This is a genomic window from Microbacterium sp. STF-2, assembly GCF_034650155.1.
Lineage (GTDB): Bacteria > Actinomycetota > Actinomycetes > Actinomycetales > Microbacteriaceae > Microbacterium > Microbacterium maritypicum_A.
On sequence record NZ_JARKMW010000003.1, the window covers coordinates 1 to 41,060 of the forward strand.

The following is a 41,060-nucleotide window of genomic DNA, read 5'->3' on the forward strand; positions in this document are numbered from 1 at the left end:
GCCCCTGCGAGGACGGCATCAACGGAGCAATCAGCTCCCACTGCGCATCAGTCAGCAACTCCGTTCGAGACACACACCGAGCGTTCCAGCGACCAGCCCAAACCTTTGGGAGACACGCCCTAGCCCCGGCGCCTGTCGGCCGCTGACCGTATGGTCGCGGTGTGGTGCAGCACTGGTCCCCCATGTCCCAGGTGCAGGCCGGCGTCGAGCCGGGCACCTGGTACATGTTCGATCGCAGCCGGCGCATCGCGATCATCCGGCTCGTCGAGGTCCGCGGCCGCCGGCTGCTCCGGTCGGTGACCTACGACGCGGACCCGGATCAGCGGCAGCTCATCGGCTACTTCCCCGACAACGGGATGCGGCTGGCGGCCGAGTGCACCTGGTCGGAGTACGTGCGGGCTACAGGACCGCCGACGAGTAACCGCCTGTAGAAGGCCTTGGCTCTCGGCGCATCTTCCGGCCCCGCGGGTTTCCTCGGCCGACGTCGACGAGGCCGGGCAGCTCGTCCGCGTACTGCCGGCCGAGGCGTTCGTTAGCCGCCGTCGTGTAGATCGCGATGCCATCTGCATCTGCGCGATCGCGCAACTCGGGCAGGACGAGCGCGCGCAGCGCCTTGCCTCGCCCCCTGCCAGGGTGGGCGGCGATGTGATCCTCGACGTGCCACCCTTCGGCCGTGGCGACCACGGCGAGCACCGCGTCTTGTTCGGGGCTGAGGTAGTACCTCGCCGCCGGTCGGCGGAGGAGGTACGCCTGCACGGCCACACCGATCGGCAGGGACGGCCACCACATGATCGCCAGGAACGTCGAGAATAGGCGCCCCGCGAAGCGGCCGTGCCAGGCGCCGTACCAGTAACCCCGCTGGGACCACCACAGCAGGCGCAGCGCGTGCCTCGCTCCTGGCTCCTCCACGCCCGCGAGGGCTGGCGGCCGCGCAGCGACGTCGCCCATCTCAGGCCTGACGCGCTCGGTCAATGTAGGTGAGTCCGGCACGACGCAGCGCGTCGGCCGGCGACCCGTCGCTGTAGTCGGGGGCCTCACCCGTCATGGGCAGCGGAGCGTTGGTGCGTGCGTACTCATGCACCTGGTCGGTGAGCGTGTCCCACGTCGCCGGCTCTCCGGTCGGAGTCGTCGTCAGCTCGACCTCGCACGTCACGCCGCGATCGGTGAAGTAGCGGCGCGCGGCCGCGAGGTACGCCGCGGTGTAGGCCGCGAGGTCTTGCTGCCACAGCTCCTCGACGGTCGCGGTCGCGGCGCGTGCCGAGGCCAGCGCGGCCGCTTGCGGCTCGCCGGTCGACTCGGCGCGCTCGATGACGGCCCCGGTGATGCTCTGGGCCTCCTGCATCAGTGCGAGCACGCGATCGCGGTCCTGCTCGTCGACGCCGAACACGTCGGCCGGCATGGCTGCCTGAATGTCCGCGATCCGTGCGCGTTCCTCGGGCGTGGCCACGGCGTTGAACAGCTCCTCGTCGAGGGCATCCTCTCGGCTGCCCAGCTCGGCGGTGGCCTGCTCGTAGAGGTCGCTCAGGCCGAGGTCGTAGAACACGTCCGCGGCGTCGAACGCGAGGCGTACCGGCTCAGTGCGATAGCGCAGCAGCTCGTCGGGATCGTCGCCCGCGGTGCTCTGGACGATCTGGCGCACGTAGTCGGCTTCCCACGATCCGGGACGGCCGGCCAGCAGCTCGTCGACGCCGCCGAGATTGGCGGCCACGGTCGTGATGACATGGCAGGCGATTTCTCCGAAGTCGACGGGCTCGACGGCGGCATGCTCGGTGCCGGCGCCGCGGACGCGGGTCTGTCGCGCCGCGGTGGTAAGCGCGGCGATCGCGTCGGCTACCGGGTCAGGCTCGGGTGGCTCGACGGCCTGCAGAACGGTGGTCATGGGTCGGTCCTTCCGGGATCGGTTCTCGAGGATCGGGTGCTGGCGGCGCTGTACGCCGCCCTGACAGCATGATCGGCTCCGGGTGGTGCTACTCCCCCATCGGGCGGCCCTGGGGCATCTCACGGGCTCCGATGGCCGGGAACGGCTTGCCACCGTTGTACTTCGCTTCCAGCCGCTCGACCTCGGCCATGACGGCGTGGTTGATGAACGCGCTGAGCGATCGCGACCCCTCGGTGAGCTGTGTGTGCAGGATCGCGCCGCGCACGCGCGCGGTGTCCTCGGGGTCTTGGTAGAACGACACCTTGGGCGGGTACTTCGTGCCGGCCTTCTTCGTGACCGGGCGGACGGTCGGTGCTGCGACGGCAGCGGCCGGCTCGGCGGATGCCGCGGGCTGGCTCTGCGGCTCGGGAGAGCTGACAGGTGGCGCGACGGGGCTCGATCCGGCAAGGCTCGACTTGCGGGGCGCGGGACGGGTCATGATGCGGCTCCTTCGATCGCAGTCAGGTGGTCGGTGTAGATCGCTCCGAGCGCCGTCGCTTCGGCGCTCCCCCACTCGTCGAGGCCGCGGGCGGCTTCGGCCGCGTCCGAGATGACGACGCGCTTCGGGACGAGGGGCGCGAGGAGGCTCAGGCCGCGACTCTCTGCCGCCTGGCTCAGCTCGTCGAGCCATGTGCGGCCGCTGACGGTCTGCTCCTCGTGTCGGTTCACGATGACGCCCGCGACGGTCAACTGGGGGTTGTAGTGCTGGCGAACGCTCTCGATGGTGTCGAGGAGCTGTGACAGGCCGTTGGCGCTGAACAGCTTCGATTCACTCACGACGACCACGGCATCCGCCGCGGTCAGGCCGTTGATAGTCAGCTGGTCGAGGCTCGGGGCGCAGTCGATCAGCACGAGGTCGTAATCGCCGGTCACCTGGGCGAGGGCCTGGCGCAGCCGGCCCTCACGGCCGGCTCCCGCGATCACCAGCTCGTCGCGGACGTAGCCGAGGGTGACGCCGGTTGTCGGCACGACGTCGAGGCCGGGCCAGACACCGGGCACGATGACATCTCGGATCGTCTCGGGTGCGCGCGAGCTCAGCGCGTCGGCCAGGCCGGCCTGGTCCTCGTCGACTGCCTCGGCCGCGGCGATCGACGTCAGGTTGCCTTGTGGGTCGTTGTCGACGACGAGCACACGTCGCCCGGCACGGACAGCAGCGCGGGCCAGGTGGAACGTGGTCGTGGTCTTGCCCACGCCGCCCTTCTGATTGCAGAGGGCGAGGATGCGTGCGGTCACGGTATTACCTCCAATGGGGCTAATAGTACTTTTGCCGTCAGACACGGCGGCGGACATGGGAGAGCCGGGGGCCTTGCGGCCCCCGGCCGGGTCAGTCAGAACGGAGTGTCGTCGCAGCTGTCGGCGGCGCTGGCGCTGTTGCGCTGCACGGTGACGCTCTGACCGCGCAGGCTCACGCCGATCTCGTCGGCGCGGACCTCGTGCTGGATGCGGCTGCCCTGCTCGCCCTTGTACTCCGTGACGCGGTAGCTGCCGGAGAACGTGACGCGGATGTTGCCGCCCTGCTCGGCCGCCTCGACGAGGTTCGTGGCCTGGTTGCCGCTCACGGCGACGTCGTAGGCGGTAGCGGGGCCATCGGTGTAGCTGCCGTCCTCCTGGCGGATGCGGTCGGTGACGATGACGCGGGCGTAGGTGTACGCGCCGCGCTCCCCCTCGCGCAGAGTGGGCGTCGCTGCCAGGTTGCCGGTGCGGGTGATGTAGCTCATGGTTTCCTCCTGAAATCGGTGGTGACTCTAATAGTACTGTTTGCGGTAATGGGGTTGCAAGGGTTAGTAGCGCTCGACCTCCATCTGTCGGCCGTCCATCTGCGAGGGGTACAGCACCCACTCGATGCCGCTGGACGGGTTGGGGCTCTCCACGCGCACGCCGATCACAGGTGATCCGAACTCGATCGGTCCCAGCTCGTCGGTGACGCGCAGCGGCGTGCGGTAGGCGCGGCCGCCGTGGCTGATGAGTCGGTCCCCGATCCGCAGCTCTGCGAGCCGGGTGAGGGTGATCTTGGACATGGCTTCTCCTTTCGGAGCGGCCCTAACGGCAATAGTACTATTAGGGCCGCTCGTGGTCACATGGGCTGGATGGTTCCGATGTACTCGCCGCCGGGGCCGTGGATGATGACGGGAGCGTTGGCGTCGATCTTCATGACGTACACGTGCTCGGCCGCCTGGGGGTCACTCTCGATGTGCACGGTCGCGATCGTGCCGCCCTCCTCGTCGTCGAAGTCGACACGGCCGTAGTCGTCCTGCTCGGACGGGCGGGGGTTCTCCTGGCCGGTGATGCCGTCCCTGACCCACACGAGCGGTTCCAGCCGGGTTCCGAGGTCGTAGGGCGTGTGCCGGGGCGCATAGCCGATCAGGTCGCCCACCTGAGTAGCGAACGACAGTAGCTCTGTCGCCTCGGTGCGCAGTGACTCCGCCCCCTGGGGATCGCCGTCACGGGCAACCTTCAGCGCGAGGTCGACGGTGGATGCAGCGGCAGACAGGCATGCCGTCCGCACGTCGACGAGCCACGTCCGCACGCGTTCGGGGGTGACGTCGGTAATCGGCCGCGGGCACTGAGCCTTGATGCTCTCGGGCAGTGCCGCGTACTGGGCGGCGAGGTCTTGGGCTGTGGTGTTCATGGTGCCTCCTTCTCTCTAACTCTAATAGTACTATTGCCGGTAATGGTGGTCAAGTCACTAGCGCGAGTCGCAGCCCAGGTCGTCCATCGGGTCGACGGGCACCTGGTAGCTGTCGGCCTCGTTGATCCGGGCGATGCGCTCGATCTGGTCGGGGCGCAGGTCTGACCAGTGATCCTCTCCGGTGCCGTCCTCGACGATGACCACGGGGGCGACGGTGTAGCCGAGGTCTGCGGTCACGTACTCGCGCGCGTTGGCGTTCTCGGGCTTGGTGATATCGACCTCGCGATACTCGATGTGCTTGGAGTCCAGCATCATCTTCGTCATCCGGCACTTGCCGCACGCCGGACCGGTCGTGTACACGGTGACTGACAACATCTCTGAATCCTCCCACTCCACGTTTTTTGCCGTGAAGGCACTGGAAGTGCCGGCAGGGAGAGCCGGCGCGAAGTGCAAGGGACCGTGGAATACCGGACTGAGCGCAGCGAGGGAGGATATGCCGCGAAAGCCCTTGCACGGAGGCCGGCCGACCGTATGCTGCCGCAGGCTTCACGGCGAAAAGACGATGGCCGAAGGCCGAACAGTCGGCCGCGCGCGGCCGTCCTTCTGAGCGGGCGTGCTCCGTCACGTCTGCGCCGGGGGAGTGTGAGGGGTCCGGCCCCTCACCGGCTCCTTGGGGAGCCGTTCGTCGTGCCATTCCTCGATGGTGAGCGCGACGAGCTGCACGGTGATGGTGCCGTGGGTTCGGCTGGTGTGTAGTCCCAGCTCGACCGCTTGGGCGTCGCTGCTGGCCAAACCCTCGGCCGGGGTGCTCATTCGTCCTCCAATGGTGGGAATAGTGGTATTAGGGTCACGCGGCGGGCTCGGTGGCCTCGGTGTCGGTGTCGGGCTCGGTGAGCGCGGCCGCGAGGGTGTGGGCGGCGCGCAGTACGTTCGCGGCGGTGGCCTTGATCGTGTCGGCGTCGCACTTGCTCCATCCGGCGACGTAGCCGACGCTGGCGGCGCTGGTGTCGAGTCCGAGCATCCCGGCGACGACGTAGGCGACGCTCTCGGCCTCGGTTTCCTTGATGCCGCGGTGCTCGACGTACTCGGCGTGGTCTTCGTCGGCGTGCAGGATGACGTGTGCTGCCTCGTGCAGGATCGTCGCGGCCGCGTCGGCGGGGGAGAGGTTCGCCTCGATCACGACTCGACGCCCGTCCGGGTCGGTGAATCCCTGGGTGGCTCCGGCGATGTGCTCGCGGGTGACGGTCCAGCTCTTTCCGGTGAGGTAGTCGGCTACGGCGTCGTAGATGCCGGCCTCGTCGTCGGCGTCGAGCGCTCGGACGATGGTCGACGGGTCGCCGGCTTCCTCGTCGATGAGGTCGGTCTGTGCCATGTCGAACACGGACACGGGGAAGAACCGCACGCGGCGCTGCTCTTCCTCCTCGCCCTTCTCGTTCTCGACGGTGGTTCGCACGTCGCGGCCGCCGAAGATGCGGATGCCGCGCTCACCCTTGCGCACCTGTCGGTTGAGCTTCTGCCACGTCCGGTATCCGGCGACGTGGGTCGCCTCGGGCCGCTGGGCGAAGATCAGCAGGAGGTTCCCCAGGCTGTAGCGGTGGAACGCGCGAGTGAAGTCGAGGAACCGCGCCCACGTCTCGGACTCCCGCAGCGCCTCGACCTGCTCAGCGATCGTTGCGTGCAGCTCCTCGGCCTCGGCTCGACGCTCCTCGGCGGTCTTGGTGCTGGTGATCTTGCGGGCCATCTCACTACCTCCGGTGACGGTATTAGTACTATTCGGGTCACTGACCCCTCCCTCCACGTTTTCTTGCCGTGAAGGCACGTAGTGCCATTCAGGGCAGAGGAGGGAGTGTCAACCCGTGAGGGCGGTGGGGGAGAGAGTTTCGGCGCGATGTGAGGGAGCGCAGCGACCGCGTGCCGAAAGTCTCGGAGGAGCCGGCGGCGCAGCGGCTTGCGCGGACGACGGCGCCCGTAGAATGCCGCAGGCTTCACGGCAAGGAAACGAGCGCCGCAGGCGCGGGTAGCTGTCGGCCGCCAGCGGCCGTCGTGCACGGCCCGCAGGGCCGCGGGGGAGCGCGAGGGCGCCGGCCCTCGTGTCGACCGCCGGTCGACGTGCTCAGGCGATGCGCTTCGCGCCGAGCATCCGGCTCAGCAGCTCGTCGACGGGATCGGGCTCGATCGGCTCGACGGGTACGGAGGCGGTCGACGCTGTTGCACCGCCGGTCAGCAGCGCTCGGGCGGTCCGGTAGTCGGCTCGGCCGTCCGCGGTGCGGGGGTGGGCGCCGTAGGCGTTCGTTCCCAGCTCGGGCAGGAGTGCGAGCTGACCGGGGCCGGGGCGTCTGGTCGGATGCGTGCGCCGTGGCGCACGCATCCATGTCTCCTCGGCCTGCCACCAGGCCCACAGCTCGCGCTCGACGGCGTAGCGGGCGGCACGAGCCTGTAGCCGGCCGTCGACGTCGAGCTGAACGGCGGCGGCTCGACGATTGTCGGCGGCTCGACGGTGCCACCCGTCTCGGCCGAGCACGAGCACGCCCGCACGGGTGAGGCGGTCGAGCACTCTGCGCGCCTCGTCAACGGTGCAGCCCGTGGCGCGGGCGATCGCATCGGCCGGGAGAGGTTCGCAGGTGGTGCGGGCGTAAACGTTCCCAGCGTGGAAGCCGAGTCCCGGTCCCAGCGTGAACAGGTCGTGTGCGGCATCCGCGGTTCTCGTGCTCAGGCTTGCGAGCAGGGTGGATCGTTCAGCGGCCCCGGCCCCTACGGGGCGCGGGTCCGCTTGTGACCGACCTGTACCGGGGAAGCTGGGGATAACCGCCTGGGGGTCGATCGTCCAGTGCGCGCCGTGCGGGCCGTCGGCTGCGCGGGCGTGGGCGATCCATCCGTCAGATGCGAGCCGTAGGAGCGCCGTACGCGCCGTTTCGCGACCCACCCCGGCTAGTAGGGCCAGGCGGCGGGTATCGGCCTCCACAGAGGCGCTGAGGGCCTGTAGGGCGAGGATGCACAAAACGTCGAGCACGCGGCGGTCGGCTGGGCCTCCTCCGTGGGTCCAGCGGCCGGCGGCGACGTCGGCGCGGGCTTGCAGCTCGCGCACGTGGGTGGCGATCGCGTCGGCGCGGCCGTCGAACGTGGGATCGTCCCCGATCTGGCGGCTCGTGGTGGCCACGAAGCGCACGGCCTTGTCCCACTGCCGGCGCAGCAGCCGAGCGGCGCTCACGCGGCCGCGAGGTCGTCGCTGAGCGCGATCACGCTCGGTGCGTACGTGTTCTAGGCCGGGGGCCTGGTCGACGAGCGCGGCGATATCCGCGTGCCGCCACCTGGCGGCCGCGGCGCCGACGAGGATGCGCCACAGCACCGCGGAAGCGTCGCCGGAGGCGGCGTCCTCGCGCAGCGCGGCCGCGCTGCCGGCAGTGAGCTCACGGCGCGGACCGGGCAGGTACAGGCGGCCGTGGTCATCGAGGGGGATCGGCCGCTTGGGGTCGATCCTGCCGGCGGGCTCGGCGTCGTCGACGAGCTTGGCCAGGGCCTCGACCACGGCGCGGACCTGGCCGGCGGTCGTCGAGGGAGCGGTGAGCGTGCTCAGCTCGCCGCGCAGCACGGTTGACCGGCCGCCGTCGCGGTGCGGCGCCCCTGGGGGCCGCACACACCCCGTATCGGGGTTGCTGAGCGGGGACGTGTCGAGCGTGGGGCACAGGTGGCGCGTCAGGCGCGCCAGGGTGGCGATCGTCTCGTCGTCGACGCTCTCGGCCAGGGCTGCCCAGACGTGACGGCCGTGCGAGGGGCCGGACTCGCAGACGACGTGCTCAATGCCGGCGTCCGTGAGGAGGCCGGCGATCACGTCGGCATCGCGCGCGGCCGCGGCCGCCGCGCCGGGTGTCTTGGCGTCGAGGTCGAAGCCGAGGAGGCGGAAGCGGCGATCGGTGCCGGCGAGGTAGACCGCCCACGGGCGGGTCGGCTCGTCGCCGTCGACGAGCTGGTGGCCGGTGTAGCGGTTCACGACGTCCCCGTAGGCGTCGATGGCTGCCACGCGCACGCTCGGCCGAGGGCTGAGGGCGCGCGTGAGCTGCCACGACGCGCCAGGAGCGTCGCTGTATGCATAGTGGGTCGGGCGCGCTACAATGAGCGTGCCTCCTTCCGTAGGTGGTACTCCGAAGGTCCGGACGCCAATCCGGTTCTTCACCCCGGCCGATCTGAGTCAGTCGCCAAACTCGACAGATCAGGCCCTCTGCTTCCGAAGCCCTCGCCTCGCCAAAGGCGGGGGCTTCGACCGTTCTATGCGGCTCTCGTGCTGGCCTCCTCGGGGATATCCAGCTCGCTCGCGCGATCGCGCGGGGGCGCGGGCGCGAACTGCGGCATGTTCAGGGCCTCGGCGGCGAGAGCCACCAGGTACTCGCCGTAGGCGAGGCCCATCTCGTCGGCGTTGTGCTTCAAGATCGCGCCGAAGGCAACGGGCGGCTTCGCCAAGATGGCGTCGCGCTCACCCTTGCTCGGTCGTCCCATTCGGTGTGCCATGCCCGCCATCCTCCCGAGATTCGTTAACGAAAAGAGGGCGACACGCCGAGGACGTCGATCGTGCATACGACGTCGCCCATGACGAGGGCGGTTCCGGGCTCGATGACGTAGGGCACGTCGGGGTCGAGGCGCACGGGCGGGTCGGTCTGCGTCTCGATGCCGTTCCCGCTGTGATGGTCGGTGACGATGATGTGGCCGGCGTCGTCGACGTCGACGAGCGCGTGGGTGCGTGACACCATGCGCGAGGGGCTGAGGATCGTGACGGGTAGGCGGCCGTCGACGGCCGCGGGGTTGCGGCCGAGAGCGGCGTTCTGATCGACGTCGACGGATCGCTGAGTGTTGAAGCTCAGCCGCAGCGTCGGCCGCGGTGCGGGCGGGGGAGTGCGCGAGACGAAGATCGTGTGATCCAGCTCGTCGTCGATCGCGGCCGCGTCCGGTTCGGGCACGACGGCCTCGGCGGCGTCGGGCACGAGGGCCTGGACGTCGATCGGCTCGGCCTCGACCCGGTGCGGCTCGGGAGCGTGGCACTGGACGCACATGGGCTCGGTGACCGGCTGTAGGCGCCGGCAGATTCGGCAGCGGCCCTCGTGGACGCTGAGGCCTTCGGCCGGCGGGATCATGCCGGCGTCGTCGACGAGCTGCACGATTCCCTCGGGGCGTACCGCGAGGTTCCATGTCTGGGCGCCGTCGTTGACGGTGAACCGGACGGGGCGGTGCAGCCGTGTGGCGATCGCCACACATCGCGCGATCATGCCCGTGCGCAGCTCCTCGACGCTGCCGGCCTCGCAGGCGCGTTCGGTGCCGTTGACGATGAGGCTGCCGAGCTGCACGAGGCCGCCGCGCACGATCTGTTCTCCCGCACCGTGGAGTGTCCCTGTGATGCGGGGCCAGTCCGCGACCCGTTCGGGGCGGCGGGTGGCCTGTGTAGCGTTCACAGGCCACGGGCGACGGCGGCCGCGGCCGCAAGCCACGCCCGTTGCGTCGTGGGTCGGAGGGAGCCGTAGTGCAGCAGCCCGTCGACCATTGCGGGGTCGTACGGGATGGTGACGGCCTCGCGCGCGAGCTGGCGGTAGCCGGTCGCGACGCGATCGACGTCGGCGGGTGCGGCCTTGGAGTCGGCCTGAGTGACGACGACCACGGCGCTGTCGGCCAGAGCGGCCGACGAGGCGTTGCGCTCCGCGAGGGCTTCGAGGAGGAGGGCGCCGGCCTCTGCGTGGTCGTCGCGGGTCGTGGTGGCCACCACAAGCTGGTCGGCGTGGTCGATCATGCGCAGCCACATCGGGTCCGACTCGTCGTTGCCCGAGTCGATGAAGATCAGCCGGTAGTACTTGCTAGCGACGGCGTGAATCGAGTCGACGTCGACGGGCTCGACGCGCTGCTCGTGCGCGAGAGCCATCGGCTTCGAGCGCAGCACGTCGAAGCGATCGCGCGTCTGATGGTGCACGTAGTGGGCGAGGTCGGCCGACTGAGCCCCCGTGCTCAGGAGCCGGTCGACCTGGGGCAGCAACTCGAGGAGGGTCGCCTCGTGCGGCCCCTGCTCGGTGCGCCAGCCGAGGGTGCCGCGGGTCTGGTTGTTGTCCCACGCGAGCACGCCGGCCCCGCCGTAGCGGGCGAACACCGCCGCGAGGAGCACGGTCGTGGGCGTCTTGCCGGCGCCGCCCTTGCCGTTGACGATCGCGATCGTGCGCGGCCCGGGCCAGTGCTGGGACACGGCGAGGGCGTCGGCGCGCTCGGCGCGCTCATCCTCGCTGGGGCTCATCCGTAGGCCGATGCGCGTCGCGAAGCCGCGCCACCCCTTGGTGGCGGGTTCCTCGGCCTGCTCCTGGACGAGGAACGACTGCCGGCGTTCCCGCCGGGTCGGCAGCTCCTCTGTCGAGCTGGTCGACGCGGCGGCGTCGGCCCACCGGGCCGCGGCGGGTTCGACCGGCGCCGGGCTCTGTTCCGGCGCCAACTCGACGGGCGCGGGCCGAGCGCCGCCCGTCGTGTCCTCCGTCACGGTGGCGTCAGGGTGGATGATGAGCGGCCATTCGCCTGACGGGTCGCGGCTGATGACGCGCAGCGGTCGGCCGAGCTGGGCGGCACGCTCAGCGACGATCCCGACGACCTGTGCTCGCGCGTCGTCGACCGTGCCGGCCTCGATGGGCGTCACCGACCCGCCGATGGAGACCTCGGCGGTTCCGTCCGCGCGCAGGGTCGCCTCGACGCGGGGCCAGGTGGCTGCTTCATTCATGGTGCTCATGGTGTGGGTAGTCCTTCCGCTCATCCGCCGATGGTGACGCCGACCGCCTTCATGAACGGCACGGGGTCTGTGGGGGAGTCGTTGATCATGACCTGGAAGTGGAGGTGGCAGCCGGTCGAGTCGCCCGACGAGCCGATGAGGCCGATCTGCTGACCGGCGGTCACCTTCTGGCCGTCCTGCACGAGAATCCCGGAGGAGTACATGTGCAGGTAGACCGTCTGCACACCGCCGCCGTGGTCGATGATGATCGTGCCGTTGCCGCCATAGCCGACGTTGAAGCCCGTCGCGATCACTGTCCCGGCCTGCGCAGCGTAGATCGGGGAGTCGCACGAGCCGGCGATGTCGACGCCGGCGTGCAGTTTGAGCACGCCGCTGACGGGACTGACGCGCATCCCGAACGGGCTGCTGATCGGCCCCTGAGCTGGCAGGGCCCAACCCTGGGCGCTGACCTCGCCGTTGCCGAGCACGGTCGACGAGCACACCTGATTGCCGGTGCCGGCGTTGAGGCCGGTCTTGACGCCGGTCAGGCCGTCGACAACGGCCACGGCGGCATCCCAGTACTTCTCGTAGTAGTACGGGTCCGCGTTGATCTGCACCCGGTGGGCGACGATGGTCGGGGCGAGCGAGTCTCGGTCCGGGATGGTGGCGAGCTTCTTGAAGAAGTTCTTCGCACTGGTGAACGGGTCCATCCGGTCGGCGTAGCTGCCCCATGCGCCGTTGTCGCGCTGCTGGAACAGGCCGCGCGAGTCGGGGCCTACCGCGTCGCCATAGTCGATGACGCGCAGGCCGGACTCTCCCATCGCCGTCATCACGCCGATGGTCTGGTCACGCGCGCTGAGGTTCTGGGCCTTGCCGGCCTCGATGATGTACGCGGCGTTTACGAGCTGTTCGTGCCCGTAGCCGCTGATCGACGTGTCCGGCACGCTGGCCGGGTCGATCGACACCGCGGCGGACGAGCTGCCCGTGGGGTTGCAGCTCGCGGCCGCGGAGCTGGCCAGGAGGATGAAGCCGAACATCCCGGCCAGAACGAGGACCGGGATCGCAATGATGGCGCCGACGCCGAGCTGCTTGCGATCCATCAGTGCGTTCCCTCGGGGGGCGTGAACCGAGCGGCGAGCCAGGGTGCGGCGCCGTTGATGCGCGTGAGCACGATGGTGTACATGCCGGCGTCGGAGGGGACGTCGACGGAGACGGCGTAGCGGCTGCTGTCGTCGACGATCGTGCCGGCGCCGGTCACCTGGTGAGCGGGGATGTTTGCCGGGTCGACGTACTGGTAGTCCTGCTGGGCCTGGCTGGTGAGGAGCGGCGACAGGGCCGCCCACCAGTCGGCCGAGCTGAGGTCGGGGCGTGCGAAGGTCGTCAGCGCCTTCTCGGCCGCGGCGATCGCCGCGGCGCGCTGCTCGGCGTCCCACGGCGGCGCCGGCTTCGGGTCGACGGTCGTCGCGCCGCCCTCCTCGTCGAGCGGAGTACCGCTCGGTGCAGTGGTGAACTGATCGAGGTCGGGCATGGTGATGCCCGACGAGGAGGGCGTAGGGCTCGCTGGGGGGGTCGGTTCGCTCTGGCCTGTGCAGCCGGCGAGGACGATCGTGCTCGCCGTGGCGATCGTTGCCACGGCGAGTCCCAGCGTGCGCTTGCGCATGTCAGCTGTCCTTGCTCTCCTCGGTGTGCGTCGAGACGATGCGCGGCCGTTGCGCGTTCGCTCCTGTCGCCATCGTCGCCTTCAGCTCGTCGCGCAGGACGCGCCAGGTGGTCCCGAGCTTGTAGCCGGGGATCACCCCGTCTCGGAGCCACGCATAGACGTTCGTGCGCGTCACGTTCAGTACCTCCGCGACGTCTTCAACGCTGAGCACGTCCGGCCGGCCAGCGAACAGCGCGTCAAGCGCCTGTTCCCTCTCACCGCTCACAGGGAGCGTCCAAAGTTCCGGTCGCATGAATCAATAATGCAACGATCAACTAGAAACAGCAAGGATTGACTATGTTCGGGCACATTCGACAACATCTTGCATCCTTTCGATATCCGTACGTAGGATGGCCTCGTTAGAGGCGCATCCTCATTATCGAGTGCAAGGGAGTGTGTCGTGAGTGACGGCATGAATCCGTGGATATCGCGGCCGACAGCACCGGAGCCGGTGTCGTCCGTCCCGATCTCGGCTCCGCCTGCCCAGGCGACGGGGCCGCTGGTCCCTCAGCGTGGGGTTCCGGCGCCGGATCGCGTCGACCAGCTTCCGGTCTACGACCGTCCGCACGAGGCCCCGCTGTGGTGGCTCGGAACGCACGGCGGAGCCGGTGAGTCCACGTTGGCCGCACTCGTGCCTGCCTGGCCGGCCGCCGATCATGGGTGGCCCCGGCCGCCGCAGGGGCCGGCGCGCGTCGTGCTTGTTGCTCGCACGAACGCACGCGGTCTGCGCGCGGCGCAGGCCGCGGCCACGCAGTGGGCTGCCGGCCTCGTGCCGCACGCCGAGGTCGTCGGCCTCGTGCTGATGGCGGACGCGCCCGGGCGGCTCCCCAAGCCGCTGCGCGACCTGGCTCAGGTCGTCGGCGGCGGCGTGCCGCGGGTGTGGACCGTGCCCTGGATCGATTCTCTCCGACTGGGAGAATCGCTCACTCTTACCAACGTCCCGCGTGATGCTCGCCGCCTCGTCGACGAGCTGAGCGCACTCCTCACACCTGGTGCAGCCAGCACCGCCAACCGAAAGGAACTCCGATGAGCACGCTGCACGCGATCCTCACCGCGGCGAACGACTTCGCCGCGCTCCTCCCGCAGGCCGACATTCCGAATCCGGCGCCGGTCCAGCCTCCCGGCACCAACGGGTTCGTCACGATCATGGGCTGGGTCAAGTGGGTGGCCCTGGCCGTCTGCGTCATCGGCATCATCGTCGCGGGCGCACTCATGGCGATCAACTCCCGCCGCGGCGAGGGCGGCGAGCACGCCGGCCGGATCGGCTTCGCGCTCGGCGGTGTCATCGTCATCTCGGCCGCGGCGAGCCTCGTCGGCTTCCTCGTCTCCTGATCGGAGGGCATGACATGACCTCCGAGGACGGCGAGAAGCAGCCGAGTCCCTTCACGCGCCCCGGCTTCATCGCGGCCGCGGGCGTGGTCGCGCTGATCGTCGTCTGCGCGATCATCCTCGTCATCGTCAACCTGTCTCGGGGCAGCTCCGCGCCAGCGCCGACACCCACAGGTACGTCGAGCGCGACCACGGCGCCGTCGACGCCGGCAGCATCCGGTGACGCGAGCGTGTGCGGCCTCGGTGGCGTCGAGCTGTCGGGGACCGTCACGGCAGCGCCGGATGCGACGTGGAAGTACGAGGGCACGATGGCCTATCCGACGTCGCCCGACTACGGCCCGGGCAAGACCGACCCTGCGGGCTTCCGCTACTGCTTCCAGCACTCGCCCACGGGTGCGCTCTTCATGGCCGCGAACGCCTTCGCCCAGGGCTCCACGGGAGCGGACAGCAAGGCGTGGTCGGAGTACGTGTTCGCGGACGGCCCCTACCGGACACAGCTTCTCGCCCAGGCCGGTACGCAGTCGAGCACGACTGGAACCCGAAGCTCGATTCAGGGTTTCCGGGTGCTCAACTACGACGGCAAGACCGCATCAATCGATCTGGCCGTCAGCGTCTCGACGCCGAACGGCACGACGACCGTCTCCGGTGTCTACTCGCTCGTTTGGTCGGACGGTGACTGGAAGGTGAGCACCGACACTGCGACGCCTCTCGACGTTGCGCCGATCCCCAACGTAGCCGGATACACGAGCTGGGGAGAGGGGTAACCCGATGGCTGACTGCGCTCCGCTCGATCTTGTATGCCAGGGCGGAAATATCGCGTCGAGTGCGCTCGGGAACGCGATCGACAACATGGCGAAGGCGGTCCAGGAGGCCTTCGGGAAGGTGGTCGCATCACTCGGCACGATCTGGGTGAACATCGGCACCCCGAACCTCACGGGGTCGGGTGGCGATTCGTCCCTGACGGCCGGCAGCGCGGCGCCGAACTCGGGAAACATCACGACGGTTCTCGGCTATGCGACGTGGATCGCACTGGCGATCTGCGTCATCTCGATCGTGATCCTCGGGGCTCTCATCGCGACGAGGATGAGAGCTGGTGAGGGGATCGCCGCGGTGGGCCGCGTGGGCCTGGTGCTCGCGGCCGCGGTGTTCATCTCGGGCGCCAGTGCGATCGTGACGGGCCTGATGCCGAGCGGGCCGACAGGTGCCGGCGGCGCGGTCGCCTTTCTGCAGTCGGGCCTCTGGTGGTACATGGGCGCCGCGGCGGTCATATCCGTCATCATCGGCGCCGGCCGGATGGCGTGGGAACAGCGCGCCGAGCCCGGTCGGGAGACGATCAAGAGCCTGCTGACGCTCGTCGTCGTCGCGGGCGCTGGCGTGACGATCGTGGGGCTGCTGGTCGCCGCGGCCGACAGCTTCTCGGTGTGGATCATCAACTCGTCGCTGGACTGCGACGTGACCGCGGACGGGTCGACGTGCTTCGGCACGAACATGCTGAATCTGCTCGCGTTGACGACCAACCCGGCGGCCGGCGGGCTCGGCTCGCTGCTCATCATCATCCTGGGCATCATCGCGATCCTGGCCTCCGCGTTCCAGATCGTGCTCATGGTCGCCCGCGGCGGCATGCTCGTCATCCTGACGGGCATCCTTCCGCTGTCGGCGTCGTTCACGAACACGGAGATGGGCAAGGGCTGGTTCCGCAAAAACGTCGGCTGGCTGGTCGCGTTCATCCTCTACAAGCCCGCCGCGGCGCTCGTGTACGCCGCGGCGTTCCGCCTCGTCGGCACTGACATCTTCAAGGACGACGGCACGGGCCTGCTGGCGGTGCTCACCGGCATCATGCTCATGATCATCGCCCTGTTCGCGATGCCGGCCCTGATGCGCTTCGTGACGCCGATGGTCGGTGCTATGGCCGGCGGTGCCGGAGGCGCGCTTGCTGTCGGTGCGATGGCAGCTCTACCGTCTGGTGCCGCGGCGATGGGTCGCCTCGGCACGGGCGGCGGTGGATCGGGGTCGTCGGGCAGTGACGGCTCGTCGGGCTCGCAGGGGCCGACAGGCAACTCCGGTGGAGGCGGCGGGTCTACGACGTCGGCCGCGCAAAATGCCGGCGCGCAGAGCGGTGCGGGAGCCGGGAGCGGCGCTGCGGCCAGCGGCGGAGCTGCGGCCGGTGGTGCTGCTGCTGGCGGCGCGGCCGCGGGCGGCGGTGCCGCTGCTGCGGGAGCGGCCGGGGGCCCGATCGGGCTCGCCGCGGGCGCCGCGCTCGAAGCAGGCAAGAAGGCAGGCCAGGCGGCCGCGGGTGCGGCGCGTGGCTTCGGAGAGCAATCGACAGGTGAGGGAGGCGGTCCTGATGGCAGCCGTTGACACAACGAATCGTGGTCCTCGGACCTACGGCAACTGGCGCAAGCCGACGTCGCCGGGCATCCTCGGCCTCGGCTCGGTCGGCACGGGCCTGCTGCTCGCGTCGCTCGTGGTGCTCGTCATCACGGTCATGGTCGCCGGCCTCTTGCAAGCGGTGATCCTCGCCGCCGTGCTGGGGATCGTGCTGCTGGCCGTGCTGACCAAGGACGCGCACGGCAAGAACGTGCTCAGCCGTGGCGGGGCGCGGATGGCGTGGTGGTCCGCGAAGTCGCGAGGCACGAACATCTACCGCTCCGGTCCTCTCGGCCGGTCGCTGTGGGGCACGTATCAGCTCCCCGGCCTGGCGGCGCCGACGCGGCTCAGTGAGCACACGGACTCCTACGGGCGCCCGTTCGCGCTGCTGTACACGCCCGCCACGGGCTCGTACAGCATCGTGATCGGCACGGAGCCCGATGGGGCCGCACTCGTCGACCAGGAACAGATCGACGTGTGGGTGGCCGACTGGGGACACTGGCTCGCGAACCTGGGCGACGAGCCCGGCATCGAGGCCGCCTCGGTCACGATCGAGACGGCCCCCGACACGGGCACGCGGCTGCGGCGGGAGGTTCTGATGAACCTCGACGCCGACGCTCCCGCGTTCGCTCAGGGGATGCTGCAAGAGGTCGTCGACCGCTACCCGGCGGGCTCGTCGACCGTGAAGGCGTTCGTCGCGATCACGTTCTCGGCGGTGAATCGGCAGGGCGGCAAGCGTCGTCAGCCGGACGAGATGGGCCGCGAGCTCGCGGCACGTCTGCCCGGTCTGACGGCGAGTTTGCAGGCGACCGGGGCGGGTGCTGCGCGGCCTCTGTCCGCGCAGGAGTTGTGCGAGGCGATCCGTATCGCCTACGACCCGGCGGCCGCTCAGCTCATCGACGAGGCGCACGCTGCCGGCGAGACGCCCGAGCTGAGCTGGACCGACGTCGGTCCGTCCGCCGCTCAGGCGTCCTGGGGTGGCTACCGGCACGATTCCGCGTACTCGTGCACGTGGGCGATGACGCAGGCCCCGCGCGGCAACGTTCAGTCGGGCGTGCTTGCGCGGCTCCTGGCACCGCATCGCGACATTGCGCGCAAGCGCGTGACGCTGCTGTATCGCCCGGTCGACGCCGCGAAGGCCGCGGCGATCGTCGAGGCCGATCTGCGAGCTGCGGAGTTCCGCATGACGGCCAGCAACAAGCCGGCGGCGCGCGACAGCCTCGCTGTGCGCGCGGCCGCGGCGACCGCGGCCGAGGAGGCCAGCGGCGCCGGCCTGGTGCAGTTCGGGATGCTCGTCACGGCGACGGTCGCGGACCTCGACCGTGCGCCCGATGCGCGCGCGGCGATCGACAACCTCGCCGCCACGGCGCGGCTGAGGGTGCGGCCCGTGTACGGGTCGCAGGATTCCGCGTTCGCCGCGGCGCTCCCGCTGGGCCTGGTTCTCCCGAAGCACATCAAGGTTCCGGCCGAGCTGAGGGACAAGCTGTGAGCGCCCCCGAGCTGCGCCGCACCGCGAAGGCCGAGCGTCGGGCCAAGCGTGTGCAGAAGGTCGCCACGAAGGCCGAGAAGCCGAAGGAGCTGCGCCCTCAGCGGCCGCCGATGCGAGGGTGGTTGGGGCGCGGTCGCGGTTCGTCGAACTACGTTCAGGCGGCCGACGAATGGCGCGGGACCACCGTGCAGGTGTGCGGCATGTGGCCGTTCGCGATCGGCACCGGGACGCCGATGGTCGGTGTCCCGCTCGGCCGTCATATCCACACCGGGGCGACGCTGTGCTGCGATCCCATCTCGTGGTTCCAGCGCGCGAAGCTCATCAGCAACCCGTCCGCGTTCGTGCTCGGCAAGCCCGGACTCGGCAAGTCGACGATCGTCCGGCGGATGGCCCTCGGGCTCGCCGGCTATGGCGTGATGCCGCTGGTGCTCGGTGACTTGAAGCCCGACTACGTAGACCTCATCGAGGCCCTCGGCGGCCAGGTCATCACCCTCGGCCGCGGCCGCGGGTATCTGAACGTGTTGGACCCTGGCGAGGCGACGGAGGCCGCTGCGCGGCTGCGCGAGGCCGGGTTCGAGAAGGAGGCCACTCAGGTGCTCGCGGACGCGCACGGCCGCCGGCACACGATGGTGTCGGCGCTGCTGACGATCCTCCGCTCGGCGCCGCCCACCGACCGGGAGGAGACGATCATCGACCGCGCCTTGAAGTGGCTCGATGACAACTTCGACGGCGTGCCCGTGCTCGGTGATCTGCTCCGCGTCATCCAGGAGGGGCCGGCCGAGGTCCGCGCCGTGGCGCTGGACCGCGGCAACGATGAGCGTTACCAGTCGATCACCGAGGGCCTGGAAGCGAGCCTCATCGGCCTGGTCGGCGGCGGGCGTCTCGGAGAGACGTTCGCTCGCCAGACCACGAACCCGATGCGCCGCGACGCGCCCGTGGTCTACGACGTCTCTGCGATCGACGACTCCGAGATGGACTTGCAGGCGGCGACCCTGCTCGCTTGCTGGTCCGCCGGCTTCGGCACGGTCAACGTGGCGAACGCTCTCGCGGATGCCGGCCTCGAGCCCCGTCGCCACTACTTCGTCGTCCTCGACGAGCTGTGGCGGGCGCTGCGCGCCGGCCGGGGCATGGTCGATCGCGTCGACGCGCTCACCCGCCTCAACCGGCAGCGCGGCGTCGGCATGGCGATGATTTCGCACACGATGAGCGACCTCCTGGCCCTCCCGACCGAGGAGGACCGGATGAAGGCCCGCGGCTTCGTCGAGCGCTCGGGCATGGTCATCTGCGGCGGCCTGCCGTCCGCGGAGATGCCTCAGCTCAGCGCCGCCGTGCCGTTCTCGCAGGCCGAGCAAGAGATGTTGATCGGCTGGCAGGACCCGCCCGCGTGGGACCCGTCGACGGGCCGGGAGGCCGAGCCCCCCGGCCGCGGCAAGTTCCTCGTGAAGGTCGGCGGCCGACCCGGTATCCCGGTGAACGTGCAGCTGACCTCCGTGGAGCTGTCCATCAACGACACCAACAAGCTCTGGCACGAACAGTCGCGCGTCGGTCGCCGGCATCTGCGCGCCGTCGAGGAGGTACAGGGATGAGCACGCCGAACAACCGCCGCCGCGATCCGGGCGGCATGGGTGGCGAGGCCATCCTGCTCTGGGTCGGCATCGTCGCCGTGGTGGTGCTCGGCGGCGCCGTCTACGGATCGGTCCGGCTCGGCCACGCGATCGCGGGCGACGGCGCCGAGCTGCCGTCTGACCCGTTCGCGCTCGTGTTCGGCGTGTTCAGCGGCAAGGTGAGCTGGCCTGCCGCGTCCTGGTGGGTGCTCGGCGGCATCCTCGCCGTCGCGATCGCGCTCGGCGTGCTGGTGGCGGTGTGGCTGCACCGCATCCGTCAGCGCCGCTCTCGCGTCGACCGGGCAGCCGCGTACATGGGCCGCGGCCGCGACGTCGCGGAGATGAGCCGTAAGAGCGCCCAGGAGAAGGCTCAGCGCCTCGGTGTGACCTCCTCGGCTGGTGTACCCATCGGGCGCACGGTCGCGGGCTCACAGCCGCTCTACGGCTCGTGGGAGGACATGCACGTGGACATCTGGGGGCCACGTACCGGAAAGACGACCTCGCGTGCTGTGCCGGCGATCATGGATGCGCCCGGAGCGGTCCTCGTGACGTCGAACAAGCGCGACGTCGTAGACGCGACACGCGACCCGCGCGCGGCCAAGGGGCCCGTGTGGGTGTTCGATCCGCAGGCGATCGCGAACGAGGAGCCCACCTGGTGGTGGAACCCGCTCTCGTACGTCACCGACGAGGTTCGCGCAGCCAAGCTCGCGGAGCACTTCGCGGCCGGCTCCCGCGATCCCGGCGCAAAGACGGATGCCTACTTCGACCCGGCCGGCCAAGACCTCCTGGCCGGCCTTCTGCTCGCCGCGGCACTCGACAGCCGGCCGATCACCGACGTCTACACGTGGCTGACCCGCCCGGCCGACGACACGGCTGTAGAGATCCTTCGCCGGCACGAGTTCACGCTGACGGCCGACCAGGTGGCCGGCGTCGTCGACGCGCCCGAGAAGCAGCGCGGCGGCGTGTTCGGCACGGCCCAGCAGATGGCCTCCTGCCTCACGAACCGTCAGGTGGCCGCGTGGGTGACGCCGCTCCGCGGCGGCGTCGACGAGCGGCCGCAGTTCAGCCCCGAGGCGTTCGTGCGTGAGGGCGGCACGCTCTACAGCCTCTCCAAGGAGGGCCGCGGCACCGCCGGCCCGCTCGTGACCGCACTGACGGTCGCGGTGGTGGAGGCAGCGGAGGAGCTGGCCGCCCGCTCGGCCGGCGGACGTCTGAGCACACCGCTGCTCGGCGTGCTCGACGAGGCGGCGAACGTCTGCCGGTGGCGTGAGCTGCCGAACCTCTACTCGCACTACGGCTCGCGCGGCATCGTCCTGATGACGATCTTGCAGAGCTGGTCGCAGGGCGTCGAGGTCTGGGGCGAGTCCGGCATGAAGAAGCTGTGGAGCGCGTCGAACGTCAAGGTGTACGGCGGCGGCGTCTCCGAGGCGGCGTTCCTCGACGACCTGTCGAGGATCATCGGGGACTACGACCGGCTCTCCTCGTCGACGTCGTACGGCCGCGGTCAGCGCACGGTGTCGCAGCAGCTCCACCGTGAGCGGATCATGGACGTGGCCGAGCTGGCAGCGATGCCGAAGGGTCGCGCCGTGGTACTCGCGTCGGGCTCTCGGCCGACGCTGATCCGCACTCAGCCGTGGATGACGGCGGCCTACGCGGCCGACGTGCGCGCGTCGATCGCCGCGCACGATCCCGAAGCTGAGCGCACGATCCGCGAGGCGCAGCAGGAGCTTGCCAGCGTCGAGGCCACGATCGGGACGGAGGCGGCATCGTGAGCGACTGGGGCGATGACGAGCTGGACCCGGCCGACGTCGACGACGCCGCGGTGGACCAGGCCACGGGCGAGGTCGTCGATGAGGAGCCCGCAGCGGAGCCGAGCCTGTACTACGGCTCCGTCGACGAGTTCCTGCGCGAGTATCTGCGCAGCGTCTACCGGCGCAAGATCGACGGCAAGTCGCGGGTGTGGGCGGCTCGCTGGTGGGAGTACGACGAGGCGGTGATCCGCCTCGAAGCGCTGTGGCGCGCGTGGGAGTTCCTTCGCCGCGATCCCGCTACGGGGATGAGCGTGTGGTGGCGCGATCACGCGGACCATCACATGGGCGTGTTGATGGACCCGCAGGGACCGTTCGCGGCGGCCGACGCGATGGCGACGGAGAACCAGTGCTCCAAGGGCGACCCGCTGCCGTATGAGGCACCGCCCGAGGGGCTGTTCCCGGACGTTCGCGAGCTGGACGCCTGAGAGCGTCCCTGGGACGTGAGAGAGGGGCTGCACCTGGTGGTGCAGCCCCTCTCTCGTGCAGCTCGTCGACGCGCGCTCAGCGGTCCAGTCCGGTGCGCTGCACCTGGGCGCCGCGGCCGCGCGTCTTGCGCGCCTTGGCCGCCTTAGTCTTGCCGGCAGCGACGGCGGCCGTGGCCGGCTTCGCCTGGCTCACGTCGGCGCGCATCCGGGTCGCCACCGTCTCCTGAGCGATGCCGCGGCCTTCCAGCTCCTCCGCCGTCGACGAGCGCCGCTCGGCGCTGTCGTACAGGCTCTTGCCGTCCTCGCGGGAGCGGTCCGCGATCGCGTCGCGCTGCTCGGCTTCCGCCTGTGCGCGGTCGCGTTCGGCCGGGTCGGGCTCGTACTCGGCCGCGGCGCGCGCCTCGTCCGCTCGACGGTCCTCCTGGTCCGCGAACGCCAGCAGGCGCAGCGCCTCAGCTTCCTCGGCCGCGGCCCGTGTGCGCTCGGCGTCGGCGGCCGCGCGGTCGCGTTCCGCGCGCTCGGCCTGTAGCCGGATGAGCTGGCGCACCTCGTCGGCGTCGGCGCCCGTGTCGCGGGTGTCGATCCCGTACCGATCGCGCAGCTCGGCGCTCATGCGCTGCTCGGCGCGGGCAAGCTCCTGGTCCTCGGACTGCCACGCGCGGGCCACCTGGTAGGTGTGCCCGATCTGCTCCGGGGTGGAGTTCTCCCACCACTCGGCCCGGTCGACGTGGGCGACCTCGGCGCGCGCTGCCTGCCGCTCTGCGTCGAGGCGCGATCGCAGTTCGCGGGCCTCCTGCTCGCTTGCCGCGGTGGCGCGGCGTAGGGCCTGCTCTCGCAGGTTCGCGATCGCCTGGCCGACCTGTGCGGCCGCGGTGACCGCAACTCGTACCTGGCCCTCGAACGCTTCGGCGATTCCGTCTGTCTCCTCGGCCATGATCGGCCCCCTCTCCTATCGCTCCGGGCCGCGGTCTGCGCCCGGTCCTGTCGTCTCTCGTGGTCGTGCCGGCTCGATGTGGTTCGGGACGGGAGAACCCGCCTCGGTGACCGGGAGGGCCTGCCCGGCGCGCAGCCGGTCGAGCATGGCCTGAGCTTCCGGGTCGAGCGTCGTCGTCCGCTCTGCGGTCGCGACTGCGCCAGCCGGCGCCGACGTCGGCAGCGCGTCCCTGACGCGCGTGAGACGGGCGCGGACGTCCTCAGCGAGGAGTCGAGCCTGTCGGGCCTGTCCCGCGGCTACGGAGGCCTCGTAGACGGCTTGCGTGAGCCGGAGGAGCTGGCGGATCATCGCGGCCTGTGCGACGGTTCCTTGTCCGCCGCGCATGGCGCTGGCCAGCAGCATCGCCGCCCCGGAGATAGCGACCGTGCCGGCCTTCTCTGGCCGCACGGTGCGCCCGTAGGTCTGCGCCGATCGCGACAACGCTTCGGACGCCGCGGCGAGGTCGCCGGGCGTCTCCTCGGTCGCGTTGGACCATGCGGCGAACGCACCCGCGGTCTGCCGTGCAACGGTCGCCCACGTGTCCCTGTCGTCGACCGGAACCGACCGCATCCGGTCGACGAGCTCGCGCAGCTCGTCGTTGCGGCGCGACCACAGCTCCGGGTCCGGTTCCTGTGCCTCGGCGCCGGGCGCGACGACCCGCCGGCCCCGCTTCGCCGCAGCCCATTCGGCGGCCGCGTCGGTGGCTCCGGTCGGGGTGTCGGGCCACCCGTCGCGCAGCCGCGGCAACGTCAGGTCGCGGCCCAGGTGACCACCGCCGTACCAGATAGGACGTTCGCCGGCTTCGGGTCGCTCGGCCACCGAGTAGCCGGTGATGACGTCCGTACGACCGTCCGCGAAGCGGGGCCGGACGAGGAGCCCGGCTCGACGCATCCGGCGCACGAACTCCGCCTCGTCGCCGGATGCCGTGGCGCAGCCGCGGACCTTCAACGCGAGGAGGTAGCGGGGCTGATCGGCGCGCATCTCGGACGCGATGCGGGCCTGGCGGTCGTTGCCGTCCAGCAGCTCCCATGCCGGCGTCGTCGACGGTTGGTCGGCGCGTGCGCGCTCGTACTTCGCTCGTGCTCGGCCGCGGGCCTGGGCCTCGCGCTCGGCGGGGTCGTAGCCGCGGGTCGAGCGATCGGCCTTCGACGACTCCAACTCCTCCAAGCCGTACTTCACTTCGAGGGCGCGGGCCGCGACCTGGGCGCGGTGGAAGTCGTTGTGAATCGACGCCTTCGTGCCGTCCTCGCGCACGAGGTTGACGGCGATGTGCACGTGGTCGTTGCCGTTGGTCGAGACACCGTGCCGTACGGCGACCCAACGGCACGGGGCCTTCGTTCCGTCGTTGTCGTCGAACTCCATCGCCTTGATGAAGTCGTCCGCGATCGCCTTCCACTGCTCGTCGGTGAGCTGGCCTTCGTCGGCGCGCAGCGACAGTGAGCAGTGCCACACGTGCCCGCCCTTGACCTCGACGCCGTAGGCCGTCCTCGGTCGGTCAAGGTGGCGCGCGATCGACAGCGCGGCATCCCGTCCCAACTCCGCGTCGTCGTGCCACGCGAGCAACGCCGGGTCGCCTGCGACAAGGTGCGGCTCAGTGTGCTCATTGGACCGTCCCGGACCCGTCAGGTACGTCAGCAGACCGGACATACGATCGCCGCGAACGACGTTCGGCATCATGACGCCGACAGCCTGTCAATCGCCTCGTCCAGCCGCTCCGCAACACGACGCACCGCTGCGAGAGTAGCCGGCAGCTCCGCGGGCAACTCCCCCGTCGCGTTCGTCGCCTTCGCCATCTGGTTCACGTTGTTGGAGATGGCCGCCAGCAGCCGATGGACGGTGAACATCTCCGCCATCGCCTGACGGCGCTCGGTCGGCGTCTCGGCACGCTCGGACGACAGCGCCGCCTCGACCATCAGTCGCGGCACCGTGACGTGCTGAGCGGCCGCAATCCGCGCTAGCTCGCCGCCCTCCTCCGGCGTCACGCCCACCTTGTGGAAGTGCAGCCGACCGCCCGTCGCGTTCGCGCGGCGACGTCGAGTGAACGCGCGAGCCTTCGGCGTCTGCTCATCCATCGGATCACCGCCTCTCCCGGCCCAGCGCAGCGACCCCGCACACTGCGGGGACCACACGTCCAGTGTGCCGCATCCGCGACCGCCTGTCGAGGATCAAGCCCAGTTAGGTAACCTAACTGTATAGCTTGCTCCGTCCTGGACTCCGATCAGATGCGCTCGCGTCGACAGACGAGAGTGCCCGCGGCTCCGCCGCGGCTGTCTCTTCCGATGCCGCAGGCATCGACGGGAGCCGAGCGGATTCGTACGATAGGAGCATGGCTACGACACTGACACCAGAGGAAGCAATCGAGCGCGCGAAGCGGCTCCAAGAGGATCGGATCAACGCTGTGCGCGCGGTCGCGGAAGCGCGACAGCGACTGGTCGATGTGCAGGAGGAGACGGCTCGCGAGCTGGCCGATCTGCAAGCGCGGATCGCGGAGCGCGTCGCGGACGCCGAGCGCGACGACGTGCGCGCCTACAACGCCGCGCAGAGCGCCGGGTGGAGCGCGGACGAGCTACGCAAGATCGGCCTGCCCGAGCCCGAGAAGAAGGCGCGTGTGAGACGGCGCGCAGCGCGCAAGCCGGCCGCGTCGCGGACGACGCCTGAGCCTGCCGAGACGTCGGCCGACGAGGGCACCGCGGCCGGCTGATTCGTTCTTCCCACAGGCCCCGCTACCGGCTCCCGGTGCGGGGCCTGTGGCGTTCCCCCGCGTTGCGGGGTTGCACTCCGCTCCGTGCGCGTCAAGGGCGCTTCGCGTCCCTACGGGAGAGCCCTGCGGGCTCCCCTTGACCCGCCCTCCACTGCGTGCAAGGCGGCAAGTGTTCCGCCGAAAGCAGGCAGCTCGGCGCAGGCGCCGAACTTCCCACTTTCGGACGGACACACACCAAAGGAGAGGACGTCACGATGAGTACTCCGGTTGCCTTCACGACGATCACGACCACGCTCCCGTCGAGGGACGAGGACCGGCCGCGACTGTTTCGCAACGTGGCCCAATCGGGATCGGCAGCTCGCGGACTACGGTCGAGCCGGCTACCACCTGGCGAACACGGTCACGGTCACCGGGGACGCCGACTGATGGCCGGCCAGCAGCAGAGCGCGACGGACGTCGAGGGCGTCGACGGCTACCTGGTGCCGGTCGACCCCGCCGAGGAGACGGGGTGCGACTCGTGCCAGTGAACGGCCCCCGCAAGCGACCCAAGATGCTCACACCCGGCGAGCTGGCCGCGCAGCTCGGCGTCGACGTGCGCGACCTCAAACGACTCCGAGACGAGGGCCGCGGCCCTGCCTACATCACCCTCACGCCGCGCACGATCCGCTACCTCAGCTCCGAGGTCGCGGACTGGCTCAGCGACGACACGGCCGACTAGGGCGTGTCTCTTAAAGCCTTGAGCCAGATGGTGATGGCGCGTAGGACGACGCCGCCGCGATAGGTCAGGGCGAGTTTGTCGTAGCGGGTGGCCAAGGCGCGCCATTGCTTGAAGATGTTGAATCCGCGCTCGACGACGTTGCGGCGCTTGTAGGCCTCGGTGTCGTAGGTGACCGGGCGACCACCCTTGGCGCCGCGGCGCTTGCGGTTGGCGATCTGATCATCGCGTTCGGGGATGACGGCCTGGATGCCGCGCCGGCGCAACAGCTTGCGGTTGGCCCGGGAAGAGTAAGCCTTGTCACCCAGCGCCCGGTCGGGCCTGGTGCGTGGCCGGCCCCCACCCAGGCGCGGTACCCGCAGGGCGTTCATCACGTGCTCGAACATCGGGGAGTCCCCGCCCTGCCCGGGCCCGAGCAGCATCACCAGCGGCCGCATGTTCCCGTCGCACAGGTGGTGGATCTTCGTCGACAGGCCGCCGCGGGAGCGGCCGATGGCGTGATCAGGCGGCTCGATGCGCAGATTCGTGTAATTCGTCAGGTCCCCCTGTGTCCCGGGGCAGGTTGGTGGCGTGCTGATGGGCGCGGTTGATCGTGGAGTCCACCGAGACTTCCCAGTCGATCAGCCCGGCGGCGTCGGCATGGGCCAGCAGGACGCTGTGGATCTTGTCCCACGTCCCATCACCGCTGAAGCGGCGGTGCCGCTTCCACACCGTCTGCCACGGCCCGAAGCACCCGGGTAAGTCCCGCCACGCGATCCCGGTCCGGTAGCGATAGATGATGCCCTCCACCACGGTGCGATGATCGGCGAACGGCCGACCACGACGCCCCTGCGAGGACGGCATCAACGGAGCAATCAGCTCCCACTGCGCATCAGTCAGCAACTCCGTTCGAGACACACACCGAGCGTTCCAGCGACCAGCCCAAACCTTTGGGAGACACGCCCTAGGACGCGGCGGCAGGCTGGCTCTCATCGTGCTTCGCGAGAGCCCGTGCAACGGAGGACTTGCCGACGCCGAGGAGGCGCCCAATCTCCTCGTAGCTGTAGCCCTGCTCGCGGAGGTCGGCCGCGGCCGCCGTGCGTTCCGGTGTCATCACCGAGGGTCGGCCTCCCACGCGTCCCTCGGCGCGTGCATGGGCCAGGCCCCGCACGGTGTTCTCCCGGATCGTGTCGACGCGGAGCTGGGCGAACACGGCGACGATCCCGAACAGGGCACGGCCCATCGGGGTCGTCGTGTCGATATCCGGCTCGGTGAGGCTCTTGATGTTCACGCCCCGCTCGTGCAGGTCGGTGATCGTCTCGATGGCCATCTTCTCGCTGCCGGCGAGACGGTCGAGCCGGCGCACCATGAGCGTGTCGCCGGGGCGCAGGTAGTCCAGGCACGCGAGCCACTGCGGCCGGTCCTTGACGCGGCTGGACTCGCCGTGGTCGACGAACACGCGGCCGGCGCCGGCCGCGCGCAGCTCGGCCTCCTGAGCTGCCGGGTTCTGGTCATGACGAGACACCCGTGCATAGCCGACGACGTTGCTCATCGGCCCTCCCCGAGGTCGTTGCCGTACCGAGCGCCCGGCGTGTAGGGCGCACTCCCCCGGCCCTGGATGCCGCCGGCAGGCGGCGTGCTCCGTGTCGCGTCCGTGGCGGCCTGCGGGTAGCTCGCGCGCAGCGCCGAGCGGCCGCGTGTCGGGTCGTCGAGCCCGCCCGTCTGCCCCTGCCGGCGGTCGACGGTGATCGCGTCGAACACAGGCACGAGCGACCGCGGATCGGGAGCGTACGAGTACAGGTCCGGCCCGCTGAGCGCCGATCCCTGGTTCCACACTTCCGGCGTGACGCGGGCGTAGTCGAACGCGAAGCGGCTCTGCTCCGCGACGTGCTGCATGAACAGCTTCGACGTGCGCCCGTTGCCCTCCCGGAACGGGTGGGCCTGGTTCACGTAGGCGAACACCGTCGAGCTGTGAGCGATGAAGTCGCCTCGGTCGAGGCGGCGCCAGTCGGTCGAGGAGACGAGCTGGTGCACGTCCGACAGGTAGCGGTCGACCTCGCCCGTCTTGACGTCACCGAAGCCTCGGCCGACGCCCTTCGACATGTTGACCGTGCGGTACTCCCCCGCCCAGGCGTAGACGTCCTGGAACAGGTGGCGGTGGATCGCTCGTAGGTGGGAGCCGTCGTAGGTCTTGGCGATCGCCACGGCGCCACCCTCGATCTGTTGCGCGCGCACGTTCGTTCGCACGTACTCTCGTCGTGCCAGCTCGGCGGGATGCCGCTCGTCGAGAAGGTTGCGCAGCGTGCCGTTGCCGGTCAGCGGGTCGATCGTCTCCGGGTAGAAATACGACTCCCAGGTGTCGAACCGATCCACCACGTCAGCGTGCGGCGACGGCGCCGACCGTGCGCAGCGCGGTCGCGTCGGCTCGACGGATGTACTCGTCGAAATCAATCGCACCGCGCGCGTAGTCGGTCAGGTTCTCCACGTCCTCGCGGGTGGGGTTGAAGCCCTCGTGCCAGCCGGCGGCGAGGGACTGACGGACGGAGTTGCGCTGCACGTCGTCGAGCTGCACGAACAGCTCGGGCCAACGGTCCTCGACGTCGAACGTCTGCATGGTGGGCTCCCCTCTCGCGGGCTCTCGATCTATTCTACCGTGTATCCCGAAAACGGTCTAGATGCGGTTTCGGTCTGAACGGGTTTCGGGTCTGGGTTTCGGGACGGGAATCGTCGGCGTGTCGACGTCGGCGCCGGGCTCGGCCGAGGCGTCCCGGAAACGATCGTTTGTGGCAGGCGATGCTCACACCGATCAGTGGGTCGCAGCGCGCGATATGGTCAGGGCATGAACTGGTTGAAGCGATGGTGGCGCGGGGAGAAGCCGGAACCGGCCGTGGAGCCATCGCCTCGCTCATACTCACTGGGAGAAGTGTTCACACCCGGGCAGCCCGCGGATAAGGGGTTTGTCAGCCGTCCCGTGGAAGAGCAGGACCTGCGGAACTTGCTTGACGAACGTGGAACCCAGATCTTGGTGTGGGGTGAGTCAGGCGCCGGCAAAAGCTCACTCGTGGCGAACGTGCTGAAGAACGAGGGGCAGCCGTCAATCACGACCCGATGCGAAGCGACAACCACGTACGAGCAAGTCTTGTCCTCCGCCTTCGACCGTATGAACGCAATGGTGCGAACCGGTCGCAGCAATCAAGACACGCGACAGCTGAGCGGGGGTGCGGAGTTCGGGGGACCTGTATCGCCGGCGTCCTTCCATGCTGACGCTTCGTGGGAGGCGGGTCAGACCGAGGACTTCGAGAGAGTTGTGCCCGCACAACTGACTTCGGAGGCGCTTGCCGTGCGCCTCGGATCTAAGGGTCTCGTCTGGGTGATCGAGGACTTCCATAAAGTTTCTCCCGAAACCAGGAATCGTCTCGCAGACGCTATGAAGGTGTTCAGCGACGAATCTCTAAACTACCCGCGGCTGCGGATGATTGTGCTCGGCGTAGCGGAAACAGCTGGAGAGATCTTGAGAGCTCCGTCCAATATGGGCGGCCGCTTGGCTGATATTCCTATTCCGCCGCTCGGAGACGATGACCTCGGTCAGCTGCTCGACAAGGGCAAGGACCTACTAAATGTTGATCTCGGTGCAGTGCGTAATCGAATCATCAAGCATTCGGTGGGAGTGGCGAGTGTCACGCATGCCTTGGCGCGCGAATGCTGCACGGCCCTTGGTGTGCGAGAGACGAGCCCGAATCCGATGTACGTGACTGCGGAGGCGCTGGAGACCGCCAAGACCGCGTACTCGCGGACGCGCGGTGGCACCATGCGGGAAGACTTTGATGCGGCTCTAGAGGTCACTCAAACCCGAAAGTATCACAACTACGCGATTATCCTTCGAGCGATCGCTGCCCTGCCGGAGCGGGGAGCGACGCACGCCCAGATCCTCGCAAAGATTCGGGAGGGTCTGCCCGATTATCCTCCCGGCAATCTCACGACTTACCTCCGAAAGCTCCAGACCGAGGAACGCAGAGCACTTATTAGAAAGACATCCGAAGGGCTGTTCCGCTATAACCGTCCGCTTCAGCATGCCTATGCGATTCTGCGTTTCAAGCTCCCCATGAACGCGGAAGAAGAGTTCTGGGCCAGAGATCTAACCGTGACCACTGAGGAACAAGACTTGTCTGTTCGGCTTGCAACCGAAGAGAACCTCGAGGCTTCGAACGACGACGACGAGCGGTAGTCATCGCTCGGGGGCTGGCAACTACTGGTTTCGTCATGCCGTCCGTCACCCTGCGCCCACAACCTGACGGTCGAGGAGGTCACGAGTCTGAACTAGCTGTACATCTAGACAGCGCTCCGCCGCCGGTGGACGGCACAATCACCGCATCTCTCCGGGCGGCGGGCGTGTGCGGAGTCTCAGTGGCTTCGCGGCCCCTAGTCTGATGAGGTGTCCGCCGAGGTGATCCATTCGCACCCTTCCGACGTTGCTGCGGCGCGGAAAGCTCGCGGTGCGTTCTTCACGCCAGAGGGCATCACCCGCCACATTGCCGAGTGGGCGATCCGCTCCGCTGAAGATCGTGTGCTTGAGCCGAGTACCGGCGAGGCCGCCTTCCTCATCTCCGCTGTTGAGCGCCTGACTGACCTCGGCAATGAGTCGCCGCGCGTGAACGGCGTCGAGATTCATTCACCAAGCGCGGAGGCAGCTCGCGCGCTGATCGGCGCTGCTGGGGGCACCGCCGATATCACCGTCAGCGACTTCTTCATGGTCGAGGCGTCGGCGACGTTCGATGCAATCATCGGCAACCCTCCGTTCATTCGCTACCAGGACTGGACGGGTGCGCAGCGAGACCGAGCACGGTTCGCCGCGCTGCAGCAGGGGGTGGGGCTGACTGGCCTGTCATCGAGCTGGGCTGCGTTCGTGGCGCACTCGGCTGGATTCCTCAAGCCTGGAGGACGCCTGGGCCTCGTGCTGCCGGCGGAACTGCTGAGTGTGAACTACGCCGCCCCGGTTCGCCGTTTCCTGCTGGAAAACTTCGCGACCGTGGAGCTCGTGGTCTTTGACGAGCAAGTATTTCCCGACGCCGAAGCCGATACCGTGCTGGTAAAGGCTGATGGCTGGCAACAGGTCCCCGCTGGCAGCGCCGTCCTGCGACAAGCCCGCAACGCATCGACGCTCGAGGCTTTGGAGACGGGGACGGCGTGGGCGCCTATCGACACGACTGAGCGCTGGACCGCCCTGGCCCTCTCTCCGGTGACGGTGGCCGCAATGGCGCGGCTCTCGGACGTCGAGGCTTTCGTTCCGTTGGAGACATACGGTGACACGTCACTGGGCGCGGTCACGGGCGGGAATCGGTATTTCACTTTGTCTCCCACCCGCGTGCGCGAGCTCGGTATACCCCAACGAGATTTGCTGCGCATCAGTCCTCCCGGTAGCTCTCACCTGCGTGGGCTCGCGCTCACTAAGAGCGCCATGACCCGGCTCGGCCAGGACGGGCAGGCCACCTGGCTTCTGTACCCAAGTGTGAAACCGGCGGCCTCGACGCTCCGATACATCGAGGAGGGCCACCGCACCGGCGCCGACCAGGCATACAAGTGTCGGGTGCGTAAGCCGTGGTGGCGGGTGCCGGTGCTAAAAGCCCCTGATCTGTTCCTGACGTACATGAACGCCGACACGGCCCGTCTCACGACGAACACTGTTGCTGCCCGTCACCTCAACAGCGTCCACGGTGTCTACCTCACCGAGGACCACCGGGAGCTCGCACGAGACGTCCTGCCGATCGGGTCGCTGAACTCGATGACGTTGCTGTCTGCTGAGCTTGTCGGTCGCTCCTACGGCGGGGGTATCCTCAAGATCGAACCTCGCGAGGCTGACCGTTGGTGGATGCCCTCGCCGGCTCTCCTCGCACAGCATCGCGAGGCGCTAGCCGCGTTGCAGCCGCGTGTGCAGCGAATGCTTCAGAGCCGCAATCTGCCGGGGGCGGTGGAGTTGGTCGATGCTGTGCTTCTCAACGATGTGCTGTCGGCTGGGGAGCTCTCCGCTATTGCTGGGGATCACCGTGCATTGACTACTCGTCGGACCGTTCGTGGACGAAGTGGTGGCAGGGGAGCAGCGTGATGGTTACCAAGCCGGACTCCTTTACCCCATTCGATGAAGCACTCGCGGCAGCGGGTCTCAGCGATCCCTGGGTGCACGGGCGCGACGAAGCCGCGGCGTACCAGCCCGATTACGGGCTTCTGGAGCAGCTGTTGACCATCCCGATTGCTGCGAACAAGGGGTGGGCGACCGGTGCACTGGCGAACGGTGTGGACTCGTGGCTTGCGCATGAGCTCAGACGCTCCGGTTTCACACCGGACGAAGTGTGGCCACGCGCCACGCGTCCCCGCATCCTTCCGCGCGATGTTGCGCTTCTATTGGAAAAGTTGCCGCGTGACCTATCCAATGAGGTGCGCGCGAAAGTCATCGCGATGCCTGCCATCGCACCCACAGACGCGAAGATCCTCGGCCGTGCTTACGAGAAACAGGTCGACGTCGCGATCGCCAGATGGGACCGCGGACCTGAACTGCTGCTATCGACGAAGACGCAGGTCTCCTCCTTCGGCAAGAACCTCTCCAACCGGTTCGAAGAAGCCTACGGCGATGCCGGCAACCTCCGCAGCCGATACCCGCTTGCCGCGGTCGGGTTCTTCTTCGTCCAGCGTTCGACCATCCTCACCCAGGAACCCGATGCCTACGAGCGCACCGTCGACATGATGCGTAAGCTCCGCGACCTCGGCGGAGCCAACGGCTACACCGCCACCGGGCTCGCTCTCGTCAGTTGGTCCGAGGAGGACTCGACAGTCAAAGTGGAGCTTGATCGAGTCCCGGAAGATGTGCGTCCGGAACAGTTCATGACGCGCATGATCGAGCAGGTGCTGGCTGCAACCTCGGTTTCTCAGCATGTCGACGTGCGCAGCCTCATCGAGCGTCGCGAACTGGCGGTAACCGAAGAGGACGAGACGACCGACCTGCCGTAACAAACGCAGGGCGGTCAGGATTAGATCGACCTGCCCTAAAGCAAGACGGCCGATGCGGTCGCGGAAACGATCGTCACCAGCCAGATAGCCGGCGCTAGAGTTCGACCGTTCAGATACCTAGAGAGGTTGACTATGCCAAACGCCGATAAGGGGCTCTTCGGACATCCGGTGGGGGGGTCATGGGGTGAGTCCGCCGGCGGTGAGGAGCATGCGGAGGCGGTAGTTCTCGCGGTTGCGATAGCCGCGGGCGAGGCGGCGGTGGAGCTCGATGATCCCGTTGATCGCCTCGGTGCCGCCGTTGTTCGCGCGGCTCGTGGTGAAGTACGCCAGGAACGCTGAACGCCAGCGGCGGAGGGTGCGGCCGAGGCGGGCGATCTCGGGGATCGGGCAGGTGTGGAACGTGTCGACCACCCTCTCGGCGATCCGCCGCCCCTCGGTCAGGTCCTTCGCGTGGTAGGCAGAGCGCAGCTGCTGTGCGCACTGCCACGCGACGAACACCTCGTCGTGCGCAGGATCGGCCTCGATTGCCGCGGTCAGCCGGATCCGCTGCTTGTCGGTGAGGTTCTCGGCCCCGGCACGGAGGATGGTCTGAATCCCGTAGAGCGGGTCGCCCTTCCGACCGCGATGCCCGAGGGTGTCTTGCTGGACGCGGCGGCGGACCTCGTCGACGGCGGCGGTGCCGAGCTTGACGACATGGAACGCGTCCAGCACAGCGACCGCGTCTTCGAGCGTGTCATCGATCGCAGTCTTGTAGCCCGCGAACGGGTCCAGCGCCGCCACCTTCACGTTCTTTCGGAACGCTTCGCCCCGCTCGCTGAGCCAGGACGCGTATGCCTTCCCCGATCTGCCCGGCACGAGGTCGAGCAGCCTGGCCCGCGTCTTCCCGGTGCTGTCGCGGCTGAGGTCGACCATGCCGGTCAGTTCCTTCGGGCCCCGCTTGCGGTGGTCGACGTGATGCCAGATGTGCTCGTCGACGCCGAGCGTGGTCACGTTCTCGAACCGGGACTCGTCGGCTGCCAACCGCACCAGTTCAGGCTCAACAGCCCGCCACACCGTCTTCCACGATGTCCCGAGCTGACGACGTAGTCCTTCGATCGTGGCGTGCTCGCGGCGCAGCTGCCCGATCGCCCAGTCGACGGCTCGCCTTGTGAGCGACCCGCGCCGAGCGACCAGCGAGGGAAGCTGCTCCACGAACGTCTTCTTGGCACAGCCCACGTCGCCGCATCGCCAGACCCGTTGCCGCCAGACGATCCGCACCCGCGTCACGCCCGGCACGTCATGCAACACTCGACGGCGGCGCCCTCGACCGATCGCCACGACCCCGCACAACGGGCACCCGGTCGGCGCCGCCGGTGTCGAAACGGTGACGATCAGCAGCCCGTCGCGGCGGTCAACGTGCTCGACATGGACGCCGTCGAGACCGACCAGCAGATCGCAGCGGTAACACGGATCAGCGGCAGAGCGCGCGTCAGCGCACCCCGAAGTAGGGTGAAGCACGTCGAGGTCCTCGTGATGGATCAGCAGTTGGCGCTACTGATCCTCGGGGACCTCGACCCCTACCCGCCGACCATCACCCGGCGAGCCTCACCCCCACCGCATGTCCGACCTGGATCGTGTCAGTTTAGTGCCCCACGCCCGGCCGGAGTGCGGCGATGATGTCGGCGGCTTCCCCCGTTGGCGGGGTGGTCGCGGTGAGTTCGTGTCCGTCGATGGTGATCGTGACGTCACGCAGCGGGCGCAGCGCGCGGACGATACGGCGGACCGTCACGCCGGTGGTCTTGTAGAGGTGCCGGCTGATCGCGAGAGCGCAGAACACGACGGTGAGGTGCGCGTGGATCGAGTCCGCGGTCGACGCGAACATCGGCCTCGCCCGCAGGTCGGTCTTTGCCATCCGGAACGTCGCCTCGACCTGGAACAGGTCATGGTAGGCCGCCACGATCTCTGCAGCGGAAGCCGTCGCGGTGCTGAGGTTGGTGACGTACCCCTTGAGGCCGATGTATTCGCGGGCCTTCTCGACTCTTGCCCAGTTCACGCCGGGCTTGGTGCCGAGGGTGACGAACCGGTCCTTCTTCGCCGGGCGGGTGCCGGCAGCGATCTGCTCGGCGCGTTCGATCTGCTTGTTCAACGTGATGTTGTCGCGGATCTTCCGCTTGTGGGAGTACTGCCACACCACTCGCCGCTCCCGCGCGTTCACACCCGCACCCATGGTTCGGGTGGTCTCGACCGTCTCCCCATCGGTGACGATGTTCCCGACGGTCGCGTAGTGCTCGGCGAGATCGTATGGCGCGGAGGAGGTGCGGGAGCCGACGATGAAACCGAACCCGGCGTCCTCCAGCCGGTTCAGGTTCGCTGCGGACAGCATGCCGGCGTCCGCGACGACCACGACCTCGGTCGCGGAGTGACGTTCGCGGAACTGGTCGAGGACGGGCAGCAGGGTGAGAGTCTCGCCCCTGTTGCCCGCGAACTCGTGGACTTCGAGGGGGAACCCGCCCTGGTCCACGAGGAGGCCGACGAGGATCTGCGGGTCGACGCGGCGCTCTTTGCTCATCCCGACCTTGCGGAGCTTGTCTTCACGCTCCGCCTCGAAGTAGAGGGTGGTGACGTCGTAGAGCACGACGGTGAGCGGGCCAGATCGGGTCGCATGCGCGTAGGCTGCGGCGGCGATCTTCGACCGCCAGTCCTGCTCAACGCTGCGGGCGAGGGTCCGCCACACGGTCGACAGCGACGGCGCACCCGGGACACCGAGCTCGTCCCACACCCGCAGCGTGTCCGCCTTGCTGGTCGGCTCGACGACGCGGGCCAGGACCAGCTTCTTGAATGTGTCGTTGCCGACCGCGTCGAACCCGAGACGGGCGTAGGCGTCCTCGAGGACATCCCACAACAACCTGGACCTCGACCCGGTCACCGTCGGCGCGGTCGTGGCCGGCGGCGTCGCGCCCAGCCCGTCCAGATCGAACGGGACATGCCCGGCCAGCTCCGCGATCCGCTCCCGCGCGATCGCGACCAGCACCGCGAGCTGCTCATCGTCGTGCGCGGAGCCGAGGTGCTCCACGATCGTCCGCACACCACGGGTCTTCGACGCGATCTGCACCGCCGTCGCACCCGACGCGGTGCGCACCTTCCGCACGAACCACCCCACCGAGCGAGTCTAGATCGACGCCGTTAGTGCCCCGCACGAGGCACCAACACCCCCGGAAAATCAAGCCTCAACGATCCTCAACCCGCGAAATCACCCGACGGTGACACGATCCAGGAGCGCTGACGACTCGACGGGAAAAGTTAACTCTTTTTTGGAACCTTGTTCACTTTGGCGGCATAGCTTTCCCGCATGAACAAAAAAATGAACCTACGGGTACTGACACTGAACATTTGGCTCGCCCCCCGCGATCAGCAAAAGCGCGACGCGCTCCTACTTAAAGGCCTCGAAGAGCACGACGCCGACATTGTCTTCCTGCAGGAAATCCTCCGCACCCCGGAGCGCGATGTCTTCCAGCTCGTAAAGGAAAACTCGAGCCTCCACTGGCACCACGCATCCGACTTCGCTGCCCACGCATCCGACTTCGCTGACTTCGAGTGGCCCCTCTGGGGAACCGCCGTTGGTACGCGCTGGGAACCCAAGAGCATTACCACCCACAAGCTTCCCGCAGACGACGGACCCTATGTATGGGAAGCCGTGCTGTCACTGCCCATCGGCGTGGACATGCTCTTCCTCGGCCCGCGCCCGAGCTTCAAGTTCAGCGACGAGGCCGCTCGTGTGGAGCAGGCGCTGTTCGTCACTGAACTTGAAGAAAAGCGCCGTCAAGAGGCCCCCACGATTATTGCGGGCGACTTTGACGCCGCTCCCGACCAGGACTGCATGCGGTTCTACACCGGCAAATCAGCCATCAACGGCCGCAGCGCCGCCTTCCGCGACACCTGGGCAATTGCCGGAGACGGTGGCCCCGGCTACACCTGGACCACCGATAGCCCGTGGGTCGCCCGAAGCGTGACCGACGGTCAGGGACTTGTTCCGAACTACGTGGTGCAGGAACCCCACCACCGCCGCATCGATTATGTACTCGCCGGCCAGCCGGAAAACCACCTCACGGTCGAGAGTGTCATCATCTCGAGCAAGGTTGTGTTCAACGAGTATCCGACGGCAAGCGACCACTACGGAGTCCTCGCCGAGATTGAACTGAACGCGCTGGACAAGCCGACGGCCGTGACCGGACGGTGGTGAGTCTGCGCGAGTGACGCGAGATTGAACTGAACGCGCTGGACAAGCCGACGGCCTGGGCATAATTCGAACCAAAAGCTACGGCCCGGGTCCTCTCTCCTCCAGGAGGGCCCGGGCCGTGTTGTTGAACTATCAAATGATCAGTCGCGGAACATTTCCTCAGCCTGCGCAGCCCGCGCCGCTCCCTTGAGGGTGCGCTCGGGGTCGACCGCGACGACGTCGTGGCCGACTACGCCGCCACCGCCGAGAACCTGCGCGGCGAGTGGTCAGACGCGATGACCGCCGTCTTCGAACAGCGCGGCATCGAACTGACCGCGGGAATGGTCGAACTCATCACCGAGAGCCCCGCCGAGGTGCTCGAGGCGCTGCTCGAGCGCATCGACCGCGAGCACGGGTCGATCAGCGCCTACCTCCTCGCCCACGGACTCACCCCCACCGAGCTCGAGCGTCTCACCGCCGTGATCATCGACCCCGCCGCCACCGCGGTCTGATCGGAAGGAACACACACCATGTCGCACATCGCGAGCCAGCATCCCGCTCCCGAGCACTTCATCCTGCATGTCTCTGACACCCACTTCGTGGGCGACGGCGACCTGCTGCACGAGCGCATCGACAGTGACAAGAACCTCGCAGAGCTGTTCGACGGCTTCACCAAGGCCAACGCCCGCCCCGAAGCGATCGTGTTCACCGGCGACCTCGCCGACACCGGCCGCCCCGACGCCTACGAGCGCCTGCGGGCCATCGTCGAGCCCGCCGCCGAGAAGCTCGGTGCCCAGGTGATCTGGGTGATGGGCAATCACGACGAGCGCGTCGCGTTCCGCCGCGGCCTGCTCGACGAGGAGGCCGACCAGTCCGAGCCCGTCGACCGCGTCTACGACGTCAACGGTCTGCGCATCATCGCGCTCGACTCGACGGTGCCCGGGCAGCACCACGGCGAGATCAGCGACGAGCAGTTGGCGTGGCTGCGCCGCGAGCTCGAAGTCCCCGCGCCCGACGGCACCCTCATCGCGCTGCACCACCCGCCCGTGCCGAGCCCGATCGGGCTCGTCGCCCTGATCGAGCTGCGCGACCAGGAGCGCCTCGCCGAGGTCATCCGGGGCACCGACGTGCGCGGCATCCTGGGCGGTCACCTGCACTACTCGACCACCAGCACGTTCGCGGGCGTGCCCGTGTCGGTCGCGTCGGCGACCTGCTACACGCAGGACCTCGCCGTCGCCTACCCCGGTGCCCGCGGCCAGGACGGCGGCCAGTCCTACAACCTCGTGCACGTCTACGGCGACCGGGTGCTGCACTCCGTCGTGCCGATCGGGCAGTTCCCGACCGTCTACGAGATGACTCCCGAGATGCTCGAGGCGTTCATGAACATGACCCCCGACGAGCAGCTCGCCGCCGTCAACGCGGCCGCCGTCAACGCGTCGGCGGGAGAGTAGTCAGCCCGTGAACAATAATGTCTCGTATCTACATCTCCTCGAACGGAGCAGTTCATGACGGATTCCACGCTCGGCGCAGTCTCTGCGACCGCGATCACGAACACCAGGGTCTTCGACGGACACAGTCTGAGCGCCCCCACGACGGTCGTCATCCAGCCCGACGGGCGCATCGGTGACGTATCAGCGGATGCGGTCGTCGTCGGTGCCGCTGTCGTCAACGCGGAAGGTACGGTGCTCCTTCCTGGCCTGATCGACTGTCACATGCACCTGAAGGGGCGCGAGTCCCTCGAGACGCTCGCCACGTACGGTGTCACCACCGGCCTGGACATGGCGACATGGCCCGCATCACAGTTCCAGTCGTTGCGGGGACTGAGGGGAGTCGCTGACTTCCGCACCGCCGGCATGGCGGCGACATCTCAGGGCAGCACGCACAGCCGCATTCCGACCTATCCGGACGTCGCGCTGGTCGATTCCCCCGACAAGGCGGAGCGGTTCGTAGAGGTGCAGGTGGCAGACGGGGTGGATTACATCAAGATCATCGCCGATCTGCCCGGTCCCACCCAGGACGTGCTCGATGCACTCGTGGCTGCTGCGCACGCGCGGGGGCTCAAGGTCATCGCGCACGCAGCCCTGTACGAAGCTGTGCGTATGAGCCTCGCTGCGGGGGCCGACATGATCACCCATGCTCCACTCGACCGCGCGCTCGACGATGCGACGGCTGAGACGATGCTCGCCCAGGGCACGGTGTTCATCCCGACCTTGACGATGATGAAAGGCATCGCCGCGAATCTCACCGCAGCGGGCGTTCCCGGTGTGAGCTATGCACACGCCCACGAGAGCACGCGCGCGATGCATGCCGCGGGCGTTCCGGTCCTGGCCGGCACCGACGCCGGCACCGACGCCTACGTCGAGTCCCTCACACGGGCATCGCCGCCATACGGCGAGAGCACGCGCGCGATGCATGCCGCGGGCGTTCCGGTCCTGGCCGGCACCGACGCCTACATCGAGTCCCTCACACGGGCATTGCCGCCATACGGCGAGAGCATGCACGACGAACTCGCTCTGCTCGTGGACGCCGGCCTGTCAACAGCCGAAGCGCTGCGCGCTGCCACCTCGACGGCCGCGCACGCGTTCTCACTCGACGATCGGGGGGCGATCACCCCCGGATTGCGAGCCGACCTCGTGCTGGTGGACGGCGATCCGCTCACCGACATCGCTGCCGCGCGTCGCGTTCTGCGTGTGTGGTGCGGCGGCATCGAGGTGTGAGGGCGTCCTCTCGACCGCGGTGTCACTCCACGGCGGTGTTCGCGCCGTGGTGCCACGCGAGCACCCGGTTCTCGACGACGATGAGCAGCAGGTTGAACACGTACCCGAAGATCCCGATGAGCACGATGCCCGACCACATGTCCGTGATCGCGAACGACCTCTGCGACTGAAGAACGAAGACGCCGATCCCGTTGCCTCCCGCCATCATCTCGCTCACGACGACCATGATGAGCGCGAGCGAAAGACTCGTGCGCATTCCGGCAAAGATCTGCGGAGCTGCCGCGGGAAGTGCGACCTGCAACTCGTAGCGGAACCAGTGGATGCCGTACACCCGGGCGGTCTCGCGCAGTCCGGGGTCCATTCCTCTGATTGCAGCTTCGGTATTGAGGAGCACGGGCCAGAGGCAGATGAAGGTGATCAGAATCACCTTCGCGGTGTCGTCGAGGCCCAGCACGATGATGACGAGGGGAATCAACGCGACCGCAGGGATCGCGCGCAGGAACTCGAGCACGGGTGCGAACATCGCCTGGAGGCGGTGCGCCTGACCGAGAACGAACCCCACGACCACGCCGATGACCACAGCGCCGATGAACCCGATCATCATCCTGGAAAGACTCGGCAAGACGTCGCTCGCCATCCGCGCGAAGAGCCAGTTCTCCTGGAAAGCGACTAGGGCGTGTCTCTTAAAGCCTTGAGCCAGATGGTGATGGCGCGTAGGACGACGCCGCCGCGATAGGTCAGGGCGAGTTTGTCGTAGCGGGTGGCCAAGGCGCGCCATTGCTTGAAGAT

General features: G+C 68.6%; 46 protein-coding genes. 19 read left to right on the forward strand and 27 right to left on the reverse strand.

Going from position 1 to position 41,060, the window contains the following annotated elements; translation table 11 throughout:
* The first annotated feature begins 161 nt into the window (after window positions 1-161).
* Window positions 162-431 carry a hypothetical protein gene (locus MicroSTF_RS18950; protein ID WP_045246206.1) on the forward strand — a complete coding sequence of 90 codons (270 nt, stop codon included), beginning with the start codon at window positions 162-164 and terminating at the stop codon, window positions 429-431.
* Here MicroSTF_RS18950 and MicroSTF_RS18955 read toward each other — a convergent pair.
* The 17 genes from MicroSTF_RS18955 to MicroSTF_RS19035 all read right to left on the reverse strand — a co-directional run bounded on the left by MicroSTF_RS18955 (window position 400) and on the right by MicroSTF_RS19035 (window position 13,220).
* Complete coding sequence (locus tag MicroSTF_RS18955; RefSeq protein WP_048809404.1) at window positions 400-948, reverse strand: hypothetical protein; 549 nt, start codon at window positions 946-948, stop codon at window positions 400-402. The genes MicroSTF_RS18950 and MicroSTF_RS18955 overlap by 32 nt on opposite strands.
* A gap of 1 nt (window position 949) precedes the next feature.
* The gene (locus MicroSTF_RS18960; protein ID WP_045246207.1) at window positions 950-1,879 is read right to left on the reverse strand and encodes a hypothetical protein; all 930 of its coding nucleotides are present in this window, start codon (window positions 1,877-1,879) and stop codon (window positions 950-952) included.
* Window positions 1,880-1,967: 88 nt separating this feature from the next.
* Window positions 1,968-2,357 carry a ParB family protein gene (locus MicroSTF_RS18965; protein WP_045246208.1) on the reverse strand — a complete coding sequence of 130 codons (390 nt, stop codon included), beginning with the start codon at window positions 2,355-2,357 and terminating at the stop codon, window positions 1,968-1,970.
* Entirely contained in the window at window positions 2,354-3,151 is a 798-nt protein-coding gene (locus MicroSTF_RS18970; RefSeq protein WP_048809405.1) for a ParA family protein, read from the reverse strand. Before MicroSTF_RS18970 ends, MicroSTF_RS18965 begins: the two co-directional genes overlap by 4 nt.
* A gap of 95 nt (window positions 3,152-3,246) precedes the next feature.
* Window positions 3,247-3,636, reverse strand: coding sequence for a single-stranded DNA-binding protein (locus MicroSTF_RS18975; RefSeq protein WP_045246212.1), 390 nt, complete (start codon window positions 3,634-3,636; stop codon window positions 3,247-3,249).
* A 63-nt stretch (window positions 3,637-3,699) separates the two neighbouring features.
* Window positions 3,700-3,936, reverse strand: coding sequence for a hypothetical protein (locus tag MicroSTF_RS18980; RefSeq protein ID WP_045246214.1), 237 nt, complete (start codon window positions 3,934-3,936; stop codon window positions 3,700-3,702).
* Between the two features lie 56 nt (window positions 3,937-3,992).
* The gene (locus tag MicroSTF_RS18985; protein ID WP_045246215.1) at window positions 3,993-4,547 is read right to left on the reverse strand and encodes a hypothetical protein; all 555 of its coding nucleotides are present in this window, start codon (window positions 4,545-4,547) and stop codon (window positions 3,993-3,995) included.
* A gap of 57 nt (window positions 4,548-4,604) precedes the next feature.
* On the reverse strand, window positions 4,605-4,922 hold the full coding sequence (locus MicroSTF_RS18990; RefSeq protein ID WP_048809406.1) for a glutaredoxin family protein: 318 nt from the start codon (window positions 4,920-4,922) through the stop codon (window positions 4,605-4,607).
* Window positions 4,923-5,168: 246 nt separating this feature from the next.
* Complete coding sequence (locus MicroSTF_RS18995) at window positions 5,169-5,360, reverse strand: hypothetical protein (RefSeq protein ID WP_045246217.1); 192 nt, start codon at window positions 5,358-5,360, stop codon at window positions 5,169-5,171.
* A 34-nt stretch (window positions 5,361-5,394) separates the two neighbouring features.
* Entirely contained in the window at window positions 5,395-6,288 is an 894-nt protein-coding gene (locus MicroSTF_RS19000) for an ArdC-like ssDNA-binding domain-containing protein (protein ID WP_045246220.1), read from the reverse strand.
* Window positions 6,289-6,660: 372 nt separating this feature from the next.
* Window positions 6,661-8,565 (reverse strand): hypothetical protein, encoded by a 1,905-nt coding sequence (locus MicroSTF_RS19005; protein WP_048809407.1) that lies wholly within the window; start codon window positions 8,563-8,565, stop codon window positions 6,661-6,663.
* Window positions 8,566-8,810: 245 nt separating this feature from the next.
* Window positions 8,811-9,050, reverse strand: a complete 240-nt coding sequence (locus MicroSTF_RS19010; protein ID WP_048809408.1) for a hypothetical protein — start codon at window positions 9,048-9,050, stop codon at window positions 8,811-8,813.
* A gap of 23 nt (window positions 9,051-9,073) precedes the next feature.
* Complete coding sequence (locus tag MicroSTF_RS19015) at window positions 9,074-9,985, reverse strand: FHA domain-containing protein (RefSeq protein WP_048809409.1); 912 nt, start codon at window positions 9,983-9,985, stop codon at window positions 9,074-9,076.
* Window positions 9,982-11,280: a MinD/ParA family ATP-binding protein gene (locus tag MicroSTF_RS19020; RefSeq protein WP_322957817.1), complete on the reverse strand. Its 1,299-nt coding sequence runs from the start codon at window positions 11,278-11,280 to the stop codon at window positions 9,982-9,984. The genes MicroSTF_RS19015 and MicroSTF_RS19020 overlap by 4 nt, the downstream gene beginning before the upstream one ends.
* Window positions 11,281-11,309: 29 nt before the next feature.
* Window positions 11,310-12,368, reverse strand: coding sequence for a M23 family metallopeptidase (locus MicroSTF_RS19025; protein ID WP_045246225.1), 1,059 nt, complete (start codon window positions 12,366-12,368; stop codon window positions 11,310-11,312).
* Complete coding sequence (locus MicroSTF_RS19030; RefSeq protein WP_048809410.1) at window positions 12,368-12,928, reverse strand: hypothetical protein; 561 nt, start codon at window positions 12,926-12,928, stop codon at window positions 12,368-12,370. The genes MicroSTF_RS19025 and MicroSTF_RS19030 overlap by 1 nt, the downstream gene beginning before the upstream one ends.
* Window position 12,929: 1 nt before the next feature.
* Window positions 12,930-13,220 (reverse strand): helix-turn-helix domain-containing protein, encoded by a 291-nt coding sequence (locus MicroSTF_RS19035; RefSeq protein ID WP_045246226.1) that lies wholly within the window; start codon window positions 13,218-13,220, stop codon window positions 12,930-12,932.
* 147 nt (window positions 13,221-13,367) lie between these two features.
* Between MicroSTF_RS19035 and MicroSTF_RS19040 the strand changes: the two genes are divergently transcribed.
* The 8 genes from MicroSTF_RS19040 to MicroSTF_RS19075 all read left to right on the forward strand — a co-directional run bounded on the left by MicroSTF_RS19040 (window position 13,368) and on the right by MicroSTF_RS19075 (window position 21,992).
* Window positions 13,368-13,997, forward strand: a complete 630-nt coding sequence (locus tag MicroSTF_RS19040) for a DUF6668 family protein (protein WP_045246227.1) — start codon at window positions 13,368-13,370, stop codon at window positions 13,995-13,997.
* On the forward strand, window positions 13,994-14,299 hold the full coding sequence (locus MicroSTF_RS19045) for a hypothetical protein (RefSeq protein ID WP_045246229.1): 306 nt from the start codon (window positions 13,994-13,996) through the stop codon (window positions 14,297-14,299). Before MicroSTF_RS19040 ends, MicroSTF_RS19045 begins: the two co-directional genes overlap by 4 nt.
* Before the next feature lie 14 nt (window positions 14,300-14,313).
* A complete protein-coding gene (locus tag MicroSTF_RS19050; RefSeq protein ID WP_045246230.1) occupies window positions 14,314-15,060 on the forward strand; it encodes a hypothetical protein in 747 nt (248 codons plus the stop codon).
* Between the two features lie 85 nt (window positions 15,061-15,145).
* Window positions 15,146-16,654, forward strand: a complete 1,509-nt coding sequence (locus tag MicroSTF_RS19055; protein ID WP_045246231.1) for a hypothetical protein — start codon at window positions 15,146-15,148, stop codon at window positions 16,652-16,654.
* Window positions 16,641-18,152 (forward strand): SCO6880 family protein, encoded by a 1,512-nt coding sequence (locus MicroSTF_RS19060; RefSeq protein ID WP_048809413.1) that lies wholly within the window; start codon window positions 16,641-16,643, stop codon window positions 18,150-18,152. Before MicroSTF_RS19055 ends, MicroSTF_RS19060 begins: the two co-directional genes overlap by 14 nt.
* 110 nt (window positions 18,153-18,262) lie before the next feature.
* A complete protein-coding gene (locus tag MicroSTF_RS19065; RefSeq protein ID WP_211255127.1) occupies window positions 18,263-19,738 on the forward strand; it encodes an ATP/GTP-binding protein in 1,476 nt (491 codons plus the stop codon).
* Entirely contained in the window at window positions 19,735-21,528 is a 1,794-nt protein-coding gene (locus MicroSTF_RS19070) for a type IV secretory system conjugative DNA transfer family protein (protein ID WP_045246233.1), read from the forward strand. Before MicroSTF_RS19065 ends, MicroSTF_RS19070 begins: the two co-directional genes overlap by 4 nt.
* Window positions 21,525-21,992 (forward strand): DUF4913 domain-containing protein, encoded by a 468-nt coding sequence (locus MicroSTF_RS19075; protein ID WP_048809415.1) that lies wholly within the window; start codon window positions 21,525-21,527, stop codon window positions 21,990-21,992. The genes MicroSTF_RS19070 and MicroSTF_RS19075 overlap by 4 nt, the downstream gene beginning before the upstream one ends.
* 76 nt (window positions 21,993-22,068) lie before the next feature.
* On the opposite strand, the gene MicroSTF_RS19080 is transcribed toward MicroSTF_RS19075, so the two are convergent.
* From MicroSTF_RS19080 to MicroSTF_RS19090, 3 genes are read right to left on the reverse strand one after another with little or no spacing between them, the layout of a single operon-like run.
* Complete coding sequence (locus tag MicroSTF_RS19080) at window positions 22,069-22,926, reverse strand: hypothetical protein (protein WP_045246235.1); 858 nt, start codon at window positions 22,924-22,926, stop codon at window positions 22,069-22,071.
* A gap of 15 nt (window positions 22,927-22,941) precedes the next feature.
* Entirely contained in the window at window positions 22,942-24,642 is a 1,701-nt protein-coding gene (locus tag MicroSTF_RS19085; protein ID WP_045246237.1) for a relaxase/mobilization nuclease domain-containing protein, read from the reverse strand.
* On the reverse strand, window positions 24,639-25,037 hold the full coding sequence (locus MicroSTF_RS19090; RefSeq protein ID WP_045246238.1) for a MobC family plasmid mobilization relaxosome protein: 399 nt from the start codon (window positions 25,035-25,037) through the stop codon (window positions 24,639-24,641). Before MicroSTF_RS19090 ends, MicroSTF_RS19085 begins: the two co-directional genes overlap by 4 nt.
* Before the next feature lie 254 nt (window positions 25,038-25,291).
* On the opposite strand from MicroSTF_RS19090, the gene MicroSTF_RS19095 reads away from it, so the two are divergent.
* The 3 genes from MicroSTF_RS19095 (at window position 25,292) to MicroSTF_RS19105 (ending at window position 26,384) form a co-directional block, all read left to right on the forward strand.
* The gene (locus tag MicroSTF_RS19095) at window positions 25,292-25,666 is read left to right on the forward strand and encodes a hypothetical protein (RefSeq protein WP_045246239.1); all 375 of its coding nucleotides are present in this window, start codon (window positions 25,292-25,294) and stop codon (window positions 25,664-25,666) included.
* 425 nt (window positions 25,667-26,091) lie between these two features.
* Window positions 26,092-26,193, forward strand: a complete 102-nt coding sequence (locus MicroSTF_RS19100) for a hypothetical protein (protein WP_048809416.1) — start codon at window positions 26,092-26,094, stop codon at window positions 26,191-26,193.
* Window positions 26,175-26,384: a helix-turn-helix transcriptional regulator gene (locus MicroSTF_RS19105; RefSeq protein WP_048809417.1), complete on the forward strand. Its 210-nt coding sequence runs from the start codon at window positions 26,175-26,177 to the stop codon at window positions 26,382-26,384. Before MicroSTF_RS19100 ends, MicroSTF_RS19105 begins: the two co-directional genes overlap by 19 nt.
* On the opposite strand, the gene MicroSTF_RS19110 is transcribed toward MicroSTF_RS19105, so the two are convergent.
* From MicroSTF_RS19110 to MicroSTF_RS19125, 4 genes are all read right to left on the reverse strand, one after another.
* Window positions 26,381-27,224, reverse strand: a protein-coding gene (locus MicroSTF_RS19110; protein WP_241186004.1) for an IS5 family transposase whose coding sequence is annotated in 2 segments (ribosomal slippage) — window positions 26,381-26,917 and window positions 26,919-27,224 — 843 coding nt in all. Because the reading frame shifts where the segments join, the coding sequence is not laid out codon by codon here. The two genes, MicroSTF_RS19105 and MicroSTF_RS19110, sit on opposite strands and share 4 nt — an antisense overlap.
* Before the next feature lie 100 nt (window positions 27,225-27,324).
* Entirely contained in the window at window positions 27,325-27,912 is a 588-nt protein-coding gene (locus MicroSTF_RS19115; RefSeq protein WP_045246242.1) for a recombinase family protein, read from the reverse strand.
* The gene (locus MicroSTF_RS19120) at window positions 27,909-28,733 is read right to left on the reverse strand and encodes a Fic/DOC family protein (protein ID WP_045246259.1); all 825 of its coding nucleotides are present in this window, start codon (window positions 28,731-28,733) and stop codon (window positions 27,909-27,911) included. The genes MicroSTF_RS19115 and MicroSTF_RS19120 overlap by 4 nt, the downstream gene beginning before the upstream one ends.
* Window positions 28,734-28,737: 4 nt before the next feature.
* On the reverse strand, window positions 28,738-28,974 hold the full coding sequence (locus tag MicroSTF_RS19125; RefSeq protein ID WP_045246244.1) for an antitoxin VbhA family protein: 237 nt from the start codon (window positions 28,972-28,974) through the stop codon (window positions 28,738-28,740).
* A gap of 225 nt (window positions 28,975-29,199) precedes the next feature.
* Here MicroSTF_RS19125 and MicroSTF_RS19130 point away from each other — a divergent pair, with 225 nt between their 5' ends.
* The 3 genes from MicroSTF_RS19130 to MicroSTF_RS19140 all read left to right on the forward strand — a co-directional run bounded on the left by MicroSTF_RS19130 (window position 29,200) and on the right by MicroSTF_RS19140 (window position 33,359).
* Entirely contained in the window at window positions 29,200-30,585 is a 1,386-nt protein-coding gene (locus MicroSTF_RS19130; protein WP_048809508.1) for an ATP-binding protein, read from the forward strand.
* Window positions 30,586-30,792: 207 nt separating this feature from the next.
* Complete coding sequence (locus tag MicroSTF_RS19135) at window positions 30,793-32,460, forward strand: HsdM family class I SAM-dependent methyltransferase (RefSeq protein ID WP_045245716.1); 1,668 nt, start codon at window positions 30,793-30,795, stop codon at window positions 32,458-32,460.
* The gene (locus MicroSTF_RS19140) at window positions 32,460-33,359 is read left to right on the forward strand and encodes a hypothetical protein (RefSeq protein ID WP_045245717.1); all 900 of its coding nucleotides are present in this window, start codon (window positions 32,460-32,462) and stop codon (window positions 33,357-33,359) included. Before MicroSTF_RS19135 ends, MicroSTF_RS19140 begins: the two co-directional genes overlap by 1 nt.
* A gap of 177 nt (window positions 33,360-33,536) precedes the next feature.
* On the opposite strand, the gene MicroSTF_RS19145 is transcribed toward MicroSTF_RS19140, so the two are convergent.
* Entirely contained in the window at window positions 33,537-34,790 is a 1,254-nt protein-coding gene (locus MicroSTF_RS19145; protein ID WP_045245681.1) for an ISL3 family transposase, read from the reverse strand.
* 190 nt (window positions 34,791-34,980) lie between these two features.
* A complete protein-coding gene (locus tag MicroSTF_RS19150; protein ID WP_076689818.1) occupies window positions 34,981-36,498 on the reverse strand; it encodes an IS1634 family transposase in 1,518 nt (505 codons plus the stop codon).
* Between the two features lie 189 nt (window positions 36,499-36,687).
* Between MicroSTF_RS19150 and MicroSTF_RS19155 the strand changes: the two genes are divergently transcribed.
* The 4 genes from MicroSTF_RS19155 to MicroSTF_RS19170 all read left to right on the forward strand — a co-directional run bounded on the left by MicroSTF_RS19155 (window position 36,688) and on the right by MicroSTF_RS19170 (window position 40,271).
* The gene (locus MicroSTF_RS19155) at window positions 36,688-37,578 is read left to right on the forward strand and encodes an endonuclease/exonuclease/phosphatase family protein (protein WP_322957821.1); all 891 of its coding nucleotides are present in this window, start codon (window positions 36,688-36,690) and stop codon (window positions 37,576-37,578) included.
* Window positions 37,579-37,739: 161 nt separating this feature from the next.
* Window positions 37,740-38,066, forward strand: a complete 327-nt coding sequence (locus MicroSTF_RS19160) for a tyrosine-protein phosphatase (RefSeq protein WP_416338507.1) — start codon at window positions 37,740-37,742, stop codon at window positions 38,064-38,066.
* Between the two features lie 18 nt (window positions 38,067-38,084).
* On the forward strand, window positions 38,085-39,005 hold the full coding sequence (locus MicroSTF_RS19165) for a phosphodiesterase (RefSeq protein ID WP_140955816.1): 921 nt from the start codon (window positions 38,085-38,087) through the stop codon (window positions 39,003-39,005).
* 54 nt (window positions 39,006-39,059) lie between these two features.
* Window positions 39,060-40,271, forward strand: a complete 1,212-nt coding sequence (locus MicroSTF_RS19170; RefSeq protein ID WP_322957823.1) for an amidohydrolase family protein — start codon at window positions 39,060-39,062, stop codon at window positions 40,269-40,271.
* A gap of 22 nt (window positions 40,272-40,293) precedes the next feature.
* Here MicroSTF_RS19170 and MicroSTF_RS19175 read toward each other — a convergent pair whose 3' ends face one another.
* On the reverse strand, window positions 40,294-40,875 hold the full coding sequence (locus MicroSTF_RS19175) for an ABC transporter permease (protein ID WP_005052801.1): 582 nt from the start codon (window positions 40,873-40,875) through the stop codon (window positions 40,294-40,296).
* Window positions 40,876-41,060 lie beyond the last annotated feature (185 nt).

Bases quoted from the DNA above. Each gene is read 5' to 3' on its own strand.
- MicroSTF_RS18955 (WP_048809404.1), bottom strand. From the start codon at position 948: ATGGGCGACGTCGCTGCGCGGCCGCCAGCCCTCGCGGGCGTGGAGGAG.
- MicroSTF_RS18960 (WP_045246207.1), bottom strand. From the start codon at position 1,879: ATGACCACCGTTCTGCAGGCCGTCGAGCCACCCGAGCCTGACCCGGTA.
- MicroSTF_RS18965 (WP_045246208.1), bottom strand. From the start codon at position 2,357: ATGACCCGTCCCGCGCCCCGCAAGTCGAGCCTTGCCGGATCGAGCCCC.
- MicroSTF_RS18975 (WP_045246212.1), bottom strand. From the start codon at position 3,636: ATGAGCTACATCACCCGCACCGGCAACCTGGCAGCGACGCCCACTCTG.
- MicroSTF_RS18980 (WP_045246214.1), bottom strand. From the start codon at position 3,936: ATGTCCAAGATCACCCTCACCCGGCTCGCAGAGCTGCGGATCGGGGAC.
- MicroSTF_RS18985 (WP_045246215.1), bottom strand. From the start codon at position 4,547: ATGAACACCACAGCCCAAGACCTCGCCGCCCAGTACGCGGCACTGCCC.
- MicroSTF_RS18990 (WP_048809406.1), bottom strand. From the start codon at position 4,922: ATGTTGTCAGTCACCGTGTACACGACCGGTCCGGCGTGCGGCAAGTGC.
- MicroSTF_RS18995 (WP_045246217.1), bottom strand. From the start codon at position 5,360: ATGAGCACCCCGGCCGAGGGTTTGGCCAGCAGCGACGCCCAAGCGGTC.
- MicroSTF_RS19000 (WP_045246220.1), bottom strand. From the start codon at position 6,288: ATGGCCCGCAAGATCACCAGCACCAAGACCGCCGAGGAGCGTCGAGCC.
- MicroSTF_RS19010 (WP_048809408.1), bottom strand. From the start codon at position 9,050: ATGGCACACCGAATGGGACGACCGAGCAAGGGTGAGCGCGACGCCATC.
- MicroSTF_RS19020 (WP_322957817.1), bottom strand. From the start codon at position 11,280: ATGAATGAAGCAGCCACCTGGCCCCGCGTCGAGGCGACCCTGCGCGCG.
- MicroSTF_RS19025 (WP_045246225.1), bottom strand. From the start codon at position 12,368: ATGGATCGCAAGCAGCTCGGCGTCGGCGCCATCATTGCGATCCCGGTC.
- MicroSTF_RS19030 (WP_048809410.1), bottom strand. From the start codon at position 12,928: ATGCGCAAGCGCACGCTGGGACTCGCCGTGGCAACGATCGCCACGGCG.
- MicroSTF_RS19035 (WP_045246226.1), bottom strand. From the start codon at position 13,220: ATGCGACCGGAACTTTGGACGCTCCCTGTGAGCGGTGAGAGGGAACAG.
- MicroSTF_RS19045 (WP_045246229.1), top strand. From the start codon at position 13,994: ATGAGCACGCTGCACGCGATCCTCACCGCGGCGAACGACTTCGCCGCG.
- MicroSTF_RS19050 (WP_045246230.1), top strand. From the start codon at position 14,314: ATGACCTCCGAGGACGGCGAGAAGCAGCCGAGTCCCTTCACGCGCCCC.
- MicroSTF_RS19055 (WP_045246231.1), top strand. From the start codon at position 15,146: ATGGCGAAGGCGGTCCAGGAGGCCTTCGGGAAGGTGGTCGCATCACTC.
- MicroSTF_RS19060 (WP_048809413.1), top strand. From the start codon at position 16,641: ATGGCAGCCGTTGACACAACGAATCGTGGTCCTCGGACCTACGGCAAC.
- MicroSTF_RS19065 (WP_211255127.1), top strand. From the start codon at position 18,263: ATGCGAGGGTGGTTGGGGCGCGGTCGCGGTTCGTCGAACTACGTTCAG.
- MicroSTF_RS19070 (WP_045246233.1), top strand. From the start codon at position 19,735: ATGAGCACGCCGAACAACCGCCGCCGCGATCCGGGCGGCATGGGTGGC.
- MicroSTF_RS19080 (WP_045246235.1), bottom strand. From the start codon at position 22,926: ATGGCCGAGGAGACAGACGGAATCGCCGAAGCGTTCGAGGGCCAGGTA.
- MicroSTF_RS19085 (WP_045246237.1), bottom strand. From the start codon at position 24,642: ATGATGCCGAACGTCGTTCGCGGCGATCGTATGTCCGGTCTGCTGACG.
- MicroSTF_RS19090 (WP_045246238.1), bottom strand. From the start codon at position 25,037: ATGGATGAGCAGACGCCGAAGGCTCGCGCGTTCACTCGACGTCGCCGC.
- MicroSTF_RS19095 (WP_045246239.1), top strand. From the start codon at position 25,292: ATGGCTACGACACTGACACCAGAGGAAGCAATCGAGCGCGCGAAGCGG.
- MicroSTF_RS19100 (WP_048809416.1), top strand. From the start codon at position 26,092: ATGGCCGGCCAGCAGCAGAGCGCGACGGACGTCGAGGGCGTCGACGGC.
- MicroSTF_RS19115 (WP_045246242.1), bottom strand. From the start codon at position 27,912: ATGAGCAACGTCGTCGGCTATGCACGGGTGTCTCGTCATGACCAGAAC.
- MicroSTF_RS19125 (WP_045246244.1), bottom strand. From the start codon at position 28,974: ATGCAGACGTTCGACGTCGAGGACCGTTGGCCCGAGCTGTTCGTGCAG.
- MicroSTF_RS19130 (WP_048809508.1), top strand. From the start codon at position 29,200: ATGAACTGGTTGAAGCGATGGTGGCGCGGGGAGAAGCCGGAACCGGCC.
- MicroSTF_RS19140 (WP_045245717.1), top strand. From the start codon at position 32,460: ATGGTTACCAAGCCGGACTCCTTTACCCCATTCGATGAAGCACTCGCG.
- MicroSTF_RS19155 (WP_322957821.1), top strand. From the start codon at position 36,688: ATGAACAAAAAAATGAACCTACGGGTACTGACACTGAACATTTGGCTC.
- MicroSTF_RS19165 (WP_140955816.1), top strand. From the start codon at position 38,085: ATGTCGCACATCGCGAGCCAGCATCCCGCTCCCGAGCACTTCATCCTG.
- MicroSTF_RS19170 (WP_322957823.1), top strand. From the start codon at position 39,060: ATGACGGATTCCACGCTCGGCGCAGTCTCTGCGACCGCGATCACGAAC.
- MicroSTF_RS19175 (WP_005052801.1), bottom strand. From the start codon at position 40,875: ATGATGATCGGGTTCATCGGCGCTGTGGTCATCGGCGTGGTCGTGGGG.